At 38.4% G+C, this 56,770-nt stretch carries 60 protein-coding genes (2 of these 60 running past the window's edge); 23 read left to right on the top strand and 37 right to left on the bottom strand.

From position 1 onward, the window contains the following. From AC5YGB_RS08845 to dsbD, 21 genes are all read right to left on the bottom strand, one after another. Positions 1-278 carry the 5' portion of an ATP-binding cassette domain-containing protein gene (locus tag AC5YGB_RS08845; RefSeq protein ID WP_496137298.1) on the bottom strand. 382 nt of this gene lie to the left of the window's left edge, so 278 of the gene's 660 nt are visible here — the first part of the coding sequence; it begins with the start codon at positions 276-278; the stop codon falls past the left edge of the window. A gap of 11 nt (positions 279-289) precedes the next feature. Continuing rightward, positions 290-832, bottom strand: a complete 543-nt coding sequence (locus tag AC5YGB_RS08840) for a ZrgA family zinc uptake protein (RefSeq protein ID WP_496137297.1) — start codon at positions 830-832, stop codon at positions 290-292. A gap of 75 nt (positions 833-907) precedes the next feature. Continuing rightward, positions 908-2,662, bottom strand: coding sequence for an acyl-CoA dehydrogenase family protein (locus AC5YGB_RS08835; RefSeq protein ID WP_496137296.1), 1,755 nt, complete (start codon positions 2,660-2,662; stop codon positions 908-910). After that, positions 2,662-4,275, bottom strand: a complete 1,614-nt coding sequence (locus AC5YGB_RS08830; protein WP_496137295.1) for a long-chain-fatty-acid--CoA ligase — start codon at positions 4,273-4,275, stop codon at positions 2,662-2,664. The genes AC5YGB_RS08835 and AC5YGB_RS08830 overlap by 1 nt, the downstream gene beginning before the upstream one ends. 11 nt (positions 4,276-4,286) lie before the next feature. Then, a complete protein-coding gene (locus AC5YGB_RS08825; protein ID WP_271802819.1) occupies positions 4,287-6,581 on the bottom strand; it encodes a 3-hydroxyacyl-CoA dehydrogenase/enoyl-CoA hydratase family protein in 2,295 nt (764 codons plus the stop codon). Beyond that, complete coding sequence (locus AC5YGB_RS08820; RefSeq protein WP_020023713.1) at positions 6,578-7,369, bottom strand: alpha/beta fold hydrolase; 792 nt, start codon at positions 7,367-7,369, stop codon at positions 6,578-6,580. Before AC5YGB_RS08820 ends, AC5YGB_RS08825 begins: the two co-directional genes overlap by 4 nt. Next, entirely contained in the window at positions 7,369-8,670 is a 1,302-nt protein-coding gene (locus tag AC5YGB_RS08815; protein ID WP_020023712.1) for an O-acetylhomoserine aminocarboxypropyltransferase/cysteine synthase family protein, read from the bottom strand. The genes AC5YGB_RS08820 and AC5YGB_RS08815 overlap by 1 nt, the downstream gene beginning before the upstream one ends. Positions 8,671-8,781: 111 nt before the next feature. Further along, positions 8,782-9,456, bottom strand: a complete 675-nt coding sequence (gene rpe, locus AC5YGB_RS08810; RefSeq protein WP_496137294.1) for a ribulose-phosphate 3-epimerase — start codon at positions 9,454-9,456, stop codon at positions 8,782-8,784. An 11-nt stretch (positions 9,457-9,467) separates the two neighbouring features. Further along, positions 9,468-10,994: a 2,3-bisphosphoglycerate-independent phosphoglycerate mutase gene (gpmI, locus tag AC5YGB_RS08805; protein ID WP_496137293.1), complete on the bottom strand. Its 1,527-nt coding sequence runs from the start codon at positions 10,992-10,994 to the stop codon at positions 9,468-9,470. Positions 10,995-11,006: 12 nt separating this feature from the next. Further along, positions 11,007-12,098 (bottom strand): redox-regulated ATPase YchF, encoded by a 1,092-nt coding sequence (gene ychF / locus AC5YGB_RS08800; RefSeq protein ID WP_496137292.1) that lies wholly within the window; start codon positions 12,096-12,098, stop codon positions 11,007-11,009. Between the two features lie 15 nt (positions 12,099-12,113). Next, complete coding sequence (gene pth, locus AC5YGB_RS08795; RefSeq protein WP_496137291.1) at positions 12,114-12,680, bottom strand: aminoacyl-tRNA hydrolase; 567 nt, start codon at positions 12,678-12,680, stop codon at positions 12,114-12,116. 48 nt (positions 12,681-12,728) lie between these two features. After that, on the bottom strand, positions 12,729-13,421 hold the full coding sequence (locus tag AC5YGB_RS08790) for a 50S ribosomal protein L25/general stress protein Ctc (protein ID WP_065353098.1): 693 nt from the start codon (positions 13,419-13,421) through the stop codon (positions 12,729-12,731). 122 nt (positions 13,422-13,543) lie between these two features. Then, positions 13,544-15,148 carry a ubiquinone biosynthesis regulatory protein kinase UbiB gene (gene ubiB, locus AC5YGB_RS08785; protein ID WP_496137290.1) on the bottom strand — a complete coding sequence of 535 codons (1,605 nt, stop codon included), beginning with the start codon at positions 15,146-15,148 and terminating at the stop codon, positions 13,544-13,546. Beyond that, positions 15,149-15,667: an SCP2 sterol-binding domain-containing protein gene (locus AC5YGB_RS08780; protein WP_496137289.1), complete on the bottom strand. Its 519-nt coding sequence runs from the start codon at positions 15,665-15,667 to the stop codon at positions 15,149-15,151. A gap of 5 nt (positions 15,668-15,672) precedes the next feature. Next, the gene (gene ubiE, locus AC5YGB_RS08775; protein WP_496137288.1) at positions 15,673-16,413 is read right to left on the bottom strand and encodes a bifunctional demethylmenaquinone methyltransferase/2-methoxy-6-polyprenyl-1,4-benzoquinol methylase UbiE; all 741 of its coding nucleotides are present in this window, start codon (positions 16,411-16,413) and stop codon (positions 15,673-15,675) included. Between the two features lie 2 nt (positions 16,414-16,415). After that, the gene (locus AC5YGB_RS08770) at positions 16,416-17,552 is read right to left on the bottom strand and encodes a citrate synthase (protein WP_020023703.1); all 1,137 of its coding nucleotides are present in this window, start codon (positions 17,550-17,552) and stop codon (positions 16,416-16,418) included. A gap of 11 nt (positions 17,553-17,563) precedes the next feature. Continuing rightward, a complete protein-coding gene (erpA, locus tag AC5YGB_RS08765; RefSeq protein WP_496137287.1) occupies positions 17,564-17,917 on the bottom strand; it encodes an iron-sulfur cluster insertion protein ErpA in 354 nt (117 codons plus the stop codon). A gap of 34 nt (positions 17,918-17,951) precedes the next feature. Then, entirely contained in the window at positions 17,952-18,986 is a 1,035-nt protein-coding gene (argC, locus tag AC5YGB_RS08760) for an N-acetyl-gamma-glutamyl-phosphate reductase (RefSeq protein ID WP_496137286.1), read from the bottom strand. Continuing rightward, complete coding sequence (gene accC, locus AC5YGB_RS08755) at positions 18,983-20,335, bottom strand: acetyl-CoA carboxylase biotin carboxylase subunit (protein ID WP_020026601.1); 1,353 nt, start codon at positions 20,333-20,335, stop codon at positions 18,983-18,985. The genes argC and accC overlap by 4 nt, the downstream gene beginning before the upstream one ends. Continuing rightward, complete coding sequence (gene accB, locus AC5YGB_RS08750) at positions 20,332-20,787, bottom strand: acetyl-CoA carboxylase biotin carboxyl carrier protein (protein ID WP_496137285.1); 456 nt, start codon at positions 20,785-20,787, stop codon at positions 20,332-20,334. Before accB ends, accC begins: the two co-directional genes overlap by 4 nt. Positions 20,788-20,999: 212 nt before the next feature. After that, positions 21,000-22,847, bottom strand: coding sequence for a protein-disulfide reductase DsbD (gene dsbD / locus AC5YGB_RS08745; protein ID WP_496137284.1), 1,848 nt, complete (start codon positions 22,845-22,847; stop codon positions 21,000-21,002). 177 nt (positions 22,848-23,024) lie between these two features. Between dsbD and AC5YGB_RS08740 the strand changes: the two genes are divergently transcribed. Continuing rightward, positions 23,025-23,915: a DMT family transporter gene (locus AC5YGB_RS08740; protein WP_020026604.1), complete on the top strand. Its 891-nt coding sequence runs from the start codon at positions 23,025-23,027 to the stop codon at positions 23,913-23,915. Positions 23,916-23,931: 16 nt separating this feature from the next. Here AC5YGB_RS08740 and AC5YGB_RS08735 read toward each other — a convergent pair whose 3' ends face one another. The 8 genes from AC5YGB_RS08735 to grpE all read right to left on the bottom strand — a co-directional run bounded on the left by AC5YGB_RS08735 (position 23,932) and on the right by grpE (position 30,432). Beyond that, the gene (locus tag AC5YGB_RS08735; RefSeq protein WP_020026605.1) at positions 23,932-24,312 is read right to left on the bottom strand and encodes a carboxymuconolactone decarboxylase family protein; all 381 of its coding nucleotides are present in this window, start codon (positions 24,310-24,312) and stop codon (positions 23,932-23,934) included. A gap of 35 nt (positions 24,313-24,347) precedes the next feature. Next, complete coding sequence (locus AC5YGB_RS08730) at positions 24,348-25,817, bottom strand: aldehyde dehydrogenase family protein (RefSeq protein ID WP_496138028.1); 1,470 nt, start codon at positions 25,815-25,817, stop codon at positions 24,348-24,350. A gap of 12 nt (positions 25,818-25,829) precedes the next feature. After that, a complete protein-coding gene (locus AC5YGB_RS08725) occupies positions 25,830-26,867 on the bottom strand; it encodes an LLM class flavin-dependent oxidoreductase (protein WP_496137283.1) in 1,038 nt (345 codons plus the stop codon). 20 nt (positions 26,868-26,887) lie between these two features. Next, entirely contained in the window at positions 26,888-27,829 is a 942-nt protein-coding gene (locus AC5YGB_RS08720; RefSeq protein WP_496137282.1) for a flavin reductase, read from the bottom strand. Continuing rightward, positions 27,822-28,649 carry an alpha/beta fold hydrolase gene (locus tag AC5YGB_RS08715; RefSeq protein WP_496137281.1) on the bottom strand — a complete coding sequence of 276 codons (828 nt, stop codon included), beginning with the start codon at positions 28,647-28,649 and terminating at the stop codon, positions 27,822-27,824. The genes AC5YGB_RS08720 and AC5YGB_RS08715 overlap by 8 nt, the downstream gene beginning before the upstream one ends. A 315-nt stretch (positions 28,650-28,964) precedes the next feature. Continuing rightward, the gene (locus AC5YGB_RS08710) at positions 28,965-29,312 is read right to left on the bottom strand and encodes a hypothetical protein (RefSeq protein WP_496137280.1); all 348 of its coding nucleotides are present in this window, start codon (positions 29,310-29,312) and stop codon (positions 28,965-28,967) included. Positions 29,313-29,384: 72 nt separating this feature from the next. Further along, a complete protein-coding gene (locus AC5YGB_RS08705; RefSeq protein WP_496137279.1) occupies positions 29,385-29,810 on the bottom strand; it encodes a plastocyanin/azurin family copper-binding protein in 426 nt (141 codons plus the stop codon). 79 nt (positions 29,811-29,889) lie between these two features. Next, positions 29,890-30,432, bottom strand: a complete 543-nt coding sequence (gene grpE / locus AC5YGB_RS08700) for a nucleotide exchange factor GrpE (RefSeq protein WP_020023689.1) — start codon at positions 30,430-30,432, stop codon at positions 29,890-29,892. A gap of 65 nt (positions 30,433-30,497) precedes the next feature. Here grpE and AC5YGB_RS08695 point away from each other — a divergent pair, with 65 nt between their 5' ends. The 11 genes from AC5YGB_RS08695 to AC5YGB_RS08645 all read left to right on the top strand — a co-directional run bounded on the left by AC5YGB_RS08695 (position 30,498) and on the right by AC5YGB_RS08645 (position 39,893). Continuing rightward, positions 30,498-31,316 carry an NAD(+)/NADH kinase gene (locus AC5YGB_RS08695; RefSeq protein WP_496137278.1) on the top strand — a complete coding sequence of 273 codons (819 nt, stop codon included), beginning with the start codon at positions 30,498-30,500 and terminating at the stop codon, positions 31,314-31,316. A gap of 12 nt (positions 31,317-31,328) precedes the next feature. Then, positions 31,329-32,990: a DNA repair protein RecN gene (gene recN / locus AC5YGB_RS08690; RefSeq protein WP_496137277.1), complete on the top strand. Its 1,662-nt coding sequence runs from the start codon at positions 31,329-31,331 to the stop codon at positions 32,988-32,990. Between the two features lie 150 nt (positions 32,991-33,140). Next, on the top strand, positions 33,141-33,482 hold the full coding sequence (locus AC5YGB_RS08685; protein ID WP_496137276.1) for an ATP synthase subunit I: 342 nt from the start codon (positions 33,141-33,143) through the stop codon (positions 33,480-33,482). Continuing rightward, a complete protein-coding gene (atpB, locus tag AC5YGB_RS08680; protein ID WP_020023685.1) occupies positions 33,482-34,306 on the top strand; it encodes a F0F1 ATP synthase subunit A in 825 nt (274 codons plus the stop codon). The genes AC5YGB_RS08685 and atpB overlap by 1 nt, the downstream gene beginning before the upstream one ends. Before the next feature lie 36 nt (positions 34,307-34,342). Further along, positions 34,343-34,576 carry a F0F1 ATP synthase subunit C gene (atpE, locus tag AC5YGB_RS08675; protein WP_020023684.1) on the top strand — a complete coding sequence of 78 codons (234 nt, stop codon included), beginning with the start codon at positions 34,343-34,345 and terminating at the stop codon, positions 34,574-34,576. A gap of 35 nt (positions 34,577-34,611) precedes the next feature. Beyond that, positions 34,612-35,082: a F0F1 ATP synthase subunit B gene (locus tag AC5YGB_RS08670; RefSeq protein ID WP_020023683.1), complete on the top strand. Its 471-nt coding sequence runs from the start codon at positions 34,612-34,614 to the stop codon at positions 35,080-35,082. Positions 35,083-35,091: 9 nt separating this feature from the next. After that, entirely contained in the window at positions 35,092-35,640 is a 549-nt protein-coding gene (locus tag AC5YGB_RS08665) for a F0F1 ATP synthase subunit delta (RefSeq protein WP_065353110.1), read from the top strand. Positions 35,641-35,661: 21 nt separating this feature from the next. Next, positions 35,662-37,203, top strand: a complete 1,542-nt coding sequence (gene atpA, locus AC5YGB_RS08660; protein WP_496137275.1) for a F0F1 ATP synthase subunit alpha — start codon at positions 35,662-35,664, stop codon at positions 37,201-37,203. A 6-nt stretch (positions 37,204-37,209) separates the two neighbouring features. Next, positions 37,210-38,073, top strand: a complete 864-nt coding sequence (gene atpG / locus AC5YGB_RS08655; protein WP_020023680.1) for a F0F1 ATP synthase subunit gamma — start codon at positions 37,210-37,212, stop codon at positions 38,071-38,073. 23 nt (positions 38,074-38,096) lie between these two features. Further along, positions 38,097-39,476 (top strand): F0F1 ATP synthase subunit beta, encoded by a 1,380-nt coding sequence (gene atpD / locus AC5YGB_RS08650; RefSeq protein WP_496137274.1) that lies wholly within the window; start codon positions 38,097-38,099, stop codon positions 39,474-39,476. After that, positions 39,477-39,893, top strand: a complete 417-nt coding sequence (locus AC5YGB_RS08645; protein WP_020023678.1) for a F0F1 ATP synthase subunit epsilon — start codon at positions 39,477-39,479, stop codon at positions 39,891-39,893. It begins immediately after the preceding gene. On the opposite strand, the gene AC5YGB_RS08640 is transcribed toward AC5YGB_RS08645, so the two are convergent. The 6 genes from AC5YGB_RS08640 to rpmH are packed head-to-tail and all read right to left on the bottom strand — an operon-like array spanning position 39,890 to position 43,104. Next, the gene (locus AC5YGB_RS08640; protein WP_496137273.1) at positions 39,890-40,195 is read right to left on the bottom strand and encodes a methylated-DNA--[protein]-cysteine S-methyltransferase; all 306 of its coding nucleotides are present in this window, start codon (positions 40,193-40,195) and stop codon (positions 39,890-39,892) included. The genes AC5YGB_RS08645 and AC5YGB_RS08640 overlap by 4 nt on opposite strands. Next, positions 40,192-40,725, bottom strand: coding sequence for an HAD hydrolase family protein (locus tag AC5YGB_RS08635; protein WP_496137272.1), 534 nt, complete (start codon positions 40,723-40,725; stop codon positions 40,192-40,194). Before AC5YGB_RS08635 ends, AC5YGB_RS08640 begins: the two co-directional genes overlap by 4 nt. A 10-nt stretch (positions 40,726-40,735) precedes the next feature. Then, positions 40,736-42,379, bottom strand: coding sequence for a membrane protein insertase YidC (yidC, locus tag AC5YGB_RS08630; protein ID WP_065353111.1), 1,644 nt, complete (start codon positions 42,377-42,379; stop codon positions 40,736-40,738). Positions 42,380-42,399: 20 nt separating this feature from the next. Next, positions 42,400-42,615, bottom strand: a complete 216-nt coding sequence (yidD, locus tag AC5YGB_RS08625) for a membrane protein insertion efficiency factor YidD (protein ID WP_020023674.1) — start codon at positions 42,613-42,615, stop codon at positions 42,400-42,402. Then, complete coding sequence (rnpA, locus tag AC5YGB_RS08620; protein ID WP_020026413.1) at positions 42,612-42,965, bottom strand: ribonuclease P protein component; 354 nt, start codon at positions 42,963-42,965, stop codon at positions 42,612-42,614. Before rnpA ends, yidD begins: the two co-directional genes overlap by 4 nt. A 4-nt stretch (positions 42,966-42,969) precedes the next feature. Beyond that, the gene (gene rpmH / locus AC5YGB_RS08615) at positions 42,970-43,104 is read right to left on the bottom strand and encodes a 50S ribosomal protein L34 (RefSeq protein ID WP_082344989.1); all 135 of its coding nucleotides are present in this window, start codon (positions 43,102-43,104) and stop codon (positions 42,970-42,972) included. A gap of 304 nt (positions 43,105-43,408) precedes the next feature. Between rpmH and AC5YGB_RS08610 the strand changes: the two genes are divergently transcribed. The 8 genes from AC5YGB_RS08610 (at position 43,409) to AC5YGB_RS08575 (ending at position 52,434) form a co-directional block, all read left to right on the top strand. Continuing rightward, positions 43,409-43,897 carry a Smg family protein gene (locus AC5YGB_RS08610; RefSeq protein ID WP_020023672.1) on the top strand — a complete coding sequence of 163 codons (489 nt, stop codon included), beginning with the start codon at positions 43,409-43,411 and terminating at the stop codon, positions 43,895-43,897. An 8-nt stretch (positions 43,898-43,905) separates the two neighbouring features. Continuing rightward, complete coding sequence (topA, locus tag AC5YGB_RS08605; protein WP_496137271.1) at positions 43,906-46,260, top strand: type I DNA topoisomerase; 2,355 nt, start codon at positions 43,906-43,908, stop codon at positions 46,258-46,260. Positions 46,261-46,342: 82 nt separating this feature from the next. After that, positions 46,343-46,954, top strand: a complete 612-nt coding sequence (locus tag AC5YGB_RS08600) for a phosphoribosylanthranilate isomerase (protein ID WP_020026415.1) — start codon at positions 46,343-46,345, stop codon at positions 46,952-46,954. Beyond that, entirely contained in the window at positions 46,951-48,153 is a 1,203-nt protein-coding gene (gene trpB, locus AC5YGB_RS08595) for a tryptophan synthase subunit beta (RefSeq protein WP_020023669.1), read from the top strand. Before AC5YGB_RS08600 ends, trpB begins: the two co-directional genes overlap by 4 nt. A gap of 73 nt (positions 48,154-48,226) precedes the next feature. Next, positions 48,227-49,525: an MFS transporter gene (locus AC5YGB_RS08590; RefSeq protein WP_496137270.1), complete on the top strand. Its 1,299-nt coding sequence runs from the start codon at positions 48,227-48,229 to the stop codon at positions 49,523-49,525. Between the two features lie 2 nt (positions 49,526-49,527). Continuing rightward, a complete protein-coding gene (locus tag AC5YGB_RS08585) occupies positions 49,528-50,109 on the top strand; it encodes a 1-acyl-sn-glycerol-3-phosphate acyltransferase (protein WP_496137269.1) in 582 nt (193 codons plus the stop codon). Between the two features lie 39 nt (positions 50,110-50,148). Continuing rightward, the gene (locus tag AC5YGB_RS08580) at positions 50,149-50,760 is read left to right on the top strand and encodes a short chain dehydrogenase (protein ID WP_496137268.1); all 612 of its coding nucleotides are present in this window, start codon (positions 50,149-50,151) and stop codon (positions 50,758-50,760) included. A 132-nt stretch (positions 50,761-50,892) separates the two neighbouring features. After that, the gene (locus tag AC5YGB_RS08575) at positions 50,893-52,434 is read left to right on the top strand and encodes a trimethylamine methyltransferase family protein (RefSeq protein ID WP_020026419.1); all 1,542 of its coding nucleotides are present in this window, start codon (positions 50,893-50,895) and stop codon (positions 52,432-52,434) included. Here the strand turns inward: AC5YGB_RS08575 and AC5YGB_RS08570 are convergent. After that, positions 52,431-53,903, bottom strand: coding sequence for a carnitine 3-dehydrogenase (locus AC5YGB_RS08570; RefSeq protein WP_496137267.1), 1,473 nt, complete (start codon positions 53,901-53,903; stop codon positions 52,431-52,433). The two genes, AC5YGB_RS08575 and AC5YGB_RS08570, sit on opposite strands and share 4 nt — an antisense overlap. A 2-nt stretch (positions 53,904-53,905) precedes the next feature. Next, complete coding sequence (locus AC5YGB_RS08565) at positions 53,906-54,817, bottom strand: 3-keto-5-aminohexanoate cleavage protein (RefSeq protein ID WP_496137266.1); 912 nt, start codon at positions 54,815-54,817, stop codon at positions 53,906-53,908. A 194-nt stretch (positions 54,818-55,011) separates the two neighbouring features. Here AC5YGB_RS08565 and AC5YGB_RS08560 point away from each other — a divergent pair, with 194 nt between their 5' ends. The 3 genes in view from AC5YGB_RS08560 to hisD are tightly spaced (at most 11 nt apart) and all read left to right on the top strand, a layout consistent with a single transcriptional unit that may run on beyond the window. Further along, on the top strand, positions 55,012-56,070 hold the full coding sequence (locus AC5YGB_RS08560; protein WP_496137265.1) for a sn-glycerol-3-phosphate ABC transporter ATP-binding protein UgpC: 1,059 nt from the start codon (positions 55,012-55,014) through the stop codon (positions 56,068-56,070). Further along, entirely contained in the window at positions 56,060-56,563 is a 504-nt protein-coding gene (locus tag AC5YGB_RS08555; protein ID WP_496137264.1) for an ester cyclase, read from the top strand. The genes AC5YGB_RS08560 and AC5YGB_RS08555 overlap by 11 nt, the downstream gene beginning before the upstream one ends. Positions 56,564-56,574: 11 nt before the next feature. Further along, positions 56,575-56,770, top strand: the 5' end (the start) of a protein-coding gene (gene hisD / locus AC5YGB_RS08550; RefSeq protein ID WP_020026423.1) for a histidinol dehydrogenase. 1,115 nt of this gene lie beyond the right edge of the window; 196 of the gene's 1,311 nt are visible here — the first part of the coding sequence; the start codon lies at positions 56,575-56,577; its stop codon lies off the right edge, out of view.

Raw genomic sequence — 56,770 nt, 5'->3', positions numbered from 1 at the left:
AATGGAATTAGGTTTAGCGTTTGAAAAATATAGCCAATGTGATCAGCCCTAAATTGATCTAAAAGCAGAGAGGACATTGTAGAGTAGTTAATGCCATCAAACTTAATATCACCCGCTTGAAGCTTTAAGGCTCCAGCAATCAGGCTGAGCAGGGTAGTCTTGCCACAGCCTGAAAAGCCACTAATCAATAATCGCTGTCCCCTTTTAAGCCCTATGTCTGGAAATACAATTTTTTTACCTTGTTGATAATGGTATTCCAGACCTAGCGTTTCTAGCATCAGATCCTCATTTAAAATATTACTTTATTGACATCTGATTTTAGGCTTTTTGTTATAGCTTTATTATTTATTACTGCCTCGAAGTTTAAAGTTTCTAGTTCGCTAAAGCGATTAAATGCATTAATTGTAATGCTTTTTAATTGGCTTGGCTCATTGCAAGAAAATTCATAGGCTAATTCAACATCTTTGTGGTCTCCTTCTGTTGAAACGCTATGAAGTCCAGACTCAAAAGAAACTAAGTCACAATTAGCGCTTTCAGGAAGTGCAAATAATTGCGAATAATTTTGAAATTCAGCTAATGATTCATCTGATAAGGTTGGCTCGTCATGTTCATCATGCTCGTCATGTTCATCATGCTCATCATGCTCGTCATGCTCGTCATGCTCGTCAAATAATTGGACTATTGGCATTTCATAGGTAATAGCAACTTGGTTTTGACTGATAACCATTGATAAGTTGTTTAGTCCGTGGACATGCGCGTTAGCACGTCTTGCCTCTTCAGCACTTGCGAAGGAAGAAACTAACAGTAAAGATAGAAAGCTAAGTTTAAACATATGAGTCCCTGCTTGATTAAAACAGAATAATATAACGTAAACGCAATAGTATTGCAACAACTTTGTTGTTAATAATTACTCGGCGCTTGCGGATATCGTTGTAAAGCTCGAGAGATATCGAGGCAAGATAAAGTCAATAAAATGCTTTACAGTGTCAGCCTTCTCTTTTAAAAACTCAGCTGAAGATTTATGATTATTCACGGCATTTGATGCTCTATCAAGACTTAATAGCATCTGCCAAGACGCTGTAATTGTGCCAGCCATCATGAGCGTATCAAAGGCAATTTTTCCAACTAGCTCTTTATTATCTGAGTGATTTATAATAATTGTAATAGTGCTGTCAAGGTCATCAATAGATTTTGAAAAGCGTTTTAACTGAGAGACAGAAACTAACTCCGCAATTGCTGGATTTTTAGTACATTCTTTCATCTCTGAAATTAGCTCTCGGGCGCCCAATCCACCATCACTAATAATCTTTCTGCCCATAAGATCCATCGCTTGAATGCCATTTGTCCCCTCATAAATTGGCAAAATTCGTGCATCTCTTAGGATTTGAGCAATACCCGTTTCCTCAACATAGCCCATTCCTCCATGGCACTGGAGACTTAAAGAGGCAACCTCCTGAGCAGTCTCTGTGCACCAGCCCTTAACTATTGGGGTCAATAGTCCAAGCCTCCTTTCGTGTTTTTCTAGGTTCTCGAGTGGAAGCTTGCTTAAAGAGTAGTCTACCTCGGCACAAGCTGCATATGTTAATACACGAGAGCCCTGTGTGATTGACTTCATATTAGCTAACATTCTTTGAACATCTGGATGCCTAATAATAGGGCCAATATCTGTGAAGCCAGGGGCAACGCCTTGAACACGCTCATTGCAAAAACTAAGTGCTTGCTGGTATGCGCGTTCTGAAATTGAAACTCCTTGAAGGCCTACAGTAAGTCTTGCGTTGTTCATCATTGTGAACATGCACTGTATTCCTTTATTCTCTTCACCCACCAGGTAGCCAACTGCCCCATCTATTTCGCCATAGCTCATGACACATGTAGGGCATGCATGAATGCCAATTTTATGTTCAATTGACAATGCCTTTAAGTCGTTTGGCTTTCCAAGAGTGCCATCATCATTAACCAGTATTTTTGGCACTAAAAATAGTGAAATGCCTTTAATTCCATCGGGAGCATTTGGCAGTCGGGCTAAGACCAAATGAATGATATTTTCAGACATATCATGCTCACCCCAGGTGATATAAATTTTTTGACCACGGATTAAATAGTGCTCTCCATTCTGAGTTGCACGCGTTTTAAGTGAGCCAACATCAGTTCCAGCATCACCCTCCGTAAGGTTCATTGTGCCGCTCCATTCTCCAGAGATTAGTTTTGGAAGGTAGCGTTGTTTGAGACCTTCAGTCGCATTGAGTGTGATAGCCTCAACTGCTCCTTGTGTAAGAAGAGGGCATAGGCCCCATGACATATTAGCAGAATGCCACATTTCTTGAACACTTGCAGCAACAACAAACGGGACGCCTTGGCCCCCATATTCAGGAGAGAATTGCAGTGATCCCCAGCCTCCTTCAACAAAGTGTCGGTAGGCCTCCTTAAAGCCGGCTGCAGTTGTGACTTTTCCTGAGTCATCTATCTTTAGGCCTTCTGAGTCACCAGACTTATTGATGGGCTCTATTTCTTCTTTGGCAAGCTTACCAGCAGCATCTAAAACAGTATCAATTATTTCAACTGTTGAGCTATCAAGCCCAGTTTCATTACAAAGCTTTTCAATCTCAACAACCTCTTTTAAAACAAAGCCCATATCTTCAACTGGAGCAGTATAGTTTGACATCACTCTTCTCCTAGTTTTTTAATAGCCGCCCTTAATTCGTGCTTCTGAATTTTGCCTGTTGCAGTTTTTGGAAGCGAGCCAAAAACAACTTTTTTTGGCCTTTTAAATTTAGCCATGTTATCTTTGCAAAAAGCAATTAACTCGTCTTCAGATGCCTCTTCATTGGGCTTAAGCTCGACAAAAGCACAGGGCACTTCTCCCCATTTTTCATCTGACATTGCAACAACTGCAGCCTCTCCAACTGAGGGGTGCTGGTAAAGAACATTTTCGACCTCTACTGAGGAAATATTTTCGCCACCCGAAATGATAATATCTTTTGACCTATCCTTGATTTGGATATAGCCATCATTATGAATTACTGCCAAGTCACCACTATGAAACCAGCCGTTAGCAAACGCCTCCTCTGTGGCTTTAAGATTATTCCAGTAGCCCATCATGCAAGTATTGCAGCGAATCACAATTTCACCAATAGCTTCACCGTTGTGAGGAACGCGCTCACCAGTCTCTTGATCGATTACACTAACATCTTCAGTCATCGGAAACCTAACACCCTGCCTGGAGCTTAGTTTGGCAAGCTCTGCTGGACTTTCATTGAGCCATGATGCCTGAGGAGCTGCTTGAAGAATATGTCCATATGTTTCTGTCAGCCCATAGACATGCATAACGTTAAATCCTAACGACATCATGCTTTCTAAAACTTTCGCGGGAGGCGGGGCGCCAGCAGTCATTACCTTGATTTCTCTTTTAAATGATTTTTTTATCTCTTTAGAGGCGTTGGCAAGCATATTAAGCATTATTGGAGCCCCGCCAAAATGAGTGACTCGGTGCTCATCAAGCAAACTAAATACTTTTTCAGGATCAAAAGACCTGAGGCAAACTATGGTCCCAGCAAGAGCGGCCATTGTCCAGGCATGTCCCCAACCATTGCAATGAAATAATGGAACAGAATATAAGTAAACAGGATGGTTAGGAAGGTTCCAGCCAACAACAGTGCCCATGCTCATTAAATACGAACCACGGTGATGATAAACCACGCCCTTGGGCTTACCTGTTGTTCCAGAGGTGTAGCTAAGTGAGAGCGGGCTCCACTCATCGCTGGGCATTGTCCAGCTATAAAGAGGGTCTCCATTTTTAACAAGAGATTCATAGTCTATTGCTTCACTGGAGACGTCCGGCTGTGAGCTGGCAAAAGAATCATCTATTACAACTATCTTTGGACTAACTGAGGCTATAGCTAGTGCCTCTGAGGCAACACTATAAAGCTCTCTATCAACAAAGAGCATTTTTGCATTGCTATCATCAAAAATATAAGCGATAGTTGGAGCGTCAAGCCTGATATTTATCGTGTTTAGAATTGCGCCCGCCATAGGAATTGAAAAATGTGACTCAAACATTTCTGGTGTATTGAATGCGAGCACTGAAACGGTGTCTCCTGGCATGACACCATGACCATTTAGACTGGAGGCAATTCGAACACACCTCTCTCTAGATTCTCTCCAGGTATAAGACCTATTTTCATAGAGAACAGACTGATGCTCTCCGTAGATATCTGCAGTTCTATGTAAAAAAGAGATAGGAGTAAGGGGTACAAAATTAGCAGGATTTTTATTCATAGCCTTAACTGTTAATTTCTTAGAGTAACGCCATTATCTAGCATGGACACAATTCTTGCTTGAGTTTCTTGAGTTTGCGCAAGAGTGATAAAAGAAGAGCGCTCAGCATCTAAAATTTCCTGTTCAGAAAAAACAGTGCCTGCTGGGCAGTCACCTCCAGACATTATTCGGCCAATCTCGGTTCCAACAGTGACATCATGCGGTGTAAGCATTCCTTTTTTGTTGTTAACCTCAAGCCATTCTAGCATTTCTTTGAAGTGCTCAGCGCCTGATAAGGCAAGTGGGCTCCTTTGGCTAGCTTTTTTTGTGTCGTCAAGTTTTGAAAGGGCAATATTTAAAATTCGATCACGATTCATCTGAAATACATCATCAGCCCTTCGCATAGCTAATGCATCAGCCTCTTGAGGCGAGTTAGCTTTTCTACCCAGGCCTATATTCATAAATGATTTCCAAGCCCCTTTTTGGGTATCGTTTAATTTTTCAGTCCATCGATAAAGCATTTCTTTACACCCACCTCCTGCTGGCACAACTCCAACAAAAGACTCAACTAGGCCCATCACAGAGTTGGCGTGGCTTACTACATGGTCAGCATGCAACACAACTTCAAATCCACCTCCGATAGACATACCCACTGGCGCAGCAATAACAGGAAGTTTCGAGTCTCTCATTTGAAGCATTGTATTTTGAAAATAGGTAAGAAAGGCATCAAGCCCATCGAAATCATTTTTTTCAAAGCATTCTCTAACACTCCAAAGGCTAACACCACAAGAAAAATGCTGAAAGTCATTGTGTACTATTACACCTCTAAGTCCTTTTTTCTCTGAGTAAGTAACTGCTTCAGAAATCATATCTAAGCTTTGACTGTCAAGTGCATTTGCTTTTGAATGAAACTCGACTATGGCCGCACCCTCATATTCAAACCAACTAGCAGACTCATTAACATTGATGGGCACTAGTGTTTGTCTTGCTTCAGAGAACCTAAGAACACCTTTTGGCCTAACAATTGGGCTAAGCTTTCCAGATGGAGATAGAACACTTAAGACTGAATTGGTAGTATTATAAAACTTATTGTTTAAGCTACTTAAAAGGAAGTCAGGTACATCTTTGCCGCTTTTTTTAAGCCTGTTGACCAAGTAATCGATACCTATCTCATCAATAAGTTCAAATGGCCCTTTAACCCAGTTATAGCCAAGCTTCATAGCATCATCAATTTGGGCAAGATCTTCAGTAACTTCTGGCACTAATGAGGCTGCATAGCATAAAGTCTCAGAGAGAACCTCCCAAATGAAGAGGCCGTATTTACTTTCATCGCTGATAATTGCAGTTACACCAACTTTTTCCGCCTTTTCCAACAAAGGTGTTTTCAGTCTCTCATGATCAACATAGTCTCCACGTAAAAAGTCGATAACCTTTTTTTCATCTCCAGCCTGCTTATAAAAACCCTGTTCATTTTTATTCCCAGTTTGGCCATTAGCAATCATGTTAGAGACGAACTCTATTGGCGATGCGTATTTATGAAAAGCATCGTTTTCGGGCAAGATATTTTCCAGGCTTTTTGCAACATCAGCCATAAGGTCGATGCCAATCAAGTCATAAAGTCCAAATACTCCAGTTTTGGGTAAACCAAGGGGCCTTCCAAAAAAAGCATCCGCTTCTATTGGGGAGAGATTATATTTAAATGCCTTATGAAGGGCGCACTGAATTGCAAAAACACCAACTCGATTTGCAAGAAAGCCAGGCGTATCGAGACAAGGGACAACCCCCTTTCCAAGCATCGTTTCACAAAATACATCAAGTGTGTCCATAACGTCTTGTCTAGTTTGCTCACCTCGAACTAGTTCTAGAAGTCTCATGAAGCGAACTGGATTAAAAAAATGAGTAATTGCAAAACGCTCACAAAAGCTTTTTGGCATGCCTTCAGTCAGAAGACTAATCGGAATAGTAGAGGTATTAGAAGTGATTATAGTAGAGTCTTTACAGCTTTCATTAAGCTGCCGGTAGAGCGCTTGTTTTATATCAAGCCTTTCTACAACAGCTTCAGCAATCCAGTCACAATTTTTGAGTTCATCAAAATGATCTCTGGTGTTTCCAAGATTAATAAGCTGTTCGGCCTCTTTGCTCATAATCCCTGGCATATCTGGGTCTTTGAGCCTTTGAAGGCCTCTCTCCGCCAAGCTGTTAACATTATCGCTATCAGAAGGAAGATCAAGAAGCCACACTTCTATGCCAGCGTTTGCTACTTGGCCAGCAATGCCAGCCCCCATTGTTCCGGCGCCAATGACGCCAACTTTTTTAATTTTATTCATGAGCTTGTTTTTAAAATGAATGTTTTAATAGCATCTAAAGTACTCTTTGGCGACTCTATAGGGAGCATATGTCCAGCACCAGAAATGGTTGTTGTCTTTGCACCCAGCAGCTCTGCTAACTCTAGTCCAAATTTGTAAGGAGTATTTTTATCTTCAGTTGCCAGAATTACATTTGAGGGCACTTTAATTGCTTTTGCACAGTTAGCTCCATTTTTGTAGTTATTGCAAGCCAAGAGGTCTTCAGCTAATGGATTCTTTGACATGATTTGTCGTCCAATACCTATCGGCTGCATTCCAGGAATGGCACTACTGCCTGAATGAGATAGAGATCCAAAGCCCCATTTCAAAAGCATCTCAGCAGCTTCTTCAGTATTTTTTTTGGCAGTTTCGACTAGAGACTCGTTAACAGGAATTGCAGAGGCGCTAGCAACTGCTGTTAGGGATTTTATCTTTTCTCCCAGTAACGTTGCAGCTTCTAAAGCAACAAGAAAGCCCTGAGAGTGACCTACAAGATGTACAGATTCTGCACCAGAATGCTTGATAGCTTTCACAAGCCATTTGCCCATGCTCTCTATTGACTTTAGGGGCTCTCCTTCTGACAGGCTGTGACCTGGAAAGTCAGGCGCAAATACTGAGTAACCATGAAAGGCAAACCATCTCGACTGAAGAGCCCATGATCTATGATCTAGCCCACTTCCATGAACAAAAACCACTGTCGGTTTTTTTGGGTCAAAAGCACATCCTCCAGTTGCTGCAAATATATTTACTCCCTCAACAACAATGTTCATTATGAAGTTGCCTTTTCTACTGCCTTAAGGCCGATTTTAAAATCATTAATAATATCTGAAACAGACTCTATTCCAACTGAAACTCGAATTAAGTCAGGACTAGTGCCTGAAGCCTTCATCGCTTCATCATCAAGGCGAGAGTGAGTTGTGCTAGCTGGATGCAAAACCAAAGTTCTAGAATCACCAACATTTGCTAAATTTGAAGATAATTTAAGAGCATTAATGAATGCTGCGCCACCCTCTCTTCCTCCTTTAACACCGAAGCATAGCATTGATCCAGCACCATTAGGGAAAAGTGCTTTTGCAATTTCATAGGTAGGATTTTCGGGCAAGTCAGGATGATTAACCCACATAACTGCGGATTGCTCAAGAAGCCATTTTGCAAGTTTTAGCGCATTTTTTACATGTTGATTCATTCGCAGACTAAGGGTTTCAATTCCTTGGAGAAGTAAGAACGCACTATGAGGACTCATTGCAGGGCCAAAGTCACGCATAGACTCAGCTCTAATTTTCATTGAAAGAGCTGACGGTCCAAACTCCTCCCAGAAGTTTATTCCATGAAATGGCTCGTATGGAGTAGTGAGGACAGGGTGTTTCTTAGAGGAGCCCCAGTCAAAAGCTCCGCCATCAACAATGACTCCTCCAACGGCAACACCATGACCTCCCATCCACTTAGTCACAGAGTGAACTACAACATCAACGCCATGATCAAAAGGTTTACAAAGGATAGGCGTTGAAAAAGTTGCATCAACTATGAGCGGCAAGCTATTTTGATGAGCTATTTTTGAAATTTTTGGAAGATCTGAAACCTCAAGCCCAGGGTTGCCAATCGATTCACAAAAAATAAGTTTTGTATTTTCTTGAATGGCAGATTTAAGAGCTTTTTCATCATTAATAGAAACAAAAGTGCAATCAATGTTAAACCGTTTAAGTGTGTGTTTAAGAAGGGTCGCTGTTGACCCATAAATTTGTGAGGCGCTTACAATATGATCACCAGCTGAACATAAGCTTACAAATGTTACAAACAGGGCGCTCATTCCAGAAGCCGTACAGATTGCTCCAACGCCCCCTTCAAGTGCAGCAATTCTCTGTTCTAAAACAGCCACTGTTGGATTAGTCATACGGCTATATATGTGACCACCTTTTTCTATGTTAAAGAGTGCAGCGGCATCATCTACAGTTTCGAAGACATAAGATGTTGTTTGGTAAACCGGGACGGCGCGACTACCAAACGAAGGGTCTGGTTGATACCCAGTGTGAAGCGAAATAGTTTCAGGCCCAAAAAAGGAAGACTTACCCATAAGCAATAGTTTTAGAAAACAAACCAATATTTTCTCACAACTAATTGTAGAGTTGTTTTGAAATTACGCGAATTTACTTTCGAAAATTGAAAGCTTTAAGCGAATAAAAAGCTACTTTGCTAAAGCCAGCTCTGAGCGCATTTTATCAATTGTCGCTTTGTAGTTTTCAGTATTAAAAATAGCAGACCCTGCAACAAATGTATCAGCACCGGCAGAGGCTATTTCTTTAATGTTGTCAATCTTAACTCCGCCATCAATCTCAAGCCTTGTTGCCAGGCCATGAGAGTCAATTAGTTTTCTGACAGCTTTTAATTTTTCTAGAGTATGAGGGATAAAAGATTGTCCTCCAAAGCCTGGATTAACGGACATTAGCAGCACCATATCGAGTTGTTCAATTGTATGCTCTAGATAGTGAAGAGGTGTGGCTGGATTAAAAACTAGTCCAGCTTTACAGCCGCTTTCTTTAATCAGGCCAATCGTACGGTCAACATGATCTGAAGCTTCAGGATGAAAGGTGATATACGAGGCGCCGGCACTAGCAAAGTCAGGGATGATTCTGTCCACAGGTTTGACCATGAGATGGACGTCAATTGGTGCAGTTACACCATGGCTTCTTAACGCTTCACAAACTAAAGGGCCAATTGTTAGATTGGGTACATAATGATTGTCCATCACATCAAAATGCACTATATCAGCACCCGCAACTAAAACGTTATCAACCTCTTCGCCGAGTTTGGCAAAATCTGCAGAGAGAATTGAAGGCGCAATAAAATTGTCTTGTTTCATGATTATCTCCGTTACTCAATTAAAAGGTTTTGGCCAGACATCTCAGCGGGTTGTTTAATGTCCATGAGGGCTAAAAGTGTTGGTGCCAAGTCTGCAAGTGTACCAAGATGTGGCCCCAGTAGTGAGGCTTTCTTTTTTCCAATATAAATTAATGGCACTGGATTTGTGGTGTGAGCAGTATGGCTCTTCTGAGTATTAGAGTCAACCATCTGCTCTGCATTTCCATGGTCAGCAGTGATCAAAATCTCAGTAGCATTCTCTGAGGCCACTTTGTATATTTTGCCGAGACAATTGTCAACCGCTTCTACAGCTTTAATAGCAGCATCTAGATTACCAGTATGGCCAACCATATCAGTATTGGCAAAGTTACATACAATTAGCTTATATTTGTTTTCTTCTAGCGCAGAAATAAGATTATCAGTAAGCTCATATGCGCTCATTTCTGGCTGAAGGTCATATGTTTTGACATTGGGCGATTGAATGAGCCTTCTATCTTCTCCAGGCAGGATTTCTTCCTCGCCACCATTAAAGAAAAAAGTAACATGAGCATATTTTTCTGTTTCAGCAATCCTTAGTTGATTGAAGCCAGAGCTAGAGACACAGTCACCAAGGGTATTTTTAACTGAAATTGGCGGATAAGCACACTCTAGATTAAGGTCTTTTTTATATTCTGTTAGACAAATAAAATTGCACTTCACAAAATGTTTTCGGATAAACTCATCAAATGCTCTAGAGGTAAGAGCAAGCGTTATTTCTCTTGCTCTGTCTGCTCGGTAATTCATAAAGATTACAAGGTCATCTTGATTGATTTTAACGGCCTCACCAATTGATGTTGGAGCTATAAACTCATCATTTTCACCTAATTTATATGCCTGTTGAATGGCCTCTATTGCGCTCTGTGAGGAGCGCTCAGCCTTCTCTCCAGAAATTAAATCATAAGCCTGAGCAACCCTCTCCCATCTGTTATCTCTATCCATTGCATAAAAGCGGCCAACTACTGAGACGATTCTTCCAACATTTGTTTCTGAAATTTTAGATTCTAGTTGTTCGATATATTTTGAGGCGCTGTTTGGCGGGGTATCACGACCATCGGTAAAGACATGAAAATAAACTTGGTTACAGTTTTTTTGTTTGGCAAGCTCAAGTGCTGCAAAAATATGATTTTGATGAGAGTGAACGCCGCCATCCGATAATAAGCCAAGAATGTGGACAGCTTTATTGTTTTGAGACGCCAGTTCTAGAGCTTTACAAAGAGTTTTATTGTTAAAAAATTCACCAGAGTCGATGTCATTGTCAATTCTAGTAAAGTCTTGTTCAATAATTCTTCCAGATCCTATTGTTAGGTGACCTACTTCAGAGTTTCCCATTTGACCTATAGGCAGGCCAACGCTTTCTCCGGAAGTTCCAATAAGTGTATTAGGATAGTTTTTTATAAAGAGATCCCAGTTTGGCGTTTTTGCTAGAGCAATAGCATTATTTGCAGAATTACTTGAATAGCCCCATCCGTCAAGAATTAGAAGTAATTTTGTATTTTTCATTTGTGAGGACACTTAAACATTAAATAAGAAGTGAACAATATCTCCATCTTTAACAACATATTCTTTTCCTTCAGAGCGTAACTTGCCAGCGTCTTTAGCTCCTTTTTCGCCCTGATTTTCTATAAAGTCATTGTAAGAGATTGTTTCAGCGCGAATAAAGCCCTTTTCAAAGTCTCCATGTATTTTACCTGCGGCCGCTGGCGCAGAATCTCCAATATTAATTGTCCAGGCCCTAACTTCTTTGGGCCCAGCTGTAAAATATGTGTGCAGTCCAAGGAGCTTATAGCCCGCTTTGATTAAGCGATCGAGTCCAGACTCAGTCTGTCCCATTTCGTCTAAAAAACCTTGTTTGTCTTCCTCTTCAAGTTCTGCAATTTCAGCCTCAATATCTGCACACACCGATACAACTTGGCCTCTCTCTTTGGACGCATAATTAGTCAAAGCTGTTAGATGTGCATTATTTTCAAATCCATCCTCATTGACATTAGCAACATACAGGACGGGTTTGGACGTGAGAAGCTGAAGTCCTTTTGCAAGCTTGTCTTCATCTTCATTGAGATCTAGTGATCTAACAGCTAAACCCTCTTCAAGTATTGGCAGAATTTTTTCAAGCAGGTTTTTTAAAGGTAAGCCTTCTTTTTGACCAGCTTTGGTATTTTTTATAGCCTTTTGGTAAGCTTTTTCAACGCTAAAAAGGTCTGCTAAAGCAAGCTCTGTATTAATCGTTTCTATGTCATCAAGAGGGTTAACTTTGCCTGAAACATGGATAATATCATCATTTTCAAAACATCTTACAACATGAAGAATGGCATCTGTCTCACGAATATTTGAGAGAAATTGGTTCCCCAAGCCTTCTCCTTTTGATGCGCCTTCAACAAGTCCAGCTATGTCAACAAATTCCATGGTTGTTGGCAGGATCTTTTCAGGACTTACAATGTTTGCAAGGCTTTGTAATCGGGAGTCATTTACTGGAACGATTCCAATATTGGGCTCAATTGTACAAAAAGGATAGTTTTCTGAGTCTATTCCAGCTTTAGTCAGGGCATTAAATAGCGTCGACTTTCCAACATTTGGCAATCCAACAATGCCACATTTAAAACCCATTATCTTTCTCCAATACTATGTGTGAAGAGCTTTCATAGCATCTTCAAAATTTCCATTCACTAAGAGATCAATAATGCTCATTGCATTTGACATCCCCTGTTTTATGCTGCTTAATTCAGATTTACCGGGAGCATTAAGAACATAATCTACTACATCATCTTTAGAGCCTGGATGAGCGACTCCAATTCTAAGGCGGTAAAAGTCCTTTGAGTTAAGCGCTTTTATGGTATCTCTCAGTCCATTATGACCGCCATGACCACCAGCAAGCTTTATTTTGACAGCGCCAATAGGCAAGTCAAGCTCATCATGCACAACCAAAGTCTCTTCTGGTGAAATATCATAGTAGCTTAGGAAGCTTTTAATAGATCCGCCAGAGTTGTTCATAAAGGTTTGGGGCTTAAGAAGAAAAACCTTGTTTGAGCCAAAGGCAACGCTCGTAGTTTCTCCTAAAAACTTCGACTGACTTGTAAATTTAGAGTCTTTAATAGACGCTAGAGACTCAACAAACCAAAAGCCAGCGTTGTGACGATGTTCCTGATAATTTTTTCCGGGGTTTCCCAGTCCAACAATTAGTTTAATCATTACAACGCTTCATTTTACGCTTGTTGAGACAACAAGGCTGACGATACTTTATTCTGTGTCGTCACCATCATTATTTGAGCCTTCAGATTCATCAGCTTGGTCTGCGTCACCATCTTCAGAGCCTTCTTCACCCTCAATAACTTCTTCCTCTTCCTCTTCAACAATCTTAGGCTCTGAGACAGAGCATACTGTTTGGTCGTGCGCTTCAATATCCTCATGTTGAAGTGAGGTAATAACAACACCTTCAGGCAATACTAGATCCGTTAATGAGAGATGATCGCCAATTTCAAGCTTAGTTACATCTACGTCAATACCATGAGGAAGATCCTTTGGTAGACAAGAGATTTCAACAGAAACAACAAACTGATTAAGCATATTGCCTAGTCTTAACGCCTCATTCTCTTCCACACCAATAAAGTGAAGTGGTGTAGTTGTAACCAGAGTTTGTTTGGCATCTACTCGTAAAAAGTCAATATGAGTAACAACATTTTTTGCGGGATGGCGCTGTATGTCTTTTAGAACGACAGAATCTGTCTCTTTTCCCACAACCAAGTCTAATACAGATGTAAATGTATTTTCATCCTCTAGTAAGTGAGTGATTTCGTGAATGCTAAGCGAAATCATTTTTGGGGCAGCTTTACCACCATAAATAATGCTAGGAACTTTCTCTTCTTTTCTCAGGCGGCGGCTCGCACCTTTCCCCTGGTCTTTACGCTCTATGGCGTTTACTGTAATGCTCATTTTGAGTTCTCCATTAAATGAAAAAACACCACATCATGCGGTGCAACCAATTTGTCTATCTTGCGACCAGATAGACTGGGGGAACATTTTACCTGAAATCTTTTTCCAATAACTAAATTTCTCTATCGTGACTTTAGCCAAAATATAATACCGAAAGTTGAGCTGGCAATAGTCAAAACCCAAGCTGATTGGGTGGCAAGTAATCCTGCACTTATTATGAACACTAGAGCAAAAATTGCCGATCGCTGTTTAGTTGCATTCTCCTTAAGTTGAGACACGATGGCTTCAGTTTGTTTTTTTGAGTTTTCTTTCTTAAATGAACCGCTTTCAATTTCTTTAAGAGCATTAATTAACAGCATTGGTATTTCAGGCAGCTCTGAAATTAGCTGAGGCATCTGATCAGACATTTTCCTTAGAGTGCTTTTGAGGCTAAACTTTTCTTTAGCAAGCTTTTCTAGATAAGGTTTTGCTGTGGCCCAAAGGTCAAGATCAGGATAAAGAGAACGTCCTAAGCCCTCGATATTAAGCAATGTCTTATATAGCAGAAGTAGCTGAGGTTGCACCTCCATGTCAAAACGCTTTGCTTCCTTTAGCAGGCTCAATAAAACTTGACCAAAAGAAATTTCACTGAGAGGTTTTTCAAAAATTGGTTCACAAACGCTTCTTATGGCATTTTCAAATTCCATTACATTAGTTCCCTCAGGAATCCATCCAGACTCTAAGTGAACTTGGGATACTTTTTTGTAATCTTGGTTGAAAAAAGCTAAAAAGTTTTGAGCTAAATAATACTGATCAGCTTCAGTGAGCGTGCCCATGATTCCAAAATCAACACCAGTATATTGATTATTCTCACCTACAAAAATGTTACCAGGGTGCATATCTGCGTGGAAAAAGTTATGGTCGAATACTTGAGTAAAAAATATGATTACACCATCTTCTGCAAGGGACTTAAAGTCAACTTTTTTCTTTTTTAAGGCCTCTATGTCGTTTACTGGAGTTCCATAAATTCGTTCAGTAACTAAGACATTTGAACGACAAAGGTCCCAGTGAACTTTAGGAACATACAAGAGGCTAGAGTTACTGAAATTTTTACCTAAAAGTGATGCATTAGCTGCCTCAACCATCATGTTCAATTCGTTGTAAATAATGCTCTCAAATTCAGCAACAGCTTCTTTTGGCCTAAGTCTTTTTCCATCTTGATGTCTTTCAGCTAGGCTGGCCAAAGTATATAAAAGTCTAATATCTCTTTTAATTTGTTTTTCAATTCCTGGGCGAACCACCTTAACAATGATCTCTTCGCCTTTTTGAGTTATAGCAGTATGAACTTGTGCTATGGAGGCTGAAGCAAGGGGGGTGTCATCGAAGGAAGAAAAAAGTTTGGAAACTTCGCCACCAAGCGCATCTTCAATAATTGCTTTTGACTCATCAGCAGGAAAAGGAGGACACTTATCTTGAAGTTTGGCTAGTTCAATGCCAATGTCATCAGGCAAAAGATCTTTGCGCGTAGATAAAGTTTGGCCGAACTTAATAAATATCGGCCCTAGCTCTTCAAGCGCCAAACGAATCCGCTCGCCCCTTGAAAACTTTTTGCTAGGAAAATAATGCCATGGAGTTAAATAGATTAAAGGCTTTAGGCTTTTTAGAAAAGAAGTAGATAGTATTAAGTGGTCTAACCTATAACGAATAAGTGTTCTTAAAATGCTTAAAAATCGAAACAAACTCTTCATTTATGATGCCCTGCTTTTAAAAATTGTTGATCGACTGGGCGCTATTAAAAGGGTGGTTAGCTCTTCTTTTAAAGTGTCAATGATTGAACCATCATTTTTTAATGACATGTTTTTAATCTGCTTAAATGATTGACCAACCTGGTGTGCAATAATGTCACCTGTATATTGTGAAATCAGTTCCTCTATGTCAATTGAAGATGAGGCCAGAAGGTCTGCAAGTTGTTGTGCTGTTTTAATACTTCCATTAATCTCTATATCTTCTTTTTCGATTAAATCTTCTAAAGCGACACCTTTAAATAAAGATAGGAACGATACTTTATTCATTCTTATTTCAACATCAGTTTTTTCATTTTGAGTATTGTTTATAACAAAGATACGAGCATTTAGACACAAAAAAAATAATCTCAAGTCAATCTCATCAACATTTAAGCTAATAATTTTATTATCAATGTGAGATATGTCAACGTTATTAGCATTGATCATAAGGTTGAGCGCTTTTTCAATGGCAAGACGAAACATTTTGCTTAAGTCTTTACTGCTTTATGAAGTGCAACGATTCCACCAGTTAGGTTGTGGTATTCACAAAACTCAAATCCAGAATCAAGAACCATAGTTTTTAGGGTTTCTTGGTCAGGGTGTTTTCGAATAGACTCTGCAAGATATTGATAGCTATCTTCATCATTTGCAAAATATTCTCCAAATTTAGGAATAAGATTAAATGAATAGAAGTCATAAGCCTTTTCTAGCATTTGATTTTCAACCTTGGAAAATTCCAGGATTAAAAGAGTTCCACCTTTTTTTAGAACACGGTACATTTGTTTTAAGGCGGCATCCTTGTCGGTAACATTTCTTAGTCCAAAGGCAATGCTTACACAGTCAAAAGTATTGTCTTCAAAAGGCAGCGATTCAGCATTGGCTTGAACGAACTCGACGTCAATGATTCCATGATTGATAAGGTTTTTTCTTCCCTCATGAAGCATAGATTCGTTAATATCTGAAAGGATTACTTTGCCAGAAGTGCCAACTTTTTTTCTAAACTTAATGGCCAGATCGCCAGTGCCTCCAGCAATATCAAGAACATGATCCCCCTCTTTAACATTGCTACTTGAAATAGTGTAGTTTTTCCATAGTCGATGAGTACCCATTGACATCACATCATTCATGAGGTCATATTTACCTGCAACTGAGTCAAAGACCTCTTTTACAAGGCCTTGTTTTTTTTCAACATCGACTTGTTTATAGCCAAAGTGGGTGGTTTTTTCCATTTCTATTGTGCGGGGTAATCCCTAAAATCAGCCCCAATATATATTTGTGTTGGCCTAAATATTCTATTGTCGCTCACTTGTTCATGCCAATGAGCCACCCACCCTGCAGAGCGCGCCATAGCAAAAATAGAAGTAAAGTGCTCTTTAGTAAAATTAAAAATCTCTGAATACAGGATTCCCGAGTAAAAGTCTACGTTAGGGTAAACCCCCTTTTGAGACAGAAGCTCGTTGCAGATGCTTTCAACCTCAAGCGCTGTTTCAAAGCGGTTAGAGAGTTTGAGGCCATTTTTCTTGATATAAGTCTTAATCATTTTCTCAAGAATTGTTGCCCTAGGATCTTTAGTTTTATATTCGCGATGACCCATTCCCCAGATGACTTGTTTATTTTTGAGCCTATCTTCAATCCATTTACGAGCATTCTTTGGAGAGCCAATTTCATCGAGCATAATAAGTACATTTTCATTTGCATTTCCATGTAAAGGCCCCGCAAGCGTTCCAACTCCTGCGGCAATTGAGGCAAAAGGGTTGGCAAGTGAGGACGCCGTCACCATAGTAGAAAAAGTTGAGGCATTGATTGTATGTTCAGCGTGCAAAATTAATGAGGCATCTAATAGGTTTACAATTTCTGGGTCAGACTCCTCTCCAAAACACATGTACATAAAGTTTTCCGCATAAGTCATTGTTTTACTTGGCGGAATTGGATCATAACCTCTACTGATTCGAGTCCACATAGCAACTAAGGTGCTCATATTTGATATTATTTTGATCAGAGCGTTTTGAGTGTAAGACGAATCTGGTTCAGAAGCTCCAGCATCAGGATAGAAAGTGGCCATAGATGCGATAGCAGTTTGAAGCACGTCCATTGAGTGTCCAGTTGAAGGAAGCGACCAAAGCAAATGGCGAATTTTGCGTTTTACTTCATTGCGTTTGTTTAGGGTATTTTTAAAGTTTGTCAGCTCTTGCGGAGATGGAAGTTCTCCATTCATTAATAAAAGTGCAGTTTCTTCAAATGAGGAGTGCTCAACAAGGTCTTGTATTGAGTAGCCTCTGTATGCAAGTATTCCCTTTTCTCCATCAATTGAAGAAATGGATGATTTGGTTGCTGGAACGCCTGCTAGGCCTGGAATGTATTCAGTCATATAATTAGTTTTTAAATTGAAAAAGAAGAGCCACAACCACAAGTGGTTTTGGCATTTGGGTTGCTTACAATAAACCTTGCACCTTGAAGATCCTCTAAGTAATCTACTGTTGAGCCCATCAGATATTGGTAGCTCATTGGGTCAATTACTAGCTCAACGCCTTGTTTGTTAACCCCACTATCTCCCTCTTTGAGGTTATCATCAAAGGTAAATCCATAAGAGAAACCAGAACAGCCTCCACCAGTAATATAGACACGCAGTCGCAAAGAAGGATTCTTCTCTTCTTTGATTAGCTGTGCAACTCGATTAGCAGCACTATCACTAAAAACTATGTCAGCTTCGTCTTGTATTTCAGTGGCAACCATGGGTTATCTCCGAGTAAATCTATTAGTCAAATAATTACGGCAAAAGTCCGATTTGTTTGAGTCCTTCCTGTTCGCTTAGTCCAAACATTAAATTCATATTTTGAATTGCTTGTCCAGCTGCTCCCTTACCTAAATTGTCGATTACAGACATAATAACAAGCTTATTGCTATGTTCAACATACTGAACTGAAATCTGGCAATAGTTAGAAGATTTAACTGAACGGGTTTCAGGGTAGACACCTTCAGGCAATATTTTAACAAATTCTTCGTTTTCATAGGCATTTTCGAAGCATGCCAATATATCGATATCTGAGTCTATTAAGTCAACATAAATTGTAGCTTCAATCCCACGACTCATTGGAAGCAAATGAGGGGTAAATGTCAGGCCAACTGGTGATTCAGTCATTGACTCTATTTCTTGTTTGATTTCAGGAAAATGCCTATGTCCACTAACCCCATAAGGCTTAAAGCTTTCAGTAATTTCACAAAAAAGAGTAGCTTGGTTTGCAATCCGGCCAGCACCACTTGTACCTGACTTGCAGTCCGCAATTATATTTGACGTATCTATTAGGTTATTTTGAAGGAGTGGTTTTAATGCTAAAAGAACTGCTGTTGGATAGCAGCCTGGATTTGCAACTAGCCGAGCATCTTTAATGGCATCTCTTTTCATTTCTGGTTGACCATAAACGGCTTCTTTAAGAAGAGATTCTTGGGTATGTTCCATCTTGTACCAGTCAGACCAGGTAGTTGCATTAGTGATCCTGAAGTCTGCTCCTAGGTCAACAACTTTAATATTTTTTTCCAAAAAAAGTGCTGCATTGTTCATTGCAACGCCATGTGGTGTAGCAAAAAATACAATATCGCATTCAAATAGGCTTTTATCATCAGGAAGAAGATAAGTTAGCTCAGATATTCCATGCATATTAGGAAAAACTTCAGAGATCTTTCTACCCTCAAGCGCTCTTGAGGTAATCGCATGAACCTCTGCATTGGGATGTTGATGTATGATTCGTAAAAGCTCAATGCCAGTGTAACCTGAGCCACCAATTATTCCAACTTTGATTTTCATTTTTCATCTCCAAGCATCTTTTCAAGATAGTGTATATTCATCCCACCTTTTTGAAAAACCTTGTCAACCATAATTTTTCTTTGAAGAGGAATATTGGTTTTGATGCCATCTATCACCATCTCATCAAGCGCATTTTGCATTTTTATAATCGCATTAATTCTATTATCGCCATATGTAATAACCTTTCCAATCATTGAATCATAGTGGGGCGGAACATTATATCCGTTGTAGATATGAGAGTCTATCCTAACCCCGAGACCACCTGCAGCATGATACTGGGTAATTTTTCCAGGAGAAGGCATAAAGCTCTCGGGGTCTTCTGCATTAATTCTGCATTCAATTGCATGGCCGCGGATTTTTATATCACTCTGCTCATAAGACAATTTGTCCCCACCAGCAATTAAAATTTGTTCTCGAACAATATCAACGCCCGTAATCATTTCTGTTACGGGGTGTTCAACTTGAACCCTAGTGTTCATTTCAATAAAGTAAAACTCATCATTATCAAAAAGAAACTCAAAGGTACCCGCACCACGGTAATTAATTTTTTTACATGCTTCAGCACAAATATTGCCAATCTTATTTCTAAGTTCTGAAGAGATTCCAGGAGCTGGAGCTTCTTCAACTACTTTCTGATGCCTCCTTTGCATAGAGCAATCTCTCTCACCAAGATGAATAGCATTACCATGCTGGTCAGCAAGGACTTGTATCTCAACATGGCGAGGTGTTGTCAGAAATTTTTCCATATAGACTTCACCATTTCCAAAAAAGCTTAATGCTTCAGACTTTGTAAGTTGAATTGAGTCAGCCAAATCTTTTTCTTCTTCAACCACTCTCATGCCCCGACCACCACCACCACCCGAAGCTTTAATAATTATTGGTAGACCAATTTCTTTTGCAATTTTAACGCTTCTTTTTTCATTGTCATCAAGTGCACCATCAGAACCTGGCACACAAGGAACACCTGAACTTTTCATTGCTTCAATAGCAGCAACTTTGTCACCCATAACCCTTATGTTTTCAGCTCTAGGACCAATAAATATAAAGCCACTTTGTTCAACTTGATCTGCAAAATCAGCATTCTCTGAAAGAAAGCCATAGCCAGGATGAATTGCATCAGAGTGGGTCAGCTCAGCAGCACTAATAATTGCTGGAATGTTTAAGTAGCTTTTGATTGATGGGTGGGGACCAATACATACAGCTTCATCAGCTAGCCTAACATGCTTTAAGTCTTTATCTGCAGTTGAATAAACAGCAACTGTTTGAATGCCAAGCTCCTTACAAGCCCTAAGAATACGCAGAGCAATTTCGCCACGATTTGCGATTAAAACTTTTTTAATTGAGCTCATTCTACAACTATTAGTGATTGTCCAAATTCAATTGCTTCACCATCTTTAACAAGAATCTCAACCACTGTTCCAGATTGGTCAGACTCTATTTGATTCATTATTTTCATTGCCTCAATAATTCCAACTGTATCTCCTTGATTGATTTTTTGTCCAATTGACACAAATGGTTTTGCCGTTGGAGATGGGGCAGAATAGAATGTTCCAACCATTGGAGACGTTACAGATTGGCCAGTTTCTTGAGGCTGTTCATTTGGGCTTGCTGTTTGTGAAGTGGGAGCGGAGCTAACTGGAGCTTGCTGCTGAACAAAAGATTGGATTGGATGCTGGGCAGGAGCTGGGGAGTTGCCATATCTTGAGATTTTTACGGACTCTTCACCCTCCTTAATTTCAATCTCTGACATTCCAGATTCTTCCAGAAGCTCCATTAATTTTTTAACTTTTCGAATATCCATTGACGCTCCTTTTTATTTTATTAACTGTTATTTAAAACTTAAATATATGAAACTAGCTTGCAAGCTATAAATGTTATAAGTACATGTTTTGGCTTAGAAATATTAAAGATAAGCCTAAAGATGTGATTCTTTATTAAGTATTAAGATTAAGTATTTTACCAGCTATTTAGCAAAAAATAGCCACATTTAGAGGCATTTAGAGGGAAATGGGCTTATAACGAATTTATGTTATTTATGTGTTTTGTAAGCTCTGCTGCATTCACTTCACCAATAATTCTTTGATCCCTCAACTCTTGTCCATTCTTGAAAAATAAGATTGCTGGCGGTCCAAAGAGAGAGAACCTTGATAATATTGACTGACTAAAGGCGTTATTATCAGTGACATCAACTGTATAGGCTTGAGAGCCTTTAAGTGATTGACTGACAAGAGTGTCTGTAAAAACTACCCTTTCCATCTTGTTGCAAGCTATACACCATTCGGCGTAGAATTTAATAACAAGCATTTTGTTGTTTTCATTAGTGCTTAAAATTAAATTATCGAGACGCTCTTCATCATTAATTATTTGAAATTTGATGCTATTTGATATATCAATTTTATCACCATATATGATTGAATCTAGTGGTTGCTGAACATCTCCATTTCCCTTTGCAACAAGAAACCATAACATCAATCCATAAGCTAGAACGGCCAGAGAAAGTAGCTTGAATAAGATGTTTAGAGGAGAAATTGTTTTGTTTAAATTTTTGAAAACACCAAGCATAACTGGTGCCACTGAAAATAATAATGCCCAAAGAATAAGTGATAAAAAAGGATATAAGATTCGATCTAAAAGGTAAAGGGCAACAGCTATCATTGCAAACCCAAAGACTCGTTTGACGTTTTCCATCCATGCCCCTGCTTTTGGAAGTGTATTGACGCCCCAGCCACAAATTATTATTAGTGGCACACCCATACCAAGGCCCATGGCAAAAAGACTTGCACCGCCTTTAGCAGCACTTCCACCAGCAATAACATAGCTTAAGGCGGTTGCAAGAAATGGTGTCACACAAGGCCCAACAATTAAAGCAGAAAGAAAGCCCATTATGCTAACGCCAACAAAGCTTCCACCAGATTGTGCATTGCTTAGGTTTGTGAGCTTAGTTTGAATTTTTGAGGGCAGCTGAATATCATAAAGGCCAAACATGGAGAGGGCTAGAGCAATAAAGATTAAGCTGGAGACAAATAAGATCCAGGGGGTTTGCATCACAGCTTGTAGATTTATTCCAGCTCCAAAGTAGCCAGCAGAAGCTCCGATTAAACCATAAGCTAGGGACATTGAAAAAACAAATGTGACTGACATTAAGATTGCATTTAGATTGCTAGGGGTCTCTTTCTGTCCAATAATAATCCCAGATAAGATTGGAACCATTGGATATACACAAGGAGTCCAAGATAAAGCGAGACCGGCTAGAAAGGCTGCTAAAAATAGAGTAATGCCTCCTTGCTCGAATTTTTTAGAGGTGATTTTTTCTGAATCGGTTGCTGTTGGTCTGTTAGAACCTGTTATCCTTTCTGCACCTGTGGTGCTAACTTTGAGTCTGTCAACTTGAGGTGGGTAGCATACTCCACCCTCCCAGCACCCTTGATGTTCAACTGTCAATATTACGAAAGGACTTAGCTCATCCTCAACTTCAATTTGAATCTCTAAAGGAGAGGTATAAACGCTGACTTCTCCAAAAAATTCATCGTTTTTAATTGTTGCCTCCGGGTATACAACGTTTTTAATTGTTGCTTCTTCAACTGCAAATGAGATTTTGTCTTGGTAAAGATAGTAATTCTTTTTTATGTTCCATTTAACTGAAAGTGAATGAGATCCAGTTAAGATAGTGCTTAACTCAAAAGCTTCATTAACTGGAACAGGCCGACCTAAGTCCGATGAACCATCATTATCAAGAATTAACGATGATGAAGTTGCATTAGTCGCTTTGCTTGTATCATTTAAAACTGTATTAGTTTCTGCAGATGTTTGAGAAAAAATATTTAGTAATATCAGTAGAATTGTGACACAAAAATGCTTCATAAAACTTACTTGGAAAATGATAAATCTAATTATAGTCTAATGAAGCTTTCTCTTATGTTAGGATTGTTCTAAGTCTAGTGTTTCTGTATAAAATTAAAATTTAAATAATTCAGTAATTTGTCTATTCTAAATTAATGAAAGATCTGACAAATAGATAACTAAATGAGAGATCTTAGAATGAACTCTAAAATAATTCCATGGCTATTTGTTTTGATTTGGAGCACAGGTTTCGTAGCTGCTAAATATGGCCTTCAATTCGCAGAGCCTTTCACTTTGTTGTCTTATCGTAATGGACTAACATTAATAGTGCTGATTATATTCACACAAGTCAATAAAAGCATTTGGCCAAAATCTGGCTTGGCTTTTATACATTTAATGGTAACTGGTTTATTAATTCATGGGATTTATCTTGGCGGTGTTTTTCAGGCGATTAAGTGGGAAGTATCTGTGGGGCTTACTGCTATGATTATCGGTCTTCAGCCACTTGGAATGGCATTTATAGCAGGTATAATTCTCCATGAAAAGGTCACAACTAGACAATGGCTAGGTTTATTAATAGGAATTATTGGACTATATTTAATTTTATTTGAAAAACTTGATTTTGGTTTTGATGGTTTTTTCACTAACTTTTCTTTTTGGGGAGTTTTAGCTGTATTTGGATCTCTATTTAGCATCTCAGTAGGTACTATTTATCAAAAGCGCTTTTGTAATGAAATGGATTTAATTAGTGGTACGTTGATTCAATACCTTGGTGCTTTTATACTGTGTGTTTTTATATCATTTTATTTTGAGACAGGTGAAATAAATTGGACTAGTACATTTATTGTTACCTTAGGTTGGCAAATTTTTGGGCTTTCAATTGGTGCAGTGCTTCTATTAATGACAATGATCAAGCAAGATGCTTCTGCAAAAGTTGGAAGTTACTTTTATCTAGTGCCTGCTCTTGTTGCTATCCAAGCTTGGTATTTGTTTGGAGAAACTATGAACTTTGTGTCAATAATAGGAGTTATATTGATAGCATTTGCTGTTGCAATGACTGTCTCAAAAAAAACTTCTCAGCAAGGTTAAATTAGCAAAGGTTTTGTCAGATTTCACCTGCCTTCTCTAAAACTCCTCTTGCAACTTTAAAACACTCTACACCTTGAGGAACGCCGCAGTATATTGCAATCACATGCAGAATTGATTTGATCTCGTTTTTACTTACACCATTCGTTAGGGCACCTTTAAGATGTATTTCCCACTCATCCATTTTTCCAAGCGCAGCAAGCATAGTAAGGTTCATCATTGACCTTGTTTTTTTGTCAATTGTTTCATCTCCCCAGCCAAATCCCCAGCACCATTCAGTCATTTGTTTCTGAAAGTCCTCATTAAAGTCATCAGCAGCATCTAAGTTTTTTTGAACATATTCTTTCCCCAGTGTTGCCTTCCTCTTAGATAAGCCTAATTCAAATAATTTTTTATCCATTTTTTACTCCACTTGCGTCAATATTATTAATTTCACTACCTCATTATAAAGGGGTTGCTCATGGGTTCTGAAGAGGTATTTATCCATGTTGTTTTAGTCCGAGTATATTCATGAATCGCGTCAATTCCAGCTTCGCGACTGCCACCGCTTTGTTTAAAGCCACCAAAAGGGGATATAGGTGAGATTGCACGATACGTATTTATCCAAACAATTCCTGAGTGTATTTTTGAACTGACACGATGAGCTCTCGCTAAATTTTCAGTAAAAACTCCAGATCCCAGTCCATAGTCTGAGTCATTGGCCATAGCTATAGCTTCTTCTTCGGTATCAAATGCAATGACACTAATAACAGGTGCAAAAAGCTCTGTCTTGACACAATCAAATTCTTGATTAGGGCAATCTAGAAGTGTAGGTTCAAAATACCAACCTTCTTTATGTTGACTCGGCTTTTTTCCACCAAAAACTAAACTGGCTCCCTGAGTAATAGAATTCTGAACAACTTTAGAAGCTCTTTCAACTTGGTGTTCTGTCGCAAGTGGACCAACCTGAGTTTTGCTGTCTAATGGATCACCTACAACGATGCTCTTTGCACGCTCCTTAACTAATCCAATTATTTTTGAGTGAATCGACCTATGAATGAATACACGCGATCCAGCGACACAACTTTGTCCAGACGCTCCAAAATTGCCAGCAATAATTCCATTAACAGCACCTTCAATATTACAGTCTTTGAATATTATCATCGGTGACTTTCCCCCTAGCTCAAGGCTAACATGGGCAAAATTCTCTGCACTATTTCTTATTATATGCCGAGCTACTTCCGTGCCTCCAGTAAAAGCAATTCTTGCTACTTTTGGATGGGTGGTTAAAACCCTGCCACAAGGCTCAGGAAAACCAGTGATTATATTAATTACTCCTGGAGGAAATCCGCTTTTGTCAACCAACTCAGCAAATTTAAATAGTGCTGCAGGTGCTTGTTCAGAAGCTTTTACTACAACAGTATTGCCCGCAGCTAAGGCAGGCGCTATCTTAGTAGCTGCTAGAAAAAGTTGAGCATTCCATGGAACAATAGCAACAACAACACCAATAGGTTCACGAGTTGTAAATACCTGCATGTCAGGTTTGTCAATTGGGAGAACCTCGCCTTGGATTTTATCTGCTAAGCCAGCATAGTAATAGTAATAATCTGCTACATAACTAGATTGAGCTCGAGTCTCAACTGCTAGCTTGCCACTATCTTGAGTTTCAAGATCACCAAGCTCTGACGCATGCTCAGCAATTAAATCCCCAAGCTTGTGAATTAACTTACCTCTTTGTGTTGCATTTAGTTTTGACCATGGGCCATCATACAAGGCTGAGTGTGCAGATTCAATTGCAGAGTTTGACTCTTGTTCTGATGCAGCAGGAAAAGAAGCCCAAGGTTTGCCATTTGCAGGATTCAACGTTTCAAATTGTTCTGATCCATCACTGAATTTGCCATTAATGTAGTGTTTAAAATGCTCCATCATTTGTCCTATCTAGTTAAATGCAGGCATGACTTTGTCAATAAAAAGCTGTAGTGATTTCTTTTTTGTTTCAAAATCCATGCTACTGTCAATCCAATAACTGTATTCATCATATCCAAGTTCTTCACATAGCTTGATGCGATTAATCACCTCTTCCGGTGTACCTATTATGCTATTTTTGCGCATATTTTCTGGAGAATACATTTCAAGTTTCGCCATCTCTTCATCTGTGAGCTTCTCAATTAGGCCTTGCTCAACAGGCCTTTCATTTTTAAACCAAGCACCAAAATAACAATAAAAGCGTGAAATATCTTTAGCACCTTGAGAAATTTCTGCTTCAGTTTCTGCAACAAATGTATGGCGTAAAACCATTATTTTTGGTCTCTTAATTTCTTTATGTGTTTCACATGCTATGTTAAATTTTTCCATTAGCGAAATGACTTCTTCATCACCAAACCAAAGAGGCGTTACTTGGACATTACACCCCTCTTTTAAGGCAAAATCATGTGAGTTTTGATCCCTGGCTGCAATCCAAATTGGCGGATTAGGGGTTTGTTGAGGCTTGGGCGAGCTAGTAGTTTTTGGAAATGACCAGTGTTCACCTTCACCAGTATAGTCGCCTTTCCAAAGTGCTTTGATTGCTGGAACAATTTCTCTTAAAGCGTTTCCAGCAGAAAATGGATCAATTCCATCAGCTAGTCGATCGTACTCAAAAGAATATGCCCCTCTTGCAATCCCTAGTTCAAGTCTTCCTCCGGAAATAATATCAGTCATTGCAGCCTCTTCAGCAAGTTTTATAGGGTGCCAAAAAGGTGCAATAATAGTACCGGTGCCGAGTCTAACATTTTCAGTCTTGTTAGCCAAATCAACAAGATTCACAAATGGGTTTGGAGCAATTGTAAAGTTCATGCCGTGATGCTCTCCATTCCATATTGTTTTAAAGCCAGACCTGTCGGCTATTTGACAAAGTTCAACAAACTCTTCATAGAGTCTTTTTTGAGACTGACCTTCGTCTATTCTTTCCATATGAGCAAATAAAGAAAAATCCATTTTAAAAGTTCCTATAAATTTTAATTAGTTGTACTGATTGCCTCAATTTTACCTTCACTTTCTTTTCCAACAAAAATCCCAAAAGCATTCAGATCTCTCTCCTTAATATAACGCTTGAGCATTATTCTACTCGCTTCATCATTAAGTTTGTCAAACGGAATTGCATCAAAGTCATAAAAGTTATTTTGAGATTCAACTGATCCTTCTTTTGCCTGAGCACGATAATAAATGAGGCTTGTTTTATCCAGAGGCTTTTCAAAGACTGAAAAAAGATAGTGTTCGCTAATTGAAATACTTAGCTTGTTTAGAACTCCAAGAAGACTTTGTTCATCATCAATATGCCCAAGCCTGGAGGCAGAAGGAAAATAAAGTTTGCCGCTTGTTTTGTCTTTTAGCAGGAGCACTTTTTTTTGCCATTCAATTAATGCACCCACAACTATTATTGTATTTTCATTCTCCATTGCTAGTCTCATTTTTTGCTCGAGACCAAGATTAACATAATTACCCCTAAGATACATAAGGGGTGTCTTAGGGGTGCTGTCAAAGGCAATAACCTTCCCAATTAGAATCAGATGATCTCCAGCACTAATAACCTGTTCAGTATCACAATCAAACCAGGCTACAGCGCCTTTAATAATTGGACTTCCAGTATTTTTTGAATCCCACTCAATATCCAAAAAACGATCTTCATTTGGAGTTGCAAATGTTGTTGAGATAGCCTGTTGATCTTCAGAAAGAACGCTCACTGCAAAGTGCCCAACTATTGAAAAGGATTCAATATTAAAGGAGTCTTTATCAATACATATTGAGATTAGTTGCGGTTCTAGAGAGACAGATGTAAATGAGTTGGCAGTAAATCCCAGCGGGTTATTGTTTGAGTCGAGACAAGTTACAACAGTTACTCCTGTAGGAAATGATCCTAATGCTTGTCTTAATTCTCTAGTTTTGTCTTTTTTATTCATTCGTTTTTATAAATTTTTCAATTACTGGATTTATCTTTTCTGGGGCAATATACGCCATCATATGTGCTTCATTTGCGATACTGATAAAACTGCCTTGAGGAGATTCATGAGCCATTTCGCTTGACATATCTGGGGTTGAGTTTGGATCGTCACTCCCAGTTAAGTATAAAACAGGTACGCTAAGTTCTGAAAGTTTATTTTCAAAGTGACGATCAGACTCTGCAAATAATTTATATGCGTATCCATAACCCTGCGGATTTACATCAGTTAAAAGTTGATGTACTTTCTTTATTTGTTGAATTTGATGATATTCTGTTTTATTTTTAAACCATCTATCCAAGGTTTGGTCTATATTATTTATTTCACCTTGTTTTAAAATTAAATTTGCACGTTCGATTACATCACTTTGAGCATTTATACTTCTTTTGTAAACCATATTTAGAGATATTAATGTGGTAATTTTTTCTGGATACTTTAGGCCAAAAGCAACACTTATTAGAGCACCCATGGAGTGGCCAACTAGACTGAAATTAGAGATATTAATTGTTTCTACAAGTGAGTTGAGTTGTTCAACATAGTCCTCAATGGAAGGGGTTTTTTTTGGGATTGGGCTCTGGCCATGTCCAAGAAAGTCATATGTTATAACTCTATAGTTAGAAAAAAAATGTTTCACTTGGGGTGTCCAAATTTCACCAGACATACCAACTCCATGAACAAAAATTAAGTATGGGCCACTCTCACCAAAAACTCTATAGGCAGTGCTATCTTTATCCAAAAGATTGGTTGATTTATTTAGATTGTGTTTTCTCAAGTCTCTCATAAGGCCACTTTCTCTAGTAGTAATATACTAACCTTCATGGCACACACCTTTTTGTCTCACTGCCTGCCGACTTGAGCATGAAGAAATATAGTGTATTAAACCTTGTATGTCAAGTTATGATACATCGACTATTTTGCTTATAAATAACGAATAAATGTATATTTTTAGTCTTTTTCAATCAAATATAGGGGTTTTTTTGATCAAAATTGCAAAAAAATGCTTAAAAAAATGGTTTTTTATTCAAAAAACATACATTTTTAATTAATTTTTTAATAAAAATGACATATTTAATAGAAAATTGATGATTAATATGACTTATATTGATTTATTTTTATTTAATAAGGCTTGATATTCCCACCAATTGGCTAAGTCTTTTTCATATGAGATCACTAAATCTCCTTTTCTAAAGAGCATTTTCTCTTTCTTTTTAGTATTCCATTTAAGGTCTTGATTAAGTTTATTGTAGGCAATTATTAAGCCTCGTTTAGTTGCGTCTTGGATACTTTCAACCCAAATATCAGACTGATTAGAGACTTCTACCCAGCCATTATCAAGACAAACTTCAGTCCACTGTTCGTAAGTCCAATCAGTTTGACCATTTTTGACTGTTAATTTGCTTAATTCTTCCAGTAATGGAGAGTCTTCAAAATATTTTGAATTCAATTTTTAATTTGTTCTTTAGTGGCCGAGTAATTTTTATTTCCTATATCTATATCGTTTAATTTCTAACCGATATTAATTAGATTGAGCAGTTCTTATTAATCGATTCAAAACTGAATTCGCAACATATGACAATTCAATTTTATTGACTTCATTTAGATTATGAAAATCATTACCGACGATAATTAGACCTAACATACCCATATTTAGATGCGGTGTGCAACCATACAAATAAACCCCTGGAGTTTTAAAAAGAACAGAGTGAGACTCATTCATTTTGGAATTATTAGGAAGTTCGTCCATTTTGGGGCCCGCAATAAACTCAACATTATGCCCCTCATTTTTTGGCAGCCACTCTATAGTATCTCCAGCATCAATATATGCTATTTCAAGGCTATATGAGTCATTTTCAGTAAACTCAATTTGAATAGTTTCTGCTAGAGCAACTTTTGAAATTATTACTAAATTTAGAAAAAATAATAATGTAAATACAATTCGCATAAAAGTTCTCATACAGAATCACTTAACACTAACAAAATAATTTTGATGATTAAGTTTTAAATCACTTTATGTTTATTTTTTACTGAACGACTATGACTAGCGCTGGTCGAACTAGACGGCCATTAAGTGTAAATCCTGTTTGAATAACTTCCAGCACAGTATTAGATGTTTTGTCAGGCATTGGAACCATTGTTACGGCTTCATGAAGGTCTGGGTTAAATTTTTCACCAACGGGATTTACTGTTTCTACGCCAAATTTTTCAAGTGTAGAGCTGAAGACTTTGTTTGTAAGTTCCAGTCCTTCAACAGTATTTTCTAAGGTAGCTTTTTCATCTGTTGCCGATTTTAGACCCATTGAGAGTGAATCACTGACCTCAAGAAGTGCTTTAACAAATCCGTCAAGGGCAAATTTATGGGCATTCTCTAAGTCTTTTGAGGTTCTTCTTTTGAGATTTTCCATTTCAGCTTGGGAACGCAAAAGTTTATCCCAATTATCCTTGGTTGACTGTTGCGCCTCTTCAAGTTGAGATGTCAAGTCTTCAATTTTTGAGCTATCAGATATCTCTTCATTTACTTTATCAGAGGCATTCTTTTGAGTTTTTTGTTCCTTCTTTTTTGTCATTGTCTTATCAAACTAATGTATATTTAATGTGTTATTTAGTTACTCTTTAAAATATTTCAAGGCCTATGTTTAATTCTGTCGGCGTTATCTGTAAACCTAATGATTTTACCAGTCAAAAAACTGCTTTGGAGCTTGGAGTCCTTCTTAAGGATCTTGGCGTTAATTTTTTACAGGACCAAGAGAAGTTTAAAAGTGAAGCGGATTTAATAATCGTTGTTGGCGGCGACGGTACTATTTTAAATACTGCAAGAACCTATGTTGATTTTAATATCCCTATTCTTGGGGTGAATTTAGGGCGATTAGGCTTTTTGGCGGATGTTTCGGTTGATTCAATGGCTACAGTGGTGACTGAAATTCTTAATGGAGAATATATAAAAGAGCAAAGGGCACTTTTAAGCTGCCAGGTCGAGAAAAATGATGAGGTTCTTTCTCAACATCTAGCCTTTAATGAGGTGGTTATTCATCGAAACGCAACACCGAGAATGATTGAGTTTGAGCTGTATGTTGATGAAGACTTTGTTAACAACCAAAGAGCTGATGGAATTATCATCACAACTCCGACGGGTTCAACTGCTTATGCTTTGTCAAGCGGAGGGCCAATTATGCATCCAAGCACAAATGCAATTTGTCTGGTTTCAATTAGCCCACACACAATGAGTCATAGGCCATTCATACTTCATGGAGAAAGTGAAGTATTGATTAACCTTTTAGATTGTGATGAAAGGGCGACAATCAGTTTTGACGCTCAGTCTTCTTTGTCTGCTTCTGAGGGAGTTGCATTGAGAGTTAAAAGACACAGTAATTTTGTCCACCTTATTCATCCTAAGGGCTATGATTATTTTGAGATTATTCGTTCAAAACTTCACTGGGGTCAAAAAGTTTAAAAAACTAAAAGTATGCTTGAGTACCTGAATATTAAAAACCTTGTTGTTGTAGAAGAGTTAAATATAGATTTTAATCTTGGTATGACGGTTATTACAGGTGAAACAGGGGCTGGAAAGTCAATACTTGTTCAAGCGTTAAGCATAGTTTCTGGTGGACGTTCTGATGCATCTTTAGTTAGAAATGGTGCAGCTAAGGCAGAAATTACTGCTTCTTTTAATATCCGTTCAAATCTAAAGCTCAAGTCCTATCTTGAGAGCCAAGATCTAGATAGTGATACGGAATGTATTTTAAGACGAATAATTGTTTCAGATGGCAAGTCGCGTTCATATGTTAATGGCAGAAAAGTACCATTGTCAGTGCTCAGTAATATAGGTAGTTATCTGATCGATATGCACGGTCAAAATGAACATCAACTTTTATTAAGAACTAACCACCATCGAATCTTGTTGGATGATTTTTCAGGGGCTCAGGTTCTTTGTGATGAGGTGAATAAGGCTTATGGAAACTACCATGATGTCAAAAGTCAAATCGAAACCTTAAGTGCTGAAAGCGCTCTTCTTTCTTCTCAAAAAGAGCTACTTATGCATCAACTTGATGAACTAAATCAGGCTGAAATTAATGTGGAAGAATTAAATAATATTGAAGACGAGTACAAAGCGTCAGTAAATTCTAGCAAGCTTGTAGAAAAAATATCAAAGATTTTAAATTTATTAAATGATGATCGTGGCGTTAATAACATTCTTATTGAAAGTGAGAGTGAATTGGAGCAATCAAAAGAGCTTGATTCTCGTCTTATAGGAATAAGAGAATTAATCTCAAGTGCGCAGGTACAGGTTCAGGAGAGCGTTTATGACTTAAACGACTATCTAAGTAAAATTAGTAATCAGGAGGATAATTTAACTCACTTAAGTGAGAGAATTACGCTATTTCATGGCCTTGGGAGGAAGCATAATTGTCAGATTACTGAGTTAGTTGATGTTCAGAAAACTCTTGAAGAAAAAGTTAATGAATTAAGCTCATCTAATGTAGCTTTGGACAAACTGTATCAACAGCAAGAAGCATTTAAAAAAGAATATTTCGTCAGGTCAAAAATACTTACAAAAGAGAGAAAAAAGGCTAGCAAAATTCTTTCTAAAGAGGTCACTCTTCTTATGCAGAATCTTGGAATGCCTGGAAGTGAAATTATCTTTGAGATTGGACCGCCTGTCTCAGAAGTTAAGCTGAACGGTGTCGACGAAGTGGTTATTCAAGTTAAAACTAATGCAGGACAAGATTTTAAGCCACTCAATAAGGTTGCCTCAGGAGGTGAACTATCAAGGATCTCCTTAGCACTCTCAGTTTCGGGCACCAACACTGTTTTGATACCATGCGTAGTTTTTGATGAGGTTGATGTTGGAATTAGTGGTTCAGTTGCTGAAATTGTCGGTCAAATGCTAAAAAAACTCTCAAAAAAATATCAAATTATATGTGTAACACATCTAGCCCAGGTTGCAGCTCAAGGCGAAGATCATATGAAGGTTGAGAAAACTCAAAAAGATGGACTCACATTTACAAGTGTGACGAGCCTTAGCAGGAAAGAAAGAGCTGATGAGGTTGCCCGAATACTTGGCGGGATTAAAATTAGCAACAAAACCAGAATAGCTGCAGAGGAAATGATTGAAACTGGCTCCTGAACACATTCTTAATATTATTGAATCATACTTCTTATTTAGTTGAATTTTTTTTGAACTTCACGCTAGATTTTTTCCACTTTGAGTGCTTGACTATTAAACATTAAATTGTATAATATTGCGTTTGTGCACAGTCAGGGTGGTCAGAAGCAAGTGAAATCAGCAAACTCACTTATTCAGTACTCTCTCCTCGCTTTAGTTGTTATTTTTTATGCCATTAATGGATTTGCTTTTGCTGCTTTTTATGGAGCCGCAATTAGTTTAAGCAATACTTTAATTTTTAATTGGTATACAGATAAACAAGAAGCGTTAGTTGACGTAGATGCGCAAAAAAGCTTTAGGATGGCAATAAATAGTAGTGTTGTTAGGACGCTCTCTTTAATTCTTTTAGCTTTAGTGGGGCTTAGTTTTTTAGAGCTTGATCCTGCTGCTCTTTGTTTGAGTATGGTAGTTGGTCAAGTAGGTTTTATATTAGATAGGTTAAGGCAAAAATAATGGCAAGTGGTGAATTAACATCTGGCGCTTATATTAAGCACCATCTTCAAAATTTAACTTACGGAAAATTCCCTGATGGTCATTGGGGTTTTGCTCATAGTGCTGCAGAAGCTAAAGAAATGGGCTTCATGGCTGTTCATGTTGATACCCTTGGAGTTTCTTTTATTTTAGGAGCGCTTTTTTTATTCTTTTTTGCTAGAGCTGCAAAAAAAGCATCTATTGATGCACCCAGTGGGTTTCAAAATTTTGTTGAAAGTATCGTCGACTTCATTGACGAAAATGTTCGTGGCTCTTTCAACGGTAAAAATCCTATGGTTGCGCCACTTGCGCTGACTACATTTGTATGGATTGTCTTAATGAATACAATGGACCTAGTTCCTGTCGATTGGTTGCCGTCACTATTCCATGCAATGGGCGTTGATTATTTGAAGGTGGTTCCAACAACAGATCCTAATGCTACATTTGGAATGTCAATTGGCATATTTATATTAATCCTTTATTACAGTGTTAAAGAGAAAGGATTAGGCGGATTTGTGGGCGAGCTAACACTTCATCCTTTTGGAAAATGGATGTTGCCTGCTAACTTATTTTTAGAAGGAGTGAATTTGCTGGCAAAGCCAGTCTCACTTGCATTGCGTTTATTTGGAAACATGTATGCAGGCGAGATGATCTTTATTCTAATTGCACTGTTGCCATTCTGGATTCAGTGGAGCCTGTCTTTACCGTGGGCTATTTTTCATATCTTAATTGTATTACTTCAGGCGTTTATTTTCATGACCCTAGTAATTGTATATATGGATATGGCACACCAAAAAGAGCATTAATTTTTTTTAAATAGTTTTAATAAGTAGGAGCAAAAAATGGAACAAAGTATATTATTTTTAGCAGGATCTATTCTTATGGGTCTTGGCGCACTTGGTGCTGCTGTCGGTATTGGTATTCTTGGTGCTAGATTTATCGAGGGTGCTGCACGTCAGCCGGAATTAATTCCAATGCTAAGAACTCAAATGTTTATCGTAATGGGGCTTGTTGATGCGGTACCAATGATCGCAGTTGGTATATCAATGTATATCTTGTTTGCGGTTGCAGGATAAATCGTATTCTTTTCAATGAACAAGGGTATTAAGTTATGAATATTAACCTTACGCTAATTGGGCAAACAATTATGTTTGCCATGTTTGTCTGGTTTTGCATGAAGTTTGTTTGGCCTCCATTAGTTGAGGCTATGGCAGCTCGAAAAAAAGCGATCGAAGATGGACTTAAGGCAGCAGAGCTTGGAAAAGAAGAGCATGCTTTAGCCCAGAAAAATGCAGAAGATTTAATCGAAAGCTCGAAAACTCAGGCAGCTGAAATTATTGCAAATGCTGACAAGCAAGCTAGTGTGATGATAGATAACGCAAAGGGTACAGCATCTGAAGAGGCTGATAAGATTAAGGCACATGCTAAATCTGAACTTGACCAAGAGGTTGTGAAAGCACGTAATGAGCTTAAAGACCAAGTTTCAACTTTGGTTATGCAAGGTGTAAATTCAGTCTTGGATAAAGAAGTTGACTCTAAAACGCACAAAGATATGCTTTCAAAGCTTTCTCAATCACTATAGGTAGGTAAGATGGAATTATCAACAATTGCAAAGCCATACGCTCAAGCGATTTTTGAAATTGCTGTGCAAAATAATTCTGTCACAGAATGGAGTCAGCTTTTGTCAGCTACCACTTTGGTCATGGCCGATGCTAATACAAAAGCTTTTATTGCATCTCCTAGTAAAAGTAAGGATCAAAAATTTGATTTGATTTCTACTTTAGTTGGAAGAGTAACTTCAAAAGATCTCAGCAAGCAAGAAACTGCCTTTATTAATTTGATTCTTAATAATGATCGTTCAGCTGCAATTAGTAGTATATCGAATGCTTTTGAGGCTGCTGTATCTAATTCTAACAAGAGCAAAAATTTCAAAGTAATTAGTGCTTTTGAGTTAAGTGAAGCAGAACAAAATGCAATAGTAGAAGATTTGACAAATAAACACAAAACAACCGTATCAGTTGAAACTGAAATTGATTTGACCCTTAAAGGTGGTGTCATTATCAAGGAAGGCGATAAGGTAATTGATACTTCAGTTAAGGCAAAAGTAGATGCTCTAAGCGTCTCTTTGTCTGTAAATTAATTTTATAAAGAGAGGTTTGGTATGCAATTAAACGCTTCTGAAATCAGTGATTTAATTAAAAAAGAAATAGAGGGCTTTGATTTTTCAGCAGAAGCCCGAACAGAGGGCACAGTAATTAGTGTGAGTGATGGAATTGTTCGTATTCATGGCTTAGCCGATGCTCAGTTTGGAGAGATGCTAGAGTTCCCTGGAAATACTTTTGGTTTGGCGCTTAACTTAGAGCAAGATTCGGTTGGTGCAGTTGTACTAGGTAACTATCTTCATATTTCAGAAGGCGACACTGTGAAGTGTACAAACCGTATCATGGAAGTCCCAGTGGGAAATGAACTTCTTGGACGAGTTGTTAATCCTCTTGGAGAAGATTTAGAGGGCAAGGGTGAAATTAAAGCTAGTGCAAGCCGACCAATTGAGGTTGTTGCTCCTGGAGTAATTGACAGGCAGTCAGTTGATCAACCTATCCAAACTGGTATTAAAGCTATTGATGCAATGGTTCCAATTGGTCGTGGTCAGCGTGAACTAATTATTGGTGACCGTCAAACTGGAAAAACTGCTGTAGCTATTGATGCGATTATCAATCAAAAAGATACAGGTGTTAAGTGTATTTACGTTGCGATTGGACAAAAAGCATCATCAATTGCTGCTGTTGTTCGTAAGCTTGAAGAGCATGGCGCTTTAGCCCATACAATTATTGTATCTGCTTCAGCTTCTGACTCTGCAGCGCTTCAGTATATTGCTCCTTACGCTGGTTGTGCGATGGGTGAATATTTCATGGAACGTGGAGAGGATGCGTTAATTGTTTATGATGACTTAACAAAGCAGGCCTGGGCTTATCGTCAGGTTTCACTTCTTCTGAAGAGACCACCAGGACGTGAAGCGTATCCAGGTGATGTATTCTATCTTCACTCACGTTTACTCGAGAGAGCTTCAAGAGTTAACGCTGATTATGTTGAAAAGGTAACAAATGGAGAAGTTAAAGGTAAAACGGGTTCTTTGACTGCTCTTCCTATCATTGAAACTCAAGCTGGTGACGTATCAGCTTTTGTTCCAACAAATGTAATTTCAATTACTGATGGTCAAATCTTCTTAGAGACAGATTTATTCAACTCAGGTATTCGCCCTGCGATTAATGCCGGTCTTTCAGTATCAAGAGTGGGCGGTGCAGCACAAACTAAAGCTGTTAAAAAGCTAGGAGGTAGTATTCGTCTTGACCTAGCACAGTATCGTGAATTGGCCGCTTTTGCTCAGTTTGCATCTGATCTAGATGCTGAGACTAAAGCACAGATTGATCGAGGAATCCGTGTAACAGAGCTAATGAAACAAGCACAATACTCACCATTAAATGTTGCTGAAACTGCAACTTCACTTTTTGCTGCTAACTCAGGAGCACTTGATGATGTTGAGGCAAATAAAGTTGTGGCATTCGAGGCGGCACTTTTGGCATATATGAACACAAGTCAAAAAGATTTGATGGATTCTATTAACGAGTCTGGTGACTACAATGATGATATTGCGGCAAAACTTCAGGCTGCTATTGATGACTTTAAAGCAAATAATACTTGGTAGACAGAGATGGCAGTAGGCAAGGAAATTAGGACCCAAATAGCGAGTATTAAAAATACTCAGAAGATTACTTCGGCTATGGAAATGGTTGCAGCATCTAAGATGAAGAAGGCACAAGATAGAATGCTTGCATCTAGACCATACTCTGAAAAAATCCTTAATGTTATTGGTCACTTAACCCATGCAAATTCAGAGTTCAAGCACCCTTACATGACTGCTTCTGAAGAAAATAAGCGTGTTGGAATTATTATAATTTCAAGTGATAGAGGTTTGTGTGGAGGCCTTAATACAAATCTATTTAGAAGTCTTCTAAAAGATATCGCGGCTTGGCAATCAGATAAGGTTGATGTTGAGCTTTGTACAATTGGTAAAAAAGCTACCTCATTCTTCAAGAATACTGGATTAACAATTAACTCTGTACTCACGGATTTAGGGGATACGCCTCATTTTGATGACCTTTTAGGTGCAATTAAGGTAATGTTGGACCGCTATGATGCTGGTGAGATTGACCAGATTATGATTGCTTACAATAGATTTGCAAGCACTATGTCACAAGTTCCGACTGTTAAGCAAATTGTTCCAATGGAGGTTACTGAAGAAGAAAGTATGGACCACTACTGGGACTATATTTATGAGCCAGATGCAGAGAGTGCGCTAAGCGCATTATTGGTTCGTTATATTGAAGCGTTAGTTTATCAAGGAATTGTAGAAAATATTGCTTGTGAGCAATCTTCAAGAATGATAGCAATGCATAGTGCTACAGAAAATGCTGGAGATATGATTAACGATCTTCAATTGATTTATAACAAGGCAAGACAGGCTGCTATTACTCAGGAAATTTCTGAGATTGTAGCGGGCGCTGCGGCTGTTTAAAGATTTAAAATAAGGAAAAGCAAATGAGTATAGGCAAAATTACACAAATTATTGGCGCTGTTATCGATGTCGAATTTCCATCTGACGCAATACCTAAGGTATATAACGCACTTCATGTTACTAAAGCGAACCTTACTTTAGAGGTTCAGCAACAGCTTGGCGATAATGTCGTTAGAGCTATTGCAATGGGAGGTTCTGAAGGACTCCAGCGAGGTTTAGAAGTGACTAATACTGGCAAATCTATTACCGTCCCTGTTGGCACAAAAACTCTTGGTCGTATTATGAATGTACTTGGTGAGCCAATTGATAATGCTGGTGAAATTGGTCAAGAAGCAGATTGGGAAATTCACCGCTCAGCCCCTGCATATGATGAATTAGCACCTGCTACTGAATTACTAGAAACAGGTATTAAAGTGATTGATTTAGTTTGCCCTTTTGCAAAAGGTGGAAAAGTTGGATTGTTTGGCGGTGCTGGTGTAGGTAAAACAGTTAACATGATGGAGCTTATTCGTAACATTGCGATTGAGCACTCAGGATATTCTGTATTTGCTGGCGTTGGTGAGCGAACGCGTGAAGGTAATGATTTCTATCATGAGATGAAAGATTCAAACGTACTAGATAAAGTATCGTTAGTCTATGGTCAGATGAATGAGCCTCCAGGAAATAGACTTCGTGTTGCTTTAACTGGCCTCACGATGGCTGAATATTTTCGTGATGAAGGTCGCGACGTTTTGCTATTTATTGATAATATTTATAGATATACTCTTGCAGGAACTGAAGTTTCAGCCCTGTTAGGACGTATGCCTTCTGCGGTTGGTTATCAGCCAACACTTGCTTCAGAAATGGGTGCCCTTCAAGAAAGGATTACTTCTACAAAAACAGGCTCTATTACCTCTATTCAAGCAGTATATGTTCCTGCGGATGACTTAACAGATCCATCTCCAGCTACAACATTTGCTCACTTGGATGCGACGGTAGTTCTATCTCGTCAAGTCGCAGAGCTAGGTATTTATCCAGCGGTAGATCCTCTTGATTCAACTTCACGTCAACTTGACCCCTTAATTGTTGGTCAAGAGCACTATGATGTTGCGCGTGGAGTGCAAGGTGTTCTTCAGCGTTACAAGGAGCTGAAAGATATTATTGCTATCCTTGGTATGGATGAGTTATCTGAAGAAGATAAGCAGACTGTATCTCGTGCCCGTAAGATTCAAAAATTCCTTTCACAGCCTTTCTTTGTTGCAGAAGTCTTTACCGGTTCACCGGGTAAGTATGTTTCATTAAAGGATACGATTTCTGGATTTAAAGCTATCTTAGATGGAGAGCATGATGCTATTCCTGAGCAAGCTTTTTATATGACAGGCTCTATTCAAGAAGTTAAAGAAAAGGCATCGGAGACAGCATAAATGTCAGTAATACATGTTGATGTAGTTAGTGCAACTGAGGAAATATACTCAGGAGAGGCGAAGTGTGTTTTTGCGCCAGCTTCAATGGGCGAGATTGGTGTTTATCCAATGCATGTTCCACTAATTAGCACGCTCAAACCTGGTGAGGTGAGGGTTGAAACAGAGAGTGGCATGGAGTCAATCTTTGTCTCAGGAGGGATTATTGAGGTTCAGCCTGGTACGGTTACAATCTTCTCTGACACTGCTATTCGTGCAAATGATTTAGATGAGTCCAAAGCACTTGAGGCAAAACAAAGAGCTGAAGAAGCTATGTCTAATTCTCAAGGCGATCAGGATGTAACAACTACTCAAGCTGCATTGGCAGATGCAATGGCTCAGCTTCAAATGATCACCAAGATGAGAAGTAAAAAGCGTTAAGACTCGCTAAATAAAATAGACTTAAAGTTAACAATCTTATTATCTAGTACTTCAACGCCTTCTTTATGAAGGCGTTTTATTTTCACGTTAATATCATCTGCAAAACCACCTATTTCTCCATTCGAATTCACCACTCTGTGACAAGGTACTTTAGGCGCAAAAGGGTTTTTATTCATTGCGCTTCCAACAGCTCGATGAGCTTTTGGTCTTCCTATCATCTCCGCAAGACCAGCGTATGAAATCACTTTACCAGGCGGAACTTTTTCGAGTGCTTTATAACATTCTGATTGAAATAGAGTCATTTTAAAAATGATTGCATTAGGTCATCATATTTATTTTGTGATTTTAATAAAAAATCACAAACCTCTCTAACAGCTCCAGAGCCTCCAGCCTTTTCTGTGACCATCAATGCATTTTCTTTTACAAAAGAGTGAGCATTTGCAACAGCAATAGGTAAAGCAACTTTTGACATAGCTGGCAGGTCGATGACATCATCTCCTACAAAGGCTGACTCATTGAGATCGATAGATAGTTTGTCTGATAGTTCTTTTAAAGCAACGCCTTTATCTTTAATCCCATGATAATAATTTTTGATACCAAGGGTGTTTAGCCTATGAGCAACAGACTTGGTACTTCTTGCAGTAATGATTGCAACTTCAACGCCAGATAATTCTAATAACTTGATCCCACAACCATCTTGTGAATCAAATTTTTTATGTTCAGTGCCAGTGTCATCAAAATATATCCCCCCATCAGTTAGAACCCCATCTACATCTAAGATTAATAGTTTGATGTTCTTGGCAATACTGCTAGCTTTTTTATTACCATTCATAAATTAGTAGTTATCCATTAATTTTTTTATTGATATATACTTGTTGTGCAATTGACAGCACGTTATTGGTAACCCAATATAATACAAGTCCTGAAGGGAACCAAAGGAAGAAAACAGTAAATACAACCGGAAGCATCTGCATTATTCTTGCCTGGATTGGATCTGCAGGAGGCGGATTAAGCCTTTGCTGGAACCACATTGACGCGCCCATAATAAGTGGCAAGATAAAGAAAGGATCTTTAGCCGCTAAATCTGGCAAGTACAAGAATGGTGTTTGGCGGAGCTCCACCATTTCAATAAGGACCCAGTAAATTGATATAAATACAGGGATTTGAACTAGGATTGGTAGACAACCCGCAGCAGGATTGATTTTTTCTGTTCTGTATAGCTCCATTGTCTTTTTGCCAATTTTCTGTTTATCACCCTCATATGTTTCTTTGATTTTTTGAAGTCTTGGCGCAAGTTTTTTCATTCCTGCCATCGAGCGAAATGATTTCTCCGAAAGCTTATAGAAAGCAAGTTTTATAGCTAAAGTAACTAGAATTATTGAAATAGCCCAGTTTTGAACAAAACTATAGATCCAGTGCAAGAAAACTGATAAAGGCTTAGCAACTATAAATAGAAAGCCATAGTCAACAGTCTTGTCAAGGCCTGGAGCTAACTGTTCAAGTCGAACATGTTCTTTAGGGCCAATATAGAGTTGGTTTTTCCCAATATTGGTAGTAGTGCCTGCGGCAATACTTACACCTGGGTTTACTGTTGTTAGTAAATAGTTATTTCTGCTTGATTTGGTTGAGAAGGTATGCTTTTCTTTTTCATTGGGAATCCAGGCAGTAAAAAAGTAGTGCTGAATCATAGCAGCCCATCCACCAACTGATACCATTTTAGGGGTAGAATCAAAGTCCTCAAAGTCAATTTTTTCAAAAATTTCCTCATCGTTGTAGACTGCACCACCATTAAAGTTTTGCATGCCCATCATGAAACTACCAGATTTTTGAGGAGTACCATGAGCTAGTTGTGTATAGCTACTTACTACTTGATCAGAAGAGCTATTATTACTAATCTCATAGTCTACTTCAACAATGTAGCTGTTTGGTTTGAAGCGGAAGTTTTTAGTAACACTAAGACCATTGCTTCCTGTCCACTTTAGCGGGACAACTAATTCATTGCCGCCTTGTAAGAAATAATCTTGCCTTTCAGAGAAATATTCATCTTGATGAGTAGGCATTTGCTCTGCTGGAATTAATCCACTCTGCGCATGAAAAATATTGTCTGGAGAGTTGCTAAGCAACTGAAATTTGTCTTCAGAGTTTAGAGAGTTTGGATATTCATTTAGGTAGGCACTAATTATTGTTCCACCCTTATGGGAAATTTGAACTGTTAAAAGATCTGTAACAACAGTTGTATACGCACTATTAATATTTGACTCGCTTACTGATGGAGTTGAGTCATCAGATATTGAAACCTCAGCAACAGGAACGTCACTTGCAAGAGGAATATCAGTCTTTTCGCTTAATGAGCTATTATCAATCAGTTGAGTTTGGGATATTACATTACCATTTGCATCAGTCGATTGAGTGAGCTCCCACTTGTCCCAAAGAAGAAAGACTGTTAAAAAAATTGCTATAAAGAGAAAGAGTTTTTGAGTATTCATAGAGTATTAAATTTTTTAAATTATTTTTTTGGGACTGGGTCAAAGCTAGCTTCAGACCATGGATGGCATTTACTTATTCTTTTTGCTCCAAGAGCCACACCTTTTATCGCACCATGATATTTGATAGCATCAAACGTATATTCAGAGCATGTTGGAATATGACGACAATTATTTCCTAGAATAGGACTAACTAGCCATTGATAAATCTTAATAAGAGGTAGAAGCAAATATTTCATTGAGTTTTTGCCTTCGTTTTAGCATTTTTCATAAGAGTAATCAAATCTAAGGTTAATTCACTATTGTTTTTAGACTTAGATTTTTTAGCCATTACAACAAAGTCTAGGTGGTCTAAATTATCTTGATTTTTTCTAAAAGTTTCACGAGCAAGACGTTTAAATAGGTTTCTGTCAACAGCCCTTTTATATTCTTTTTTGGATATGGCAAGGCCCAGTCTTGAGAAACCATTACCAGAGTCATTAGCAACTATTTTCCAGAACTTACTTTGGGAGTGAAAGCCTTTTTTGAAAACGTGAGCGAACTCTTTTGCATTTGTAATACGCACACTATGAGCGAGCGAGCTGGACATTTATTTATGCTGCTAAGCGCTTACGCCCTTTTTTTCTTCGTGCACTTAATATGGCACGTCCTGATCGAGTTTTCATTCTGGCTCTAAAGCCATGATTACGTTTGCGTTTTAGTACGCTGGGCTGGAAAGTTCTTTTCATAATCTATGTATGCCAACAAAAAGTTTGCAATTTTACCATACTTGATTTGATTCAGTAAGCCTGATAAATAAGAGTTTCTTTGCTATTCGTAGCTAGATTAAGCCCACTCTTTGTAAAGATGTGGATAATGAAAGGTAACAAATAATTAGTTACTTAAATTTTGTATACACTTTATAACTTGTATAGAGGTTGAAAAAAGGGATTGTTGCCCACAAGTAATACCAAAAGAAAGACACCTTTAAGTTTCTAATATTGGGTCTTAAAATAATTATTAAGTAAATATCTGTAAATTCGATGAGGCCTTATGACTAATAATATTCTTGATGTGCTCACCTTTATGTTTGATTTTTTGTTTGAGTCGGCTGAGCAAGACTCGACGCAAGAGTTGGATGATGATCTATTAAAAACTCATCTTTCTGAGGCAGGATTTGATTCGGATCGAATTGAAAAAGCTTTAGTTTGGCTTGAGAATATTGCCGCACTTCAGGATGGAAAAATTGCAAGTTTTAATACAGTGCATAATTCCATGAGAATCTACAATGATCTAGAAAAAACAAAACTAGATTCTAGAGCCAGAGGATTCATAATGTTTATGGAAAATATGGGCCAACTCAATGCGAGCCAAAGAGAAATAGTTATTGATCAAGTAATGTCCCTAGAGGACTCCAAATTAAGTATTGATGACTTGAAATGGGTGGTTATGATGGTTATCGGAAATAGTGCTGAATCTGCTGTTCCGTCACAATGGATTGAATCTATTGTGTTTTATGATGATAACCCTACCCTTCAGTAGGTCTTCTTATGTCAAAAAATCTTGTTATTGTCGAATCACCGGCGAAAGCAAAAACAATTGAAAAGTTCTTAGGCGCAGACTATGTTGTTAAGTCAAGCATAGGTCATATTCGAGACATGCCAAAGAAAGATATGGGTGTCAATATAGAGAATGACTTCCAGCCAACCTACGCTATCAGTGCGGATAAGAAAAAAGTAGTTGCTGATCTTAAAAAATCCGCTAAGACTGCTGAGAAAATTTATCTTGCAACTGATGAGGACAGAGAGGGAGAGGCCATTGCATGGCATTTGCAACAAGCGCTTTCCTTAGCTGAGGATACTCCAAGGATTGTTTTTCATGAGATAACCAAGGGTGCTATTACCGATGCAATTAGCAACCCAAGAACAATAAATACTGATCTTGTTAATGCGCAGCAAGCCAGGCGCATTATTGACAGACTTGTTGGCTTTGAAATCTCACCAGTGCTATGGCGTAAAATTTCTGGAGCACGCTCTGCTGGTAGAGTTCAGTCTCCAGTTGTGAGATTGGTGGTTGAGCGTGAACGTGAAATCTCTGCACACTCTCCTGTTAGCACTTATAAAGTTAAAGCAAACCTTGTAAACAAGGCTAGTCAAAGCCTTGAGGTAAAGCTAGGCAAAGACTTTGACTCCAGGGAAGAGGCGCTTGCTTTTGCAGAGGCTCTTTTGAAGTCAACGTTAATTGTTGAGTCTATTGATACTAAGCCTTCTAAAAGGTCACCTAAAGCGCCATTTATTACTTCTACATTACAACAAGAGGCATCTCAAAAGCTTGGATTTTCTGTCAAGCAGACTATGTCAATTGCGCAAAACTTATATCGTGAAGGCGCAATCACATACATGAGAACTGACTCGTTAAATTTATCTGAAGTGGCAATTTCAGCGGCCCAAGATGAAATTATTTCTAAATATGGCAGGGATTTTCATCTGGCCAGAAGATATAAGACAAGTTCCACTGGTGCTCAAGAGGCGCATGAAGCAATCAGACCAACGGATCTAACTAAGCCAACTATTTTGGGTTTAGATGATCAGTCAGCAAAATTGTATTCTTTAATTTATAAGCGGACATTGGCATCTCAAATGAGTGATGCCCAGTTACAAAAAACTAAAATCAATATTAGTATCTCGGAAAGAAGTGAAAACTTTATTGCAGATGGTGAGATTCTCTCTTTTGCTGGATTTCTTGAGGTTTATGATTACATTGCTGCTGAAGATAAATTGTTGCCTGAGGTGTCTAAGGGTGATGAGCTCACTCTCATGGATATGAGTTCTAGAGAGTCATTCTCTAGAGCAAAACCAAGATACACTGAAGCCTCATTAGTTAAAGAGATTGAGCAAATGGGGATTGGAAGACCGTCTACATTTGCAACAATGATTACAACAGTTCAAGATAGAAATTATGTTGTCAAAGATACTAGAGAAGGTGCTCAACGAGAGTACCAAATGATAGAAATTGCAGATGGTGTTATCTCACAATTGACGCAAACTGAGAATACAGGAGCTGAAAAAAATAAGTTATTCCCAACAAATGTAGCCTACCTCTTAGTTGATTTTTTGGTTAAAAACTTTAGAAATATTATTGGGTATGAGTTTACAGCTAATCTTGAAAGTGACTTTGACCTTATTGCTGAAGAATCCAAGCCATGGGCAGGCGTAATTCGAAATTTTTATGAACCCTTTCATGAGCAAATAGAGCTTGCTAAGGATATTTCGCGAGATGAAACCCATGGAAAGAGGGACTTAGGAGAAGATCCAGTTTCTGGTAAGCCAGTAAGTGTGCGATTCGGTCGATATGGTGCTTATGCTCAGATTGGCACTCAAGATGATGAGGAAAAACCAACTTTTGCTTCACTTAGAACAGGGCAAGACATTGAAAATATATCACTTGATGAAGCAATAGAGCTTTTCAAAATGCCTCGAACTGTTGGAGAGACAGATGGTGGTGAAGTAATTAAGGCTAATTATGGACGTTTTGGTCCATATATTCAATATGGAAAAAAGTATGTCTCTTTGAAAGAGGTCTCACCAGAAGAGGTTTCTTTAGAGACTGCATTAGAGCTTATTGCTGCAAAAGAAAAATTCGATGCTGAAAGAATAATAAAGGTATTTGAAGACTCTGAAATTCAGGTTTTGAATGGTCGTTTTGGTCCATATATTTGGAATGGTAAAAAGCGAGGTAAAGGTCAAAAAAATGTCACTGTTCAAAAAGTTTTTGGTGACAAAGAGCCAGCAGACTTATCCCTTGAGGAGTGCAAAAAAGCTATAGAGGGAAAAATTAAAGCCAAAAAAGCTAAAGCAAAAAAATCTAAAAAGAAAGCGCCTGCCAAAAAAAAAGCTTCTAGTTAAATTTTAAGTTCATTCCTTAATTGTATTCATTACATAGCGAGGCTATGAGAAAATCATTCTTTTAAAGAAATTGATTTAGTTAATGACTAAGGTAAAAATTTGTGGATTTACTGAACCTAATAATGCCAGAGATGCTGCCTTAGCGGGCGTTGATGCAATCGGCCTGGTTTTTTATGATAAATCTCCACGAAATGTAGATATCCATTCTGCTCAAAAAATAATTGAAGCGCTTCCTCCTTTCATAAATAGAGTGGGTTTATTTGTTAATGCTAACCCCAGCTTTATTGATGAGATTCTTTGTGAGGTACCTCTTGATACTCTTCAGTTTCATGGTGATGAAAGTGTTCTTGATTGTGCTCAATATCAAATGCCATTTATCAAGTCTTTACGCGTAAAACCAGACACTAATGTTAAAGAAATAGCTGAAAATTTTTCATCAGCTAGCGCACTCCTTTTAGATTCTTTCAGCCCTTCAAGTTATGGAGGAACCGGTGAGTCTTTTGATTGGTCATTGGCGTGTGTCAAAATATCATTGCCAATTATTTTGGCTGGTGGCTTAACTGTTGACAATGTAGCCGATGCAATTAAACAAGTAAATCCATATGCAGTTGATGCTTCAAGTGGCGTGGAAAGTGCACCAGGAGTTAAGGATATTGATAAAATAGAAGCTTTTATCAGACATACCAATTCATGAGCTATAACCTTCCTGACGAAAAAGGTCATTTTGATCAATACGGTGGAATCTTTGTTGCCGAAACTCTGATGACAGCAGTCACAGAGTTAAAAGAGGCCTATGAGAAATTTAAAGATGATCCAGACTTCCTTAAAGAGTTTGAGGATGACCTTAAACACTATGTTGGACGTAAAACGCCACTCTACTTCGCAGAAAACCTGACTAAAAAGATTGGTGGTGCAAAAATTTATCTGAAGCGTGAGGACTTAAATCATACTGGTGCTCATAAAATTAATAATACAATTGGACAAGCGCTTCTTGCCAAGCGCATGGGTAAAACTAGAATTATTGCTGAGACAGGTGCAGGTCAGCATGGCGTAGCTTCGGCAACTATTGCAGCCAGACTGGGTCTTGAGTGTGTTGTATATATGGGCGAAGTTGATGTTGTTAGACAAGTCCAGAATGTATATCGTATGAAGCTCCTTGGTGCGACTGTCGTTCCTGTATCCTCAGGTTCAAAGACTCTTAAAGATGCTTTGAATGAGGCAATGCGAGACTGGGTAACTAACATTGATGACACTTACTATATTATTGGAACGGTAGCTGGACCACACCCCTATCCTATGTTAGTAAGGGACTTTCAGAGCGTCATTGGTAAAGAAGCTAAAGAGCAATTTGATGATCAGGTTGGCGGTCTTCCAGATGCTGTTATTGCCTGTGTTGGCGGTGGTTCAAATGCAATAGGCCTGTTCTATCCATTTATTGAGGATACCTCAGTGAAAATTATCGGCGTTGAGGCTGGTGGTCGTGGAATTGACTTAGGACCTGATGCACATGCGGCTCCATTGACTGCAGGAAGCGTAGGTGTTTTGCATGGAAACAGAACATACTTGATGGAAAATGATGATGGTCAAATTATTGAGGGACACTCAATTTCAGCGGGTCTTGATTATCCAGGAGTTGGTCCTGAGCATGCCTACCTTAAAGATATTGGAAGAGCAGAGTATGTTGCTATTACTGATAAAGAGGCATTAGAAGCATTTCATTTATTGACTGAGGTGGAAGGTATTATTCCTGCTCTTGAGCCATCACATGCAATTGCATATGCTGTAAAACTCGCCAAAGAGTGGTCTAGTGATAAATCTATTATCATTAACCTCTCAGGAAGAGGTGATAAGGATATGCAAACCATTGCTGAAGTTGAAGGCATTGAATTTTAGACAAATTTAATATTTACTAATAACGAATCTCTAATTCTCTTATACTGTTTACTTTAAAGGTGTTGGGGGAGTCATGGAAGAGAGTCAACAAATTAGTAGAGAACGATCAGTCATATTTGCGATCTACCTAGTTGCTGTTTTTCTTAATGCATTTGTAGATTTAGGTCACAAAATAATCATTCAGAATACCATCTTTATGATTTATGGTGAGCAGCAGCAAATTATTTTGACTGCCATCGTTAATGCCATGATCCTAGTTCCTTTTATTCTTCTCTTTACTTTGTCAGGCCATCTTTCTGATAAATTCGCCAAGACAAGTGTAATGCGTTTTAGCGCCTTTTCAGCTGTCATAATTACCTTGGGCATTACATACTGTTATTACAATGGTTTATATAAAACTGCATTTGGTTTCACTCTACTTCTTGCTACGCAAAGCGCAATATATTCTCCTGCAAAAATGGGTTATATTAAAGAGTGTCTGAGTAAGGCTGGCTTAAGTAGAGGGAACGCTTTACACTCTTCTGTTGTGTTGATTGCTATTCTATTAGGAACCGTTTTCTTCTCCTATTTATTTGAAGCATTTCTTGGGACTATGCAAGCTTCTAGTCCTGAGGAGATATTGATGAAAATTGCTCCTGTTGGTTGGGTTTTAGTTGGCCTATCAACGGTAGAATTTTTGGCTACCCTTGGGACTCGTTTTTATCCAACTAAGTTAATCAGTGCCCAGTTTTCAATCCCTAAGCTGATTTCTTTTAAATATTTAGCATCAAACTTTAAAGCAATGAGGTCCAATGAAATTGTTTGGTATTCTATTTTGGGTACAGCAATATTTTGGGGAATGTCCCAAAATTTAGTTGCCGTTATTCCCGCTCATGCAAAAGTCAATTTTGGTGTCGAAAGTCCACTAGTTGTAAATGCAATGTTGGCATCTTCAGTCATTGGAATAATGATTGGTGCATTCCTTTCTGGAAGAAAGAGTTTGAATTTTATTCGTATTAATAATATATATACAGGTTCGATTCTGATTACAGTTTGTGCAATTTTGGTCCCTGTCATTTCTAGCCTTACATTTATTCCCAACTCGACCGCACTTATTTTGGTGACCTCAGTCATACTATTATTTGGCGTTGGTGCAGGAATGATGATCGTTCCACTTAATGCTTTGATGCAAGCCCACTCTCCTGAAGATGGATTAGGCAGTATGCTTGCAGGCAAGAACTGGCTTCAAAATATAGCTATGATCAGTCTTTTAATTTTTACAGTTATTCTAGCTAACCTTAGTTTTGGTAGTGAATTTATTCTCTACTTTAATGCATTCATTGCGGTCGCAGGTTTTAGCATTGTTCTGAAAAAACTCAAAGCTATTCTCTAGCTATGCGTCAACTGGCTGGCCTCCTATTGTTTGGATGGCGTTATCGATTAAAGGTGAGCGGCATAGATAACATTCCTAAAGATGGGCCTGTATTGCTTCTAGGTAATCACATTAGTTATATTGATTTTGCATTAATTCAGTGGGCGACACCAAGGACAATAAGATTTGTAGTGCATGATGATTATTACAGTAAGCCAGTCTTTAATTGGATTCTTAGAGGAGTTGGAGCAGTTTCAATAAGACCTGAGAATAGCAGAAATGCCATGCAAAACATTATAAATTTATTAAACGATGACTGTGTTGTTTGTTTATTTCCTGAGGGACATGTTTCAACTAGTGGAGAGTTAAGTGACTTAAAAAGAGGCTTTGAAAAAGTTTTATCTCAATCAAAAGAAGCTGTCATCGTTGTTCCTTTTGCTATCAAAAATATGTGGGGGAGTTTTTTTTCAAAAGCACCCAGGCCAGTTAAAAAGAGAATGAAGTTTAGGCTTCGTCGCGAAGTTAATGTCAAAATTGGAACTGGTTTGAATTCAAATACGACCAAAGAGGAAGTTAAAAAGCAAATCGGTATTTTGCTTAATTAGTGATATCATTATTTTATTATTTAAACTGGAAGAGGTATTATGAAAAAAATTATTGTAGTTGGTGCAACTGGAAGACTTGGAAGACTTGTAGTTGGAGGACTTAAAGATTATGAGGTCATTCGTGCTGGCCGCTCCGGACCAGACTTAAAAATTGATGCTTTGGACTTTGAACGCGTGACAGATGTATTTGCTTCGATCGGATCTTTCGATGCTCTAATTTCATGTGCTGGTGTTCGAGCCCCTTTCAAAACATTTGAGGAATTGACCATGGAAGACTTTGCTTTAGGGTTATCTAATAAGTGCTTCAGCCAACTTAATTTAGCAAAGGCAGCAATTCCTTTTTTAACTGAAAATGGATCAATCACTCTAACCAGTGGCATCATTGGTGACGAGCCAATTTTGTCAGGCTCGTGTGCAGCTGCTGCTAATGGGGCATTAAACATGTGTGTATCAACATTGGCTGCAGAGTATGCAGGTAGACTTCGAATAAATATTGTTTCGCCTTCTATTATTGAGAACTCAGTTGAGGACTATGGAATGGTCTTTGATGGCTTTGAGCCGACATCTGAAAAACGTATTATTGAGGCATATAGGAGAACTATTTCTGCACCTATAAGTGGAAGGGTGCTTTGTCAAACACGCTCACTCTAAACAACTAATATATTTATATTAATTAAAATTATTCAACAAATCCCTCTAATTTTTTTAACTTGAGTTTTGACTTGCTCTTAGTTAACATGAATTTAGATTTCTTTTAAATTCTAAATTTATCATAAGATTTATATGTCAGATCATCAGCACAGAAGGAGAGTGGGTGGACGGTCAGCAAAAATTGCTGATCGAAAAAAAGCTGAACAAATTGAACCTCCTAGGTATTTAACACGAAATATCAAGTGTTATGACATGCTCAGTGAAGAAGAGCTGTCAAAGATTGATGATCATGTTGACTGGATTCTTAAAGAGGTTGGCCTTGAGTTTTGGGATGACGAAGAGTCATTAAACTTATTTAAAGAAGCAGGGGCAACCGTTAAAGGAACCCTTGTAAAGTTTGATAAAGGTCTTATCCAAAGCCTTTGTAAAACTGCTCCCAGTGAGTTTGAAATGCTCGCAAGAAACCCTAAAAGATCAACCATATTTGGGGGTAATAAGCTGGTACTAGGTCCAGCTTATGGATCTCCTTTTGTATACGATCTAAAGGGGGGGAGACGTCAAGGCAATATGCAAGACTTTAATAATTTGATAAAACTTTCGCATATGACCCCATGGCTTCATCATACCAGTGGCACTAATTGTGAACCAGTTGATGTTCCAGTGAACAAGCGTCATCTGGATATGGTTTATTCACATTTAAAATATTCAGATAAGCCATTTATGGGATCTGTAACGGCACTTGACAGAGTAGAGGATTCAATTGAAATGGCGCGTATTGTTTTTGGTAAGGATATCGTTGATAAAAATTGCGTTATACAAGGAAATATAAATGTGAACTCACCCCTTGTGTATGACAAGACCATGACCGACGCTCTAAAAGGTTATGCTAGGGCAAATCAAGGAGTCGTAATCACTCCTTTTATTCTTGGCGGGGCAATGTCTCCTGTGACCATGCCAGCAGCCATCGCTCAGGCTCATGCTGAAACCCTTGTCGGTGTTGCGCTAACGCAATTAATTAGACCAGGTTCTTCTGCAGTATATGGAAACTTTTTGACAACGATGGACCTTAAGTCAGGCGCACCGACCTTTGGAACTGCTGAATCAAGTTTAGCTACCTATGCAGTTGGGCAGATGGCCAGAAGGGTAGGCCTTCCATTTAGGGCGGGCGGTCACTACACTGCCTCAAAGGTTGCTGATGCTCAGGCTATGCAAGAGTCGGTTGATTCAATTTATCCAGCAATTTTAGCTGGGGCAAACTTTATTCATCAAGCAGCCGGTTGGCTGGAGGGCGGATTGGTAGTTGGCTATGAAAAATTTATGCTTGATGTAGACCGTCTAGGAATGCTTCATAGAATGTTTGAAGGGCTTACTATTGATGACAATTCATTAGCTACAACTGCTTATTTAGAAAACTCTCCTGGTGAAAATTTTCTTGGTACTCAGCATACTGCAGAAAATTTTGAAACCGCAAATTATCGTGCTGAACTGCCCGACAACAACTCTTTTGAGCAGTGGGAAGAAGATGGCTCAAAGGATTCTCAGCAAAGAGCTTATGAGCGCTGGAATGAAATGCTTGATAACTATGTCGAGCCATCTCTCGATCAGTCTATAGACGAAGAATTAGTTGATTTTATTGCTAAAAAGAAAGAGAGTATGGAAGATGAATGGTATTAAACTTTGTCTCCAACAGCTCGACTTAAGCCCTCAGGTTTAGGCAAATTTTTATGTGCGCTGTATATGCGCTCCATTTTCTCAATGACTGAATCTCCTGGCATACTCGCGCCCCGTGTTTTTAAGTCTACATGAATGAGCATATGCTCTGCTGTAGCTAAAAGCCTTCCGTCATTATGATGGAGCCAGTGAAAGAGATGTAGTTTTTTATTTTCACCATATATTACTTGAGTTTTAGAATGAATACCCTCACCAATAAGTACTTCATCTAGGTGACGAATATGCGTTTCAACAGTAAAGTAGGAGCCTATATTCGCAATATATTCTTCATCAGCGCCAATGATGGCCATCAGCTCAGTAGTTGCTTCTGAAAAACAATCTAGGTAGCGCGCCTCTGTCATGTGACCATTATAATCAGCCCAATCTTTAGGAATATGAGTTGAAAAGGTTTTTAAGGGTTTAGATACATCTAATTCAGAAAAGTCTATCCTAGACTTACCTAGGGTATCATCAAATTCTTTTAAGGTATTGCCAGCGCCCCATCGGTTTTCTTTTAAAACCTTTAAGAAGTCAACTAAATTGTCGTCTCGCTTTTGCATAAGTTCGTCAATACTGTACTTTCCAGATTGGTCATCTGATTGATTTGACACTTTGTCTACAAGCTCTTCTGTAAATTCAGGTACATCCATCAAGTGAGTCCATGGCCATTCTAGGCAGGGCCCAAATTGTGAAATAAAGTGACGCATCCCTGCTTCACCTCCAGCTAGTCTATATGTCTCAAACAGCCCCATTTGTGCCCAGCGAAGCCCAAAACCATAACGAATTGCATCATCAATCTCTTCTGTCGTTGCAATATCATCATTGACTAGCCATAATGCTTCTCGCCAGACAGACTCAAGTAACCTGTCAGCGATAAATGCGGGTATTTCCTTTTTAATATAAAGAGGAAACATCCCAATATTAGAAAAAATACTACACGTTTCGTCGATTACTTTTTGTGAAGTTTTGGATCCACCAACGACCTCAACTAAAGGCAGAAGATAAACTGGATTGAATGGATGGGCAACAGTTAATCTTTCTGGATTTTTCATTTCTGACTGCAAATCAGATGGAAGAATTCCTGAGGTAGATGAGGTAATGATTAATTCGTTAGAAGCATTTAACTCAATTTCTTTATAAACAGATTGCTTTGCAGAAAGCCTTTCTGGAACAGCTTCGATAATTATTTCTGAAGATTTTGCAACTTCTGAAACAGTATCAAGAAATGACAACACCCCTTTTTTTGGAAGTGGGGACTTGAGTAAATTTTTATAAGCTCTCTCTGCATTATTAATGACTTTTTCAACACTCTTTGGAGCATCCTTTGAAGGGTCAAAAACACAGACATCAATTCCATTGAGTATTAGCCTTGCAATCCAACCACTTCCAATAACGCCCGCTCCAATTACACCTGCAGACTTAATGCTTTTCATAACTATCCCCAGCGCTTTTCAAGCTTTAAATTTTTACGAACTTGCTCTGGTCCTATGATTGTGCAACCCATTCCTTCAGCAGTCTTAACTGCCTGTTTAACAAGGTCGCCATTTGTCGCAAGAACTCCTTTTTTAAGATAAATATTATCCTCAAGTCCTACACGAATATTACCCCCTGCTAGGATTGACATTGCAACAAATGGAAGCTGATTCCTACTTATAGAGAAGGCTGAAAAAGTCCAGTCCTTTGGAATACTGGAGGTCATTGCTAAGAATGTATGCATATCATCTGGCGCTCCCCAAGGAATGCCCATGCATAGCTGGATCATCACAGGGTCATCAATAAGTCCTTGATTTTTTAACCAGATAGCTAATTGTAAATGTCCAGTATCAAAACACTCAATCTCTGGCCTGACCCCAAGCACTTGAACCTGGCGTGCCATTTCTTGCAGAACTGAGGAGGTATTGGTCATTACATAATCGCCATGACCAAAATTCATAGTGCCGCAATCGATGGTGCATATCTCTGGAAGTAGATTACGGACATGTTCAAGCCGCTCTGTTGCTCCAACCATGTCGGTACCAGCTTCATCGAGTGGGAAAGGCTTTTCAGCTGACCCAAAAACAATGTCACCACCCATTCCGGCAGTAAAGTTGATGACCATATCAACTTTTGACTCTTTGATGATATTAACAACTTGGCTGTATAGTCTAGGATCACGAGCTGGAGTTCCAGTTTCTGGATCACGAACATGAATATGCACAATTGCAGCGCCTGCTTCAGCTGCCTCGATACATGAGTCTGCAATTTGTTGAGGTGTAATTGGTACTTTTTCTGATCTACCAGTTGTATCACCAGAGCCAGTGACGGCGCAGGTAATAAAGACTTCTCTTGATGGTTGAAGGTTTGTCATGTCATTTCCCCTTTATCTGAACATTAGTTATTTTATTTGCAAAACTTGTAAATTTGAAATAAAAATAAATTTATTTTTGCATAGGATTGCAACATTATCTTTATAAGAAAAAACCATGTGCTATAATATTTTGCAATCGTATGCATTTTGCTTGCAATACTTAAGTTTTAGGAATTAGTTTACATACAAATATTATGGCAGAAATTGAATTAAAAAATCTAACAAAAAGATGGGGTAGTTTTGTAGGAGTTGATAACTTTAACCTTACAATAGCTGACGAAGAGTTTTTAGTATTGTTAGGCCCTTCTGGCTGTGGTAAGACTACGACAATGAGAATGATAGCTGGTTTAGAAACCATCACCAGTGGAGAAGTGCTCATTAAGGGTAAAGTAGTCAATACTCTAGAGCCAAAGGATCGCGACGTAGCAATGGTTTTTCAATCCTATGCGCTCTATCCCAACATGACAGTCTATGAAAATATTCGTTTTCCACTTAAGGTTAGGAAGATTGATAAAGCGCTTCATGATGAAAAAGTAATGAACGCTTCGGAGATGGTCGAATTGAATGACTTTTTGCATCGAAAACCTGCCGAGCTATCTGGAGGACAGAGACAAAGAGTAGCACTAGCTAGGGCAATTGTGAGGGAGCCGACAGTTTTCTTGATGGATGAACCGTTATCAAATTTAGATGCCAAGTTACGTGTTTCCACAAGGGCGCAAATTAAAAATCTACAGCATAATTTAAAAGTTACCACAATATACGTGACCCATGACCAGGTTGAAGCCATGACGCTTGCAGATCGAGTTGTAGTAATGAATGCTGGAATTGTACAACAGGTTGGAACACCTCAAGAAATATACAATAAACCGGCTAATAGTTTTGTAGCAAGCTTTATTGGATCACCTGCGATGAACCTATTAAAAGGATCAATAAGCGATGGCATCTTTACGAGTGAGGGAGTTAAGATTAAAGGGTTGAGTAAAAAGCATAATGGAAGTATAACCCTGGGTTTCCGTGCGGAGGACGCTGTAATCGTCAAATCCAAGGGTGATATTTCAGCGCCAGCATTCTCAATGGAGCTACTTGGTGATATGACTATGGTTTCAGTTAGACCTGGTGACGAACTTATTTCGATGAAGTCGGATAAGAATTATCATGTTGATATTGGCTCTAATGTGATGGCCAATATTTCTGCTAACTTGTGTTTATTGTTTGACAGTGAAACTGGTCAAATGTTAGAAAATGAGTGTTGAGCTTTCTATGAGTTATGATTCAAAATCTCAAAAAACTCTTGAAGTTGTTAAGGCAATGGAAGATGCTTTGGGAGCTAACTCAAATAACATGGATCAATATTTTCATAAAGAGTTTCGCTGGATGGGCAACCAGGGCTGCGGCATAAAAAATAACCTTGAGGAGTTTAGAAATAACTGGCAGCTGCCATTAAGGGCAGCCTTTACAGATCGGATATATAAGACGGACAAGTTTCTTGTGGATGGTGAATGGGCTTCCTGTTTTGGACACATCGATGCGCTTCATAGTGGTGAATTCATGGGTATTAAGCCAACGAATCAGCGTGTGAAAATTCATTACACAGATTTTTGGGAAGTCAGAGATGGTCTCATTATTGATAATTGGGTTAATGTTGATTTTCCAAGCATATTGTCTCAACTTGGAATTGATGTTTTCAATGGAATGGGCTGGGAAACGTTTGATCGAGGTGAAGTCCAACCACCAAAACCTAATTAATTGGAATTATTATGGCTATTAAATATTTAAAAAAAGGAAAGACAGCTGCTGACAAAGCAATTGATGATGCTGAGGTTAGTGAAGTTGTCAAAAATACTTTAAAAGTAATTGAAGAAAAAGGTGATTCTGCTGTTAGAGAGTTCTCAGAAAAGTTTGACAATTACTCACCAAAATCATACAAGTTAAGTTCAGCTGAGATTGATGGCC

Source organism: Candidatus Pseudothioglobus sp. uisw_142, assembly GCF_059512465.1.
This window is presented reverse-complemented; position numbering and strand designations above follow the sequence as displayed.

Excerpts from the sequence above, each read along its gene's own strand:
- AC5YGB_RS08610 (WP_020023672.1), top strand. The coding sequence starts at position 43,409 with ATGACTAATAATATTCTTGATGTGCTCACCTTTATGTTTGATTTTTTG.
- recN (WP_496137277.1), top strand. The coding sequence starts at position 31,329 with ATGCTTGAGTACCTGAATATTAAAAACCTTGTTGTTGTAGAAGAGTTA.
- AC5YGB_RS08695 (WP_496137278.1), top strand. The coding sequence starts at position 30,498 with ATGTTTAATTCTGTCGGCGTTATCTGTAAACCTAATGATTTTACCAGT.
- ychF (WP_496137292.1), bottom strand. The coding sequence starts at position 12,098 with ATGGGTTTTAAATGTGGCATTGTTGGATTGCCAAATGTTGGAAAGTCG.
- pth (WP_496137291.1), bottom strand. The coding sequence starts at position 12,680 with ATGATTAAACTAATTGTTGGACTGGGAAACCCCGGAAAAAATTATCAG.
- AC5YGB_RS08590 (WP_496137270.1), top strand. The coding sequence starts at position 48,227 with ATGGAAGAGAGTCAACAAATTAGTAGAGAACGATCAGTCATATTTGCG.
- AC5YGB_RS08735 (WP_020026605.1), bottom strand. The coding sequence starts at position 24,312 with ATGGATAAAAAATTATTTGAATTAGGCTTATCTAAGAGGAAGGCAACA.
- rpe (WP_496137294.1), bottom strand. The coding sequence starts at position 9,456 with ATGAAACAAGACAATTTTATTGCGCCTTCAATTCTCTCTGCAGATTTT.
- topA (WP_496137271.1), top strand. The coding sequence starts at position 43,906 with ATGTCAAAAAATCTTGTTATTGTCGAATCACCGGCGAAAGCAAAAACA.
- AC5YGB_RS08725 (WP_496137283.1), bottom strand. The coding sequence starts at position 26,867 with ATGGATTTTTCTTTATTTGCTCATATGGAAAGAATAGACGAAGGTCAG.
- atpG (WP_020023680.1), top strand. The coding sequence starts at position 37,210 with ATGGCAGTAGGCAAGGAAATTAGGACCCAAATAGCGAGTATTAAAAAT.
- atpD (WP_496137274.1), top strand. The coding sequence starts at position 38,097 with ATGAGTATAGGCAAAATTACACAAATTATTGGCGCTGTTATCGATGTC.
- AC5YGB_RS08815 (WP_020023712.1), bottom strand. The coding sequence starts at position 8,670 with ATGGGTAAGTCTTCCTTTTTTGGGCCTGAAACTATTTCGCTTCACACT.
- AC5YGB_RS08670 (WP_020023683.1), top strand. The coding sequence starts at position 34,612 with ATGAATATTAACCTTACGCTAATTGGGCAAACAATTATGTTTGCCATG.
- AC5YGB_RS08580 (WP_496137268.1), top strand. The coding sequence starts at position 50,149 with ATGAAAAAAATTATTGTAGTTGGTGCAACTGGAAGACTTGGAAGACTT.
- AC5YGB_RS08740 (WP_020026604.1), top strand. The coding sequence starts at position 23,025 with ATGAACTCTAAAATAATTCCATGGCTATTTGTTTTGATTTGGAGCACA.
- argC (WP_496137286.1), bottom strand. The coding sequence starts at position 18,986 with ATGAAAATCAAAGTTGGAATAATTGGTGGCTCAGGTTACACTGGCATT.
- atpA (WP_496137275.1), top strand. The coding sequence starts at position 35,662 with ATGCAATTAAACGCTTCTGAAATCAGTGATTTAATTAAAAAAGAAATA.
- AC5YGB_RS08645 (WP_020023678.1), top strand. The coding sequence starts at position 39,477 with ATGTCAGTAATACATGTTGATGTAGTTAGTGCAACTGAGGAAATATAC.
- ubiE (WP_496137288.1), bottom strand. The coding sequence starts at position 16,413 with ATGGAAAAAACCACCCACTTTGGCTATAAACAAGTCGATGTTGAAAAA.
- erpA (WP_496137287.1), bottom strand. The coding sequence starts at position 17,917 with ATGGTTGCCACTGAAATACAAGACGAAGCTGACATAGTTTTTAGTGAT.
- AC5YGB_RS08575 (WP_020026419.1), top strand. The coding sequence starts at position 50,893 with ATGTCAGATCATCAGCACAGAAGGAGAGTGGGTGGACGGTCAGCAAAA.
- AC5YGB_RS08840 (WP_496137297.1), bottom strand. The coding sequence starts at position 832 with ATGTTTAAACTTAGCTTTCTATCTTTACTGTTAGTTTCTTCCTTCGCA.
- AC5YGB_RS08705 (WP_496137279.1), bottom strand. The coding sequence starts at position 29,810 with ATGCGAATTGTATTTACATTATTATTTTTTCTAAATTTAGTAATAATT.
- AC5YGB_RS08720 (WP_496137282.1), bottom strand. The coding sequence starts at position 27,829 with ATGAATAAAAAAGACAAAACTAGAGAATTAAGACAAGCATTAGGATCA.
- AC5YGB_RS08600 (WP_020026415.1), top strand. The coding sequence starts at position 46,343 with ATGACTAAGGTAAAAATTTGTGGATTTACTGAACCTAATAATGCCAGA.
- ubiB (WP_496137290.1), bottom strand. The coding sequence starts at position 15,148 with ATGAAGAGTTTGTTTCGATTTTTAAGCATTTTAAGAACACTTATTCGT.
- AC5YGB_RS08730 (WP_496138028.1), bottom strand. The coding sequence starts at position 25,817 with ATGGAGCATTTTAAACACTACATTAATGGCAAATTCAGTGATGGATCA.
- AC5YGB_RS08570 (WP_496137267.1), bottom strand. The coding sequence starts at position 53,903 with ATGAAAAGCATTAAGTCTGCAGGTGTAATTGGAGCGGGCGTTATTGGA.
- dsbD (WP_496137284.1), bottom strand. The coding sequence starts at position 22,847 with ATGAAGCATTTTTGTGTCACAATTCTACTGATATTACTAAATATTTTT.
- rnpA (WP_020026413.1), bottom strand. The coding sequence starts at position 42,965 with ATGTCCAGCTCGCTCGCTCATAGTGTGCGTATTACAAATGCAAAAGAG.
- AC5YGB_RS08565 (WP_496137266.1), bottom strand. The coding sequence starts at position 54,817 with ATGACAAACCTTCAACCATCAAGAGAAGTCTTTATTACCTGCGCCGTC.
- gpmI (WP_496137293.1), bottom strand. The coding sequence starts at position 10,994 with ATGAAAAATACAAAATTACTTCTAATTCTTGACGGATGGGGCTATTCA.
- AC5YGB_RS08585 (WP_496137269.1), top strand. The coding sequence starts at position 49,528 with ATGCGTCAACTGGCTGGCCTCCTATTGTTTGGATGGCGTTATCGATTA.
- AC5YGB_RS08780 (WP_496137289.1), bottom strand. The coding sequence starts at position 15,667 with ATGTTTCGTCTTGCCATTGAAAAAGCGCTCAACCTTATGATCAATGCT.
- AC5YGB_RS08830 (WP_496137295.1), bottom strand. The coding sequence starts at position 4,275 with ATGAATAAAAATCCTGCTAATTTTGTACCCCTTACTCCTATCTCTTTT.
- AC5YGB_RS08665 (WP_065353110.1), top strand. The coding sequence starts at position 35,092 with ATGGAATTATCAACAATTGCAAAGCCATACGCTCAAGCGATTTTTGAA.
- AC5YGB_RS08770 (WP_020023703.1), bottom strand. The coding sequence starts at position 17,552 with ATGACTGAATACATTCCAGGCCTAGCAGGCGTTCCAGCAACCAAATCA.
- AC5YGB_RS08790 (WP_065353098.1), bottom strand. The coding sequence starts at position 13,421 with ATGAGCATTACAGTAAACGCCATAGAGCGTAAAGACCAGGGGAAAGGT.
- yidD (WP_020023674.1), bottom strand. The coding sequence starts at position 42,615 with ATGAAATATTTGCTTCTACCTCTTATTAAGATTTATCAATGGCTAGTT.
- AC5YGB_RS08640 (WP_496137273.1), bottom strand. The coding sequence starts at position 40,195 with ATGACTCTATTTCAATCAGAATGTTATAAAGCACTCGAAAAAGTTCCG.
- AC5YGB_RS08560 (WP_496137265.1), top strand. The coding sequence starts at position 55,012 with ATGGCAGAAATTGAATTAAAAAATCTAACAAAAAGATGGGGTAGTTTT.
- AC5YGB_RS08715 (WP_496137281.1), bottom strand. The coding sequence starts at position 28,649 with ATGAGAGACTTGAGAAAACACAATCTAAATAAATCAACCAATCTTTTG.
- trpB (WP_020023669.1), top strand. The coding sequence starts at position 46,951 with ATGAGCTATAACCTTCCTGACGAAAAAGGTCATTTTGATCAATACGGT.
- AC5YGB_RS08820 (WP_020023713.1), bottom strand. The coding sequence starts at position 7,369 with ATGAACATTGTTGTTGAGGGAGTAAATATATTTGCAGCAACTGGAGGA.
- accC (WP_020026601.1), bottom strand. The coding sequence starts at position 20,335 with ATGAGCTCAATTAAAAAAGTTTTAATCGCAAATCGTGGCGAAATTGCT.
- AC5YGB_RS08555 (WP_496137264.1), top strand. The coding sequence starts at position 56,060 with ATGAGTGTTGAGCTTTCTATGAGTTATGATTCAAAATCTCAAAAAACT.
- rpmH (WP_082344989.1), bottom strand. The coding sequence starts at position 43,104 with ATGAAAAGAACTTTCCAGCCCAGCGTACTAAAACGCAAACGTAATCAT.
- grpE (WP_020023689.1), bottom strand. The coding sequence starts at position 30,432 with ATGACAAAAAAGAAGGAACAAAAAACTCAAAAGAATGCCTCTGATAAA.
- AC5YGB_RS08835 (WP_496137296.1), bottom strand. The coding sequence starts at position 2,662 with ATGTCAAACTATACTGCTCCAGTTGAAGATATGGGCTTTGTTTTAAAA.
- AC5YGB_RS08635 (WP_496137272.1), bottom strand. The coding sequence starts at position 40,725 with ATGAATGGTAATAAAAAAGCTAGCAGTATTGCCAAGAACATCAAACTA.
- atpE (WP_020023684.1), top strand. The coding sequence starts at position 34,343 with ATGGAACAAAGTATATTATTTTTAGCAGGATCTATTCTTATGGGTCTT.
- accB (WP_496137285.1), bottom strand. The coding sequence starts at position 20,787 with ATGGATATTCGAAAAGTTAAAAAATTAATGGAGCTTCTGGAAGAATCT.
- atpB (WP_020023685.1), top strand. The coding sequence starts at position 33,482 with ATGGCAAGTGGTGAATTAACATCTGGCGCTTATATTAAGCACCATCTT.
- yidC (WP_065353111.1), bottom strand. The coding sequence starts at position 42,379 with ATGAATACTCAAAAACTCTTTCTCTTTATAGCAATTTTTTTAACAGTC.
- AC5YGB_RS08825 (WP_271802819.1), bottom strand. The coding sequence starts at position 6,581 with ATGAATAAAATTAAAAAAGTTGGCGTCATTGGCGCCGGAACAATGGGG.